Annotated in this window: 50 protein-coding genes (2 of these 50 cut by a window edge); 25 read left to right on the forward strand and 25 right to left on the reverse strand. The window is 63.6% G+C overall.

Annotated features, from left to right (window positions below):
- Positions 1-525, reverse strand: partial view of a TolC family outer membrane protein gene (locus ACFSJC_RS10160; RefSeq protein ID WP_386026288.1) — the beginning only. The gene continues 849 nt to the left of window position 1, outside the view; 525 of the gene's 1374 nt are visible here — the first part of the coding sequence; the start codon lies at positions 523-525; its stop codon lies off the left edge, out of view.
- Positions 526-992: 467 nt separating this feature from the next.
- Here ACFSJC_RS10160 and ACFSJC_RS10165 point away from each other — a divergent pair, with 467 nt between their 5' ends.
- The 8 genes from ACFSJC_RS10165 to ACFSJC_RS10200 all read left to right on the forward strand — a co-directional run bounded on the left by ACFSJC_RS10165 (position 993) and on the right by ACFSJC_RS10200 (position 10046).
- Positions 993-1541, forward strand: a complete 549-nt coding sequence (locus ACFSJC_RS10165) for an NHLP leader peptide family RiPP precursor (RefSeq protein WP_386026290.1) — start codon at positions 993-995, stop codon at positions 1539-1541.
- Positions 1542-1577: 36 nt separating this feature from the next.
- Positions 1578-1964 carry an NHLP leader peptide family RiPP precursor gene (locus tag ACFSJC_RS10170; RefSeq protein ID WP_386026292.1) on the forward strand — a complete coding sequence of 129 codons (387 nt, stop codon included), beginning with the start codon at positions 1578-1580 and terminating at the stop codon, positions 1962-1964.
- A gap of 299 nt (positions 1965-2263) precedes the next feature.
- Positions 2264-3772, forward strand: coding sequence for a radical SAM family RiPP maturation amino acid epimerase (locus ACFSJC_RS10175; RefSeq protein WP_386026294.1), 1509 nt, complete (start codon positions 2264-2266; stop codon positions 3770-3772).
- Positions 3773-3803: 31 nt separating this feature from the next.
- Positions 3804-5819 carry a RiPP maturation radical SAM C-methyltransferase gene (locus ACFSJC_RS10180; protein ID WP_386026296.1) on the forward strand — a complete coding sequence of 672 codons (2016 nt, stop codon included), beginning with the start codon at positions 3804-3806 and terminating at the stop codon, positions 5817-5819.
- Positions 5816-7894 carry a RiPP maturation radical SAM C-methyltransferase gene (locus ACFSJC_RS10185; protein ID WP_386026298.1) on the forward strand — a complete coding sequence of 693 codons (2079 nt, stop codon included), beginning with the start codon at positions 5816-5818 and terminating at the stop codon, positions 7892-7894. The genes ACFSJC_RS10180 and ACFSJC_RS10185 overlap by 4 nt, the downstream gene beginning before the upstream one ends.
- Positions 7895-7944: 50 nt before the next feature.
- Positions 7945-8334, forward strand: coding sequence for a hypothetical protein (locus ACFSJC_RS10190; protein WP_386026300.1), 390 nt, complete (start codon positions 7945-7947; stop codon positions 8332-8334).
- Positions 8331-9401, forward strand: a complete 1071-nt coding sequence (locus ACFSJC_RS10195) for a DUF7059 domain-containing protein (protein WP_386026301.1) — start codon at positions 8331-8333, stop codon at positions 9399-9401. The genes ACFSJC_RS10190 and ACFSJC_RS10195 overlap by 4 nt, the downstream gene beginning before the upstream one ends.
- A complete protein-coding gene (locus ACFSJC_RS10200) occupies positions 9402-10046 on the forward strand; it encodes a chloramphenicol phosphotransferase CPT family protein (RefSeq protein ID WP_386026303.1) in 645 nt (214 codons plus the stop codon).
- Here ACFSJC_RS10200 and ACFSJC_RS10205 read toward each other — a convergent pair.
- Positions 10004-10591, reverse strand: coding sequence for a class I SAM-dependent methyltransferase (locus ACFSJC_RS10205; protein ID WP_386026305.1), 588 nt, complete (start codon positions 10589-10591; stop codon positions 10004-10006). The genes ACFSJC_RS10200 and ACFSJC_RS10205 overlap by 43 nt on opposite strands.
- Before the next feature lie 76 nt (positions 10592-10667).
- Between ACFSJC_RS10205 and ACFSJC_RS10210 the strand changes: the two genes are divergently transcribed.
- The 4 genes from ACFSJC_RS10210 to ACFSJC_RS10225 are packed head-to-tail and all read left to right on the forward strand — an operon-like array spanning position 10668 to position 14837.
- Positions 10668-11921, forward strand: coding sequence for an ABC transporter substrate-binding protein (locus tag ACFSJC_RS10210; RefSeq protein WP_386026307.1), 1254 nt, complete (start codon positions 10668-10670; stop codon positions 11919-11921).
- Positions 11918-12799, forward strand: a complete 882-nt coding sequence (locus tag ACFSJC_RS10215; RefSeq protein WP_386026308.1) for a carbohydrate ABC transporter permease — start codon at positions 11918-11920, stop codon at positions 12797-12799. The genes ACFSJC_RS10210 and ACFSJC_RS10215 overlap by 4 nt, the downstream gene beginning before the upstream one ends.
- Positions 12796-13647, forward strand: a complete 852-nt coding sequence (locus tag ACFSJC_RS10220) for a carbohydrate ABC transporter permease (protein WP_386026310.1) — start codon at positions 12796-12798, stop codon at positions 13645-13647. The genes ACFSJC_RS10215 and ACFSJC_RS10220 overlap by 4 nt, the downstream gene beginning before the upstream one ends.
- A 41-nt stretch (positions 13648-13688) precedes the next feature.
- Complete coding sequence (locus ACFSJC_RS10225) at positions 13689-14837, forward strand: ABC transporter ATP-binding protein (RefSeq protein ID WP_386026312.1); 1149 nt, start codon at positions 13689-13691, stop codon at positions 14835-14837.
- 58 nt (positions 14838-14895) lie between these two features.
- Here the strand turns inward: ACFSJC_RS10225 and ACFSJC_RS10230 are convergent, their stop codons facing one another.
- A complete protein-coding gene (locus ACFSJC_RS10230) occupies positions 14896-16878 on the reverse strand; it encodes a methyl-accepting chemotaxis protein (RefSeq protein WP_386026314.1) in 1983 nt (660 codons plus the stop codon).
- A 354-nt stretch (positions 16879-17232) separates the two neighbouring features.
- Here ACFSJC_RS10230 and ACFSJC_RS10235 point away from each other — a divergent pair, with 354 nt between their 5' ends.
- Both ACFSJC_RS10235 and ACFSJC_RS10240 read left to right on the forward strand, forming a co-directional pair.
- A complete protein-coding gene (locus ACFSJC_RS10235) occupies positions 17233-17640 on the forward strand; it encodes an ATP-binding cassette domain-containing protein (RefSeq protein ID WP_386026316.1) in 408 nt (135 codons plus the stop codon).
- Positions 17641-17780: 140 nt separating this feature from the next.
- On the forward strand, positions 17781-18554 hold the full coding sequence (locus ACFSJC_RS10240; protein WP_386026318.1) for a sulfite exporter TauE/SafE family protein: 774 nt from the start codon (positions 17781-17783) through the stop codon (positions 18552-18554).
- A gap of 146 nt (positions 18555-18700) precedes the next feature.
- On the opposite strand, the gene ACFSJC_RS10245 is transcribed toward ACFSJC_RS10240, so the two are convergent.
- The 3 genes from ACFSJC_RS10245 to ACFSJC_RS10255 are packed head-to-tail and all read right to left on the reverse strand — an operon-like array spanning position 18701 to position 21933.
- Entirely contained in the window at positions 18701-18901 is a 201-nt protein-coding gene (locus tag ACFSJC_RS10245) for a CopZ family metallochaperone (protein ID WP_386026319.1), read from the reverse strand.
- 51 nt (positions 18902-18952) lie between these two features.
- Entirely contained in the window at positions 18953-21526 is a 2574-nt protein-coding gene (locus tag ACFSJC_RS10250) for a heavy metal translocating P-type ATPase (protein ID WP_386026321.1), read from the reverse strand.
- Positions 21523-21933: a heavy metal-responsive transcriptional regulator gene (locus tag ACFSJC_RS10255; protein ID WP_007039766.1), complete on the reverse strand. Its 411-nt coding sequence runs from the start codon at positions 21931-21933 to the stop codon at positions 21523-21525. The genes ACFSJC_RS10250 and ACFSJC_RS10255 overlap by 4 nt, the downstream gene beginning before the upstream one ends.
- Before the next feature lie 270 nt (positions 21934-22203).
- On the opposite strand from ACFSJC_RS10255, the gene ACFSJC_RS10260 reads away from it, so the two are divergent.
- From ACFSJC_RS10260 to ACFSJC_RS10270, 3 genes are all read left to right on the forward strand, one after another.
- Complete coding sequence (locus tag ACFSJC_RS10260; protein ID WP_386026323.1) at positions 22204-24177, forward strand: cation:proton antiporter domain-containing protein; 1974 nt, start codon at positions 22204-22206, stop codon at positions 24175-24177.
- A 190-nt stretch (positions 24178-24367) separates the two neighbouring features.
- The gene (locus tag ACFSJC_RS10265) at positions 24368-26209 is read left to right on the forward strand and encodes a PhoX family protein (protein WP_386026325.1); all 1842 of its coding nucleotides are present in this window, start codon (positions 24368-24370) and stop codon (positions 26207-26209) included.
- Between the two features lie 81 nt (positions 26210-26290).
- Positions 26291-27961: a hypothetical protein gene (locus tag ACFSJC_RS10270; RefSeq protein ID WP_386026326.1), complete on the forward strand. Its 1671-nt coding sequence runs from the start codon at positions 26291-26293 to the stop codon at positions 27959-27961.
- 62 nt (positions 27962-28023) lie between these two features.
- Here the strand turns inward: ACFSJC_RS10270 and ACFSJC_RS10275 are convergent, their stop codons facing one another.
- The 16 genes from ACFSJC_RS10275 to cutA all read right to left on the reverse strand — a co-directional run bounded on the left by ACFSJC_RS10275 (position 28024) and on the right by cutA (position 45585).
- The gene (locus ACFSJC_RS10275; RefSeq protein WP_386026328.1) at positions 28024-28971 is read right to left on the reverse strand and encodes a hypothetical protein; all 948 of its coding nucleotides are present in this window, start codon (positions 28969-28971) and stop codon (positions 28024-28026) included.
- The gene (locus tag ACFSJC_RS10280) at positions 28968-30827 is read right to left on the reverse strand and encodes a VWA domain-containing protein (protein WP_386026330.1); all 1860 of its coding nucleotides are present in this window, start codon (positions 30825-30827) and stop codon (positions 28968-28970) included. The genes ACFSJC_RS10275 and ACFSJC_RS10280 overlap by 4 nt, the downstream gene beginning before the upstream one ends.
- Before the next feature lie 122 nt (positions 30828-30949).
- Positions 30950-31624 carry a sensor histidine kinase gene (locus ACFSJC_RS10285; RefSeq protein WP_386026332.1) on the reverse strand — a complete coding sequence of 225 codons (675 nt, stop codon included), beginning with the start codon at positions 31622-31624 and terminating at the stop codon, positions 30950-30952.
- A gap of 5 nt (positions 31625-31629) precedes the next feature.
- The gene (locus tag ACFSJC_RS10290) at positions 31630-33255 is read right to left on the reverse strand and encodes a response regulator (protein WP_386026334.1); all 1626 of its coding nucleotides are present in this window, start codon (positions 33253-33255) and stop codon (positions 31630-31632) included.
- 135 nt (positions 33256-33390) lie between these two features.
- A complete protein-coding gene (gene purD / locus ACFSJC_RS10295) occupies positions 33391-34674 on the reverse strand; it encodes a phosphoribosylamine--glycine ligase (RefSeq protein ID WP_386026336.1) in 1284 nt (427 codons plus the stop codon).
- Positions 34675-34791: 117 nt separating this feature from the next.
- On the reverse strand, positions 34792-35568 hold the full coding sequence (gene lpxA, locus ACFSJC_RS10300; protein ID WP_386026338.1) for an acyl-ACP--UDP-N-acetylglucosamine O-acyltransferase: 777 nt from the start codon (positions 35566-35568) through the stop codon (positions 34792-34794).
- Between the two features lie 172 nt (positions 35569-35740).
- A complete protein-coding gene (gene purH / locus ACFSJC_RS10305; protein ID WP_386026340.1) occupies positions 35741-37300 on the reverse strand; it encodes a bifunctional phosphoribosylaminoimidazolecarboxamide formyltransferase/IMP cyclohydrolase in 1560 nt (519 codons plus the stop codon).
- A 45-nt stretch (positions 37301-37345) separates the two neighbouring features.
- Complete coding sequence (locus tag ACFSJC_RS10310) at positions 37346-37654, reverse strand: helix-turn-helix domain-containing protein (RefSeq protein ID WP_386026342.1); 309 nt, start codon at positions 37652-37654, stop codon at positions 37346-37348.
- A complete protein-coding gene (dusB, locus tag ACFSJC_RS10315) occupies positions 37651-38706 on the reverse strand; it encodes a tRNA dihydrouridine synthase DusB (RefSeq protein ID WP_386026344.1) in 1056 nt (351 codons plus the stop codon). Before dusB ends, ACFSJC_RS10310 begins: the two co-directional genes overlap by 4 nt.
- 116 nt (positions 38707-38822) lie before the next feature.
- Entirely contained in the window at positions 38823-39707 is an 885-nt protein-coding gene (prmA, locus tag ACFSJC_RS10320; protein WP_386026346.1) for a 50S ribosomal protein L11 methyltransferase, read from the reverse strand.
- A gap of 10 nt (positions 39708-39717) precedes the next feature.
- On the reverse strand, positions 39718-41058 hold the full coding sequence (gene accC, locus ACFSJC_RS10325) for an acetyl-CoA carboxylase biotin carboxylase subunit (RefSeq protein ID WP_386026399.1): 1341 nt from the start codon (positions 41056-41058) through the stop codon (positions 39718-39720).
- Positions 41059-41185: 127 nt separating this feature from the next.
- Entirely contained in the window at positions 41186-41644 is a 459-nt protein-coding gene (accB, locus tag ACFSJC_RS10330; protein ID WP_386026348.1) for an acetyl-CoA carboxylase biotin carboxyl carrier protein, read from the reverse strand.
- Positions 41645-41646: 2 nt separating this feature from the next.
- Complete coding sequence (gene aroQ / locus ACFSJC_RS10335) at positions 41647-42108, reverse strand: type II 3-dehydroquinate dehydratase (protein ID WP_386026349.1); 462 nt, start codon at positions 42106-42108, stop codon at positions 41647-41649.
- 203 nt (positions 42109-42311) lie between these two features.
- The gene (locus tag ACFSJC_RS10340) at positions 42312-42893 is read right to left on the reverse strand and encodes a TlpA family protein disulfide reductase (protein ID WP_386026351.1); all 582 of its coding nucleotides are present in this window, start codon (positions 42891-42893) and stop codon (positions 42312-42314) included.
- Positions 42890-45277 (reverse strand): protein-disulfide reductase DsbD, encoded by a 2388-nt coding sequence (locus ACFSJC_RS10345; RefSeq protein WP_386026353.1) that lies wholly within the window; start codon positions 45275-45277, stop codon positions 42890-42892. Before ACFSJC_RS10345 ends, ACFSJC_RS10340 begins: the two co-directional genes overlap by 4 nt.
- Positions 45262-45585: a divalent-cation tolerance protein CutA gene (cutA, locus tag ACFSJC_RS10350; RefSeq protein WP_386026355.1), complete on the reverse strand. Its 324-nt coding sequence runs from the start codon at positions 45583-45585 to the stop codon at positions 45262-45264. The genes ACFSJC_RS10345 and cutA overlap by 16 nt, the downstream gene beginning before the upstream one ends.
- Before the next feature lie 282 nt (positions 45586-45867).
- Between cutA and ACFSJC_RS10355 the strand changes: the two genes are divergently transcribed.
- The 7 genes from ACFSJC_RS10355 to ACFSJC_RS10385 all read left to right on the forward strand — a co-directional run bounded on the left by ACFSJC_RS10355 (position 45868) and on the right by ACFSJC_RS10385 (position 53932).
- Positions 45868-46293: an FxsA family protein gene (locus ACFSJC_RS10355; RefSeq protein ID WP_386026357.1), complete on the forward strand. Its 426-nt coding sequence runs from the start codon at positions 45868-45870 to the stop codon at positions 46291-46293.
- Positions 46294-46604: 311 nt separating this feature from the next.
- Positions 46605-46895, forward strand: coding sequence for a co-chaperone GroES (gene groES, locus ACFSJC_RS10360; RefSeq protein ID WP_007038794.1), 291 nt, complete (start codon positions 46605-46607; stop codon positions 46893-46895).
- A 65-nt stretch (positions 46896-46960) separates the two neighbouring features.
- The gene (gene groL, locus ACFSJC_RS10365; protein ID WP_386026359.1) at positions 46961-48613 is read left to right on the forward strand and encodes a chaperonin GroEL; all 1653 of its coding nucleotides are present in this window, start codon (positions 46961-46963) and stop codon (positions 48611-48613) included.
- A gap of 212 nt (positions 48614-48825) precedes the next feature.
- On the forward strand, positions 48826-49722 hold the full coding sequence (locus tag ACFSJC_RS10370) for a D-hexose-6-phosphate mutarotase (RefSeq protein WP_386026360.1): 897 nt from the start codon (positions 48826-48828) through the stop codon (positions 49720-49722).
- 2 nt (positions 49723-49724) lie between these two features.
- A complete protein-coding gene (gene glnE, locus ACFSJC_RS10375) occupies positions 49725-52604 on the forward strand; it encodes a bifunctional [glutamate--ammonia ligase]-adenylyl-L-tyrosine phosphorylase/[glutamate--ammonia-ligase] adenylyltransferase (protein ID WP_386026362.1) in 2880 nt (959 codons plus the stop codon).
- A 65-nt stretch (positions 52605-52669) separates the two neighbouring features.
- Entirely contained in the window at positions 52670-53593 is a 924-nt protein-coding gene (locus tag ACFSJC_RS10380) for a branched-chain amino acid transaminase (protein ID WP_386026364.1), read from the forward strand.
- A gap of 141 nt (positions 53594-53734) precedes the next feature.
- Positions 53735-53932, forward strand: a complete 198-nt coding sequence (locus tag ACFSJC_RS10385) for a zinc-finger domain-containing protein (protein WP_386026366.1) — start codon at positions 53735-53737, stop codon at positions 53930-53932.
- Positions 53933-53948: 16 nt separating this feature from the next.
- On the opposite strand, the gene ACFSJC_RS10390 is transcribed toward ACFSJC_RS10385, so the two are convergent.
- Positions 53949-54917, reverse strand: a complete 969-nt coding sequence (locus ACFSJC_RS10390) for an MBL fold metallo-hydrolase (RefSeq protein ID WP_386026368.1) — start codon at positions 54915-54917, stop codon at positions 53949-53951.
- Positions 54918-55212: 295 nt separating this feature from the next.
- Here ACFSJC_RS10390 and ACFSJC_RS10395 point away from each other — a divergent pair, with 295 nt between their 5' ends.
- Positions 55213-56001 carry a DUF2189 domain-containing protein gene (locus ACFSJC_RS10395; RefSeq protein ID WP_386026369.1) on the forward strand — a complete coding sequence of 263 codons (789 nt, stop codon included), beginning with the start codon at positions 55213-55215 and terminating at the stop codon, positions 55999-56001.
- A 111-nt stretch (positions 56002-56112) separates the two neighbouring features.
- Here the strand turns inward: ACFSJC_RS10395 and ACFSJC_RS10400 are convergent, their stop codons facing one another.
- Together ACFSJC_RS10400 and xerC are read right to left on the reverse strand one after the other, a co-directional pair.
- Positions 56113-56775 (reverse strand): sulfotransferase family 2 domain-containing protein, encoded by a 663-nt coding sequence (locus ACFSJC_RS10400; protein WP_386026371.1) that lies wholly within the window; start codon positions 56773-56775, stop codon positions 56113-56115.
- A 15-nt stretch (positions 56776-56790) separates the two neighbouring features.
- Positions 56791-57671, reverse strand: the 3' portion of a protein-coding gene (gene xerC, locus ACFSJC_RS10405; RefSeq protein WP_386026373.1) for a tyrosine recombinase XerC. The gene runs 85 nt beyond the window's last position; the window shows 881 of its 966 coding nt (coding positions 86-966); its start codon lies off the right edge, out of view — the gene reads right to left on this strand; the stop codon is at positions 56791-56793.

Here is a 57671-nt window from a genome sequence, read left to right on the forward strand (position 1 = left end):
TCCGAGTCGTTTCTCGAACAGAGACCGCGATTCCGTCTCCAGTTTACGCAATTGACGTTCGACGTCGTCATTGAGCTCAAGCAGCGCGTTCAGCCGCAGTACATCGGCATAACTGCTGGTGACGGACAGCAGCACTTGGCTGACCGTCGCGTCGAGCGTGGCCAGTGCCGCCGCCACGTTGGCCTCGGCCGAGGCCAAGCCGGCGCGAGTGGCGCCACCCTCGTAAACGTTGAGTGTCAACGCCAGCTCTAGGGATCCATAGGATTGCGTGTAATCTGAATCGCTCTGCCGAGTTCCCGTGGCGGCTTTGGTCCGTGTGGTCTGGCTGCTATTGGTTTGGGTTCCGACGCCCTGGAGCGACAGGTTTGGCAAATAGCCGGAACGCGCCTGCGGCAGCAACTCGGCCGTCGCCTTGACACCGGCTAGCGCCGCCTGGATCGAGGGATTCTGCCGATAGGTGCGCGCCAGCGCGCTGGTGAGCGGTTCTGCGTCTGACGGCGGGGAGACGAAAAAAAGCGCAAGCATGAGACCTAAGGCAATAAGGCTCGAATAGCGGCGACCAGCTCGGGCGACCGCCAATGGCAGGAGCGCCCGGTCTGATGGTTTTTTTCTTCCGAACCTAAAAACGTAGTCCATTGGAAAAATAAGTCCAGCGGTACGAGTGAAATGAATAGGGCTTTCGGGTATTTCACCTTGAGAGATGATGCACGTCAGAAGGCAGGATCATACTACTTAACTGTCCATTGCACATAAAGTCGATTCTAGGCTAAATTTGAGACACCAGGGTGATCGCGCAATCAATGTTCATCGTATTGCGCAACGCATTAAACAATAATCATATAAGCGTTTCTTGATGCAGTTGCCCTGGTGCAAATCCTGATCCAAATGTCAAGCTGTTGATGGTTGCCCCGGCGCTGGATGATTGGTCTCGTGCGTTAAGTATTCTCGATCTTTCATGCTTATATAGCGATCCATGGTGCCGATTCATGTCGATGATGCATTCATTCGATACGGCTCCAGCGGTGAATTTGGGGTTTGTTAAAAAGACTCGTTTTCGACGTCGCCGTATCGGAGGCTCGGCGCGTTACGCCTTGATCCAATTTCAGCCAACGACGGATTCACTCGCCCTCATTTTAGGGATCCTCAATATGAGTTACTCAAAAAAGAATCGTGCCGTTGCCGCAGAGTTGATCGCAAAAGCGACCCAGGACCTACAATTTCGCAAGGGGTTCATCGATAATCCAAAGACATTGTTGATGAATGCCGGAGCCGAATTCGACGATGATGTCGAGATTCGAGTCGTCGAGAATACCGACAAGATTCGCTACATTCTGTTGCCTGCGCTGCCTTCTAGCGTCGGTGACCTCACCGATGAGCAACTGGCCCTGGTTGCCGGCGGTGGTTCGACTGCCGCCAACGCGAATGTGGTGGGCAATGTCGAGGCGGTCGCCAATGCCGTTGGCGCAACTGAAGGTGCCGCAGTCAACGATGCTGGCGTTGCGACCGTTGTCGTTGCGGCTGGCGCTATCGTTGCCACTTGATAAACGAACGATCTTTGACTAACCAGGAGCGAGCAAATGGGCTATTCGAAAAAAAACCGTGCCGTTGCAGCGGAACTGATCGCGAAAGCGACCCAGGATCTGCAATTCCGCAAGGCATTCATCGATAATCCGAAGACGTTATTGGTCAATGCCGGGGCTGAATTCGACGACGATGTCGAGATTCGGGTCGTTGAAAATACTGACAAGATTCGCTATGTCTTGCTGCCGGCCTTGCCATCCAGTGTTGGGGATTTGAGCGATGAGCAACTGGCTCTGGTCGCCGGTGGTGGTTCGACCGCCGCCAACCAGAATGTGGTCGGCAATACCGAGGCGGTGGCCAATGTCGTCGGTGCGACCGAGGGCGCGGCCGTCAACGATGGCGCGGTCGCGACGATTGCAGTCGGTGTGGTCGTCGCGACTTGAAACATGCACAAATGCGACTGGATGCGGTTTGATCCGCATTCATGTCGTACCGAGACGGGATGCATGATGCGAGTCATGGCTCGTAGCGGATTTTCACGGCCAGCAACGATCATTGGGAACCCGAACATGGGATACAAGCCCCCCGAGGGATGACGCCCTCTCGATTCAGTCCATGCATTGTCACGTCGCGTCGGCTTCAGTGCTTCCCGATGGATGATGACCTGACCGATCGGTCGGAACCGCGCATCGCCTCATGGGCGCGACCTCATCATTGCTTCCATTGATTCAGGGTTTTTTCGATGCTGCAGAAGACCTATCTCCCCGACATGCGGCAACAGTTCGATGCCCTGCTTGAGAAGACCGCCGGCACCTGCCAGTCCATCCTCGATACTCGACATCCCTCCAACGACCAGGACTATCTGTCCGAGGTCGCGCACGTCAAACGTTTTCTGGAGATCTGGGACGCCGATTATGAGTTTCGCCAGGCGATCGAGACCGACCCGGATCAGGCCGCAGCGGGGCGCGGTCTGCGCATGGACCCCGGGCATCTGCGCTATCTGTGGGATCACGACTATATCCTGAAGGCGCGAGAGGCTCAGGAGGTCCCCAATCGCACGGTGATCCGCTATCGCGCCTTCATTGCCGAAAAACTGCTCTATCGCGACGCCCTGCGAGAGGAGCACTGCGTTCCTCGACTTCATCGGCACCGCGTCTGGCGCGAACGCCAGATCAACCGCTGTTTTTCCGAGCTGGGCGAGACCACCGCGCGCGCCATCGTTCACGCACCCTTTGCGATCGAGTTGAGCAAGGGGTGTTCCGTGGGCTGCTGGTTCTGCGGGCTAGAGGCACCGCGCAAGGAGGCCGATTTTCTCTACACGTCGGCCAACGCGAAGCTCTGGCGCGAGGTACTGAACGCCCTGCATTTCATCATCGGTCCGAACGCCTGGTCGGGCTTTCTCTATTGGGCGAGCGATCCGCTCGACAATCCCGACTATGAAAAGCTCATCTTCGATTATGCCGATATTCTCGGCAAATGCCCGCAAACTACGACCGCGCAGGCGCAGAAGCATATCGAACGGCTGAAACCCTTTCTGCGAGAGTCCTTTGCGCGGGGCTGCGAGGTCAATCGCTTCTCGGTGCTCTCGCTGGGAATGCTCAAAAAACTCCACCAGGCATTTACTGCCGAGGAGTTGCTCCATACCGAATTGATTCCGCAGAATCCGGAGTCCCGTTCCATGCTCGGCAAGACAGGGCGGGCGAAGAACTCCAAGCACCTGCAACGCAAGGCGGACTTCCTCGGATTCGATCTCGACCAGGTGATGCAGGGCACCATCTCATGCGTCAGTGGTTTCCTGCTCAACATGGTCGAGCGGACGGTCAAGCTGGTCTCGCCCTGTAATTCCAGCGAGCGCTGGCCGCACGGACACTGGACCTACGAAGAGGCGGTCTTCACCGACGGCGAAGACCTTGCGGGAATCCTGCAGGGCATGATCGACCGGCATATGCAGGATTCGCTGACGCACCGCGATCCACTCGCCTTTCGCGAGGATCTGCGCTTCGCCATCGAGGGTGACAGCTTCACCCTGACCAATGCCATGGTCAAACACACCATGAATCCTCATCCGGGCATTCAGGCCATTGGCGAGGCCATCGCGGCGGGCGTCTCGACGGCTGGCGAGATCGCCTTTGCGCTGGAAGCCGAGCAAGGTATGGAATTGGACGAGACTTTCATCATCCTGAACCGGATCTACCAAGCCGGTCTGCTGAACGAGGATCCCGATTTCTTCGCCCACAAGAGGTCGCTGTGATCGCCGCCGGGCAGGGCAGGGGTTCGACCCGATGAGCGGACTACAGCCACTGGGCAGCGTCGATATCTGCTTGGTCACCATGCCTTTCGTCGATCTCTGCCGACCCTCGATCGCTCTCGGTCTTCTGAAATCGGCCTTGAAGTCATCGCCCTATCGGGTGTCCGTGAGTTACGGCAACCTGTTGTTCGCCGAGAAGGTCGGCGTCGAGCGCTATGGGTTGCAGAAGTTCGGTCGCCAGACACGGTTGGCCGGCGACTGGGTGTTCGCACAGGCCGCCTTCCCCGAGCATGTCACCGACACCAGCGATTTCGCGCAGCAGATCGCCCAGGACATCCGCCGGCTCGCCGGACTCGACAGAGATCCCGAGACCCTGAACCGGCTCGCCGAATTGGTCCTCGATTTGCGCGACCAGGCGACCGCCTTCGTCGATGAGATGGTCGAGTCGGTCTTGGCTCAGACGCCGCGAATCGTCGCCTGCACCTCTGTTTTCCAGCAACATACGGCGTCGCTCGCGCTCCTGCGCAAGCTCAAGGAACGCGACCCGGAACTCATCACCATCATCGGCGGGGCCAACTGCACCGGCGTCATGGGCGTGGCCAACATCGAGTCGTTCCCCTGGATCGATGTCATCTTCTCGGGCGAGGCCGACGATCAGTTCGCGCCCTTGATCGATCATCTCATGCGCTCGGGGCTCGCCGGACTGGATGCGGCCTGCCTGGAGGGTGTCATCACCAAGACCTCGGCGATTCAATTGCGCGATGTCTCGGGCAAGGATCTGCCGTGCGCCTTCGTCAGCGATCTCGTCACGTCGCCGCAACCCGACTACGAGGATTATTTCACCACCCTGCGACAGGTCTCCTACCGCGATCAGATCGTTCCAGGCATCCCGCTGGAATCGTCGCGCGGCTGCTGGTGGGGGCACAAATGCGGCTGCACCTTCTGTGGGCTCAACGGCCATAACATGCGTTACCGCGCCAAGCGGGCGGATCAGGTGCTGAACGAGATCCGCTCGCTACGCCAGACGTATGGCATCGAGCGCATCGAGTTCGTCGACAATATCCTCGACATGGGGTTCTTCGACGACCTGCTGCCGCGTCTGGCCAACGAACCCAGGAAGTTCAACATCTTCTTCGAGACCAAGGCCAACCTGACCAGGACGCAGGTCGGGCGGCTCAAGGCGGCGGGGGTCGGCTGGATCCAGCCCGGCATCGAGGCGCTGCACGACCAGATGCTGAAGCTGATGAACAAGGGCACTACCAACGCGATCAATCTGCAATTGCTGAAATATGCCTGCGAATTCGGATTGCGCGTGATCTGGCATGTGCTCTATCGCCTCCCGGGAGAGGAGGACGCCTGGCACGGCGAAAGCGCCAAGCTCGTCCCGCTGCTGCATCATCTGATGCCGCCGACGAATTTCGTCCCCGTGACCGTGCAGCGGTTCAGCGCCTACCACGACGATCCGGAGAAATACGGCCTCAAGCTTCAGGTCGCGCCCGGTTACCTCGACATCTATCCGCTCGACGTGGAGCGGATCGGGCAACTTGCCTATTTCTTCGATAGCAATCTCGACTATCCCTCCGCGCACGACCGGCACGATGGCTTTCTCGCATTGAACAAGGCCATTCGTGATTGGAAGCGTGCCTTCGCCAATGAGGATGCGCCGCCGATCCTCGGCATGCGCGACGAGGGAGAGTCCATCTTCATCCTGGACACGCGTGCGTGCGCCACCGAACGGCGTTTCCGCCTGGAAGGCATCCAGGCCGATGTGCTGCGCTGCTGCGATCCCGCGCTTCGCTCCGAGCGGCTGGCCCCGGTACTGGCCGAACATCATGGCCGGCGCTACACCGAGTCGGCCATCGCCCAGGCGGTCGAGGCGTTGCGCGAACGGCGTCTGCTGGTCGAGGTGAGCGGCAAACTGCTCCAGCTCGCCGTTCCTGGCGAGATCCCGGATCTGCCGGCACGCTCGACCTTTCCGGGCGGCATCGATGCGCCGCCCAATCTCGCCGCCTTGATCGGGGCCAGCGCGAAGACAGCGGTCGCGGCATGATCGAGCGAGTGCTCGACGAACTGCTGGCCAAGGCCATGCCGCGCGAGGAGACGGATGTCTTCCTGGTTCGCATGCCCTTCCCGTCGCTGGAATATCCCTCCATGGCGCTCGGCCTGCTCAAGGCCGCGATCGCCGACCGGCCGCTCGACTGCCAGGTGGTCTATGCCGATCTGTTCTTCGCCGAACTGATCGGGTTACCCGCCTATCGCATGCTCAATATCGGCGACCGTTACGACATGCTCGGCGAGTGGGTCTTCGCCGGCGCCGCCTTCCCGGGTTTCGAGCCGGACAACAGCCGGCACGTCGAGCATTTCGCGACGGCCTTCTGCCGCAAGTTCACGGCCGACCCGGCGGCCGATCTCATCGCCGAGATCGTCGACGAACTCCACCTGCTGCGTCAGGCGGCGACCGGCTTTGTCCAGGCGCTGGCCCGCTTCATTGTCGCCAAGCGGCCGCGTTTGGTTGGATGCAGCTCCACCTTCGAGCAGCAGGTGGCCTCGATCGCATTGCTGCGGGCCATCCGCGCGCGTGACCCGAGCATCGTCACGCTGCTCGGCGGGGCCAATTGCGAGGCCGAGATGGGGCTGGCCACAGTGCGCACCTTTCCCTGGATCGACTATGTCTTCTCGGGCGAGGCCGATCTGGCGTTTCCGCACTTCTGCGATCTGCTCGTGGCGGAAGGGGCCGCCATCCCCACCGAGTCACTGCCGTTTGGCATGCTGAATCGCGAACTGGCCGAGCGGATCGCCGCGCAACAGGAGGGGGGCGAACAGGTTCCGGTTCCACGCGCCATCCTGCGGGAGATGGACCGCTCGCCGGTCCCGGACTACGCGGACTATTTCGAGCAGATGGCGGCGATGTCCTACCACGACCGGATCACGACCGGGATGCTGCTCGAGACCTCGCGCGGCTGCTGGTGGGGCGAGAAGAAGCCCTGCACCTTCTGCGGACTGGCCGGTTGCGGCATGACCTATCGCTCCAAGTCCCCGGCGCGCGCCTTGTCGGACTTCGACCGCGTGACCTCCAGTTACCGCAAACGTCGCTTCGCCCTGACCGACTCGGTGCTGGACATGGGTTACTTCCATACCGTACTGCCCGAACTGGAGTCGCGCGGCGCGCCCTACAGCATCTTCTGCGAGGTCAAGGCCAACCTGTCCCGCGCGCGGATGCGTCAGCTGCATGCCGCCGGCATCCGCTGGTGCCAGCCGGGCATCGAGGGTCTGCACGATGCCATGCTTCGGCTGATGAACAAGGGGACGGGGACGCTGATAAATGTCCAGTTCCTCAAATATGCCTGCGAGTTCGGCATCTACCCGATCTGGCACCTGCTGGTCTGTTTCCCCGGCGAGGACGATGCCTGGCATCTGGAGACTGCGGCCTGGCTGCCATTGATCTTCCATCTCCAGCCGGTCCAGGGGATCAAGCCGATCCGCTATGACCGCTTCAGCGCCTATCAGCGCCATCCCGAGCGTTATGGCATCGATATCGTCCCCTTCGATTGCTATCGAAGCATCTATCCCGAGGACGACGAGACCATCGGCCAATTGGCCTATTATTTCCAGGATGCCGATCCGACCCGCCAATTCCAGTTCGGTGAGATCGACCGCCCGGGCGTGCAGGCATTGCTGCAACGCGAGCGTGAATGGGGTGCGGCGCACCTGATCGGCGATCTGAAACCCATCCTGGCGATGACCGATCGTGGCGATGAGATCGCGATCCTCGACACTCGGCCTTGCGCCCCGCAGCGACGTTGCACCCTGACCGGTGCGCAGGCCCGGGTCTATCGTCTGTGCGAACCGGCGATCAGGATGGAACGTCTGATCGAGCGACTCGGCGAGGGCGACGGGCCGGTGCTCGGCGAGACCGAGGTCCGGTCCATCGTCGCCGATCTCGTCGAGCGCAAACTGTTGCTCATGATCGCCGACGAGATGCTGGCCCTGGCCGTCGAGGGTCCGCTGCCCGACACGGAGCATCGCCGCCAGTTTCCTTCCGGGGACGCGCCATTGCCGACGCTGGTCGGGCTGCGCGCCGAGCGTCGACGCCGATCATGGGGTGTCATCCAGCGTCTCGATTGATCGACGTCGTTCCGAGGGGCTTTCCAGTCAACAAACGAGGGAGTCGATTCATGTCCGCGAAACTCAGCATTACCGGCGAGACGCTCTGTGTCGAGATGATCGGCTGGCACAAAATCTGGTCCTTCAAGGGCCAGATCAGCGTGCCGATCGGTCATGTCGAGTCGATCCGGATGGGTGGCGAGGAGGCGCGCGACTGGCTCTCCGGCATCAAGCTGATCGGCGCACGGGTACCAAAACTGATCAAGGCCGGAACCTTCCGCACCCATGGCGAACAGGTGTTCTGGGATGTGCGCGACCCCGACAAGGCGGTCATGATCGACTTGCATGATGAGAAATTCGCCAAATTGATCATCGAGGTCGCGGACCCACAGGCCGCGATCGCCGAGGTCGAACAGGCGATCGCCCAGTCGGGTAAGAGCGGCACCGAGGGCGGGCAGTGAGTTGGAGCGGCTTCAGGACGCTCTTGATCGACAGCGGCTATCTGGCCTTCTATCTGGCCTGGGGAGAGGGCAACCGGCGGCGCGACGCCTGGCGCGAGCGCCATGCCGCGCTCGAATCGCCATTGCGTTCACTGGTGGGGCTGTTCCTGTGCGGCGAGCCGGTTCCGAGCGAGGAGGTTGCCGCGCTGCTCGACCCGGATGTCAGTGAGCGCCTGCACGCGGCAGGGATCATCCGCACCCGCGATGGCCAGACAGAGAGCAACGGTTTCACGCTCGTCGTCGTGCGCTCGCTGCTGATCTTCTGTCAGGGCGGCATGAATCCGGCGGTCTATTTCGGCCGCGACAGTCTCGCCCTCGCTCTGTTTCAGGGCAGGCGCGACGGTGGCCGAACGCTCGATCTCTGCGCCGGGGGCGGCATCCAGGCCATGCTGGCGGCGCAGTTCGCGCGCGAATCGCATGCCGTCGAGGCCAATGCGACTGCCATCGCGCTGGCCCGGCTCCATCTGGAGCTGAACGGCCTGGCGGGACGTGTGATCCTGCACCAGGCACGGGTCGAGACGTTCGCGCCCGAATCGCTCGGCCCCTTCGACCTCATCACCTTCAATCCGCCCCTGATCCCGCTACCGTCGGCGTTGCCGTTGGCCGTCGTCAGCGACGGCGGTCCCGATGGTCTGGACGTGACTCGCGCCATCCTGCGCCGCTACGCCGCGTCCCTGGCGTCGGGCGGTGCCTTCGAGTTCATCGGTCTGGGCCTGGGGCGGGATGGCGTGCCCACCTTCGTCGAGCAGTTCTCCCAGGACGTTCTCGGCTATGCGGTCGAGGGCTTCGTCACCCTGTACGGACGCGAACCGCTCACCCTCGACGCCCCCCTGTACCGCAAGCTGCTGGTACAGCTTGCGCTCTATCACCGCCTGCCGGCAGAGATCTGTCACGCCATCTGCGACTATCACTGGGAACAGCTCGCGGCCAACGAATGGTGCCTGTTCTTCGCCCATCTGCGCCCCGGACCGACGCAGCGGCTGCAGGTCCATGATATCGCCCAAGACCGCTGCAACTGGTTTCGCTGAATGGACGCGTCGCGGCCCAGGGTCATCCTATTGAATGGCGTGAGCAGCGCCGGCAAGAGCAGCATTGCCCGGGCATTGCAGGAGACGCTGGACGGGCTCTATTTCTTCGTCGAATTCGACGGCTTTCTCGGCATGGCCCCAGCGCGTTACAAGAGCGACGCCGTGCTCTGGTCCGCGCATCAGGCGCGGATCATGACGGCCTATGGCACCGCTTTGCTCGCCTATCTGGACTGCGGACTGAACCTGATCCTCGACAATGTCCTGCCTTGCGGAAGCCACCTCTTGAGTCGACTGACCTGCATCCTGTCGCCCTACGAGGTCTATTTCGTCGCCGTACACTGCCCGCTCGTCGAATTGGAGTCGCGCGAACTGCGCCGTGGCGATCGTCCGGTCGGTCAGGCGCGCCTGCAGTTCATGAGCTATGGCGTTCACGAGCATGGCCACTACGATCTGCAACTGGATACCTCACGGTTCGGTCCGGTCGAGGCCGCCGCCCATATCAAGCAACGCGTCGAATCCGGACCCGCCCCCGAGGCGTTTGCCGCCTTGCGCGCCGAGGATGCGTGGATCGAAGGGCGGCGGATGGCGGCCGATGGAGACGATCAGCGCGACAGTCGCATCAGCGGTCGGTCGATGCGCGCCTGATCCGTCGACCGCCCCATCATGCGAAAGGTCGTGAAATCGGTATTCCATTCCATCAGGTTGAAATACCAAGCGAACTCCTGGCCATTGTGACCCTCGATATAGAGCACGTCGCAGCGTTGCGCGATCTCTGAGAGGAGCTTGTTCCGGTCTCGGAACGGGCTGGTATAGAGCACGGCCAACAGCAGGATGGTGTCGTAGCGCTCGTCGAGCACATCGGTCGCAAAAATGTCCTCGATATCGGCGCAGATGAAGCGAATGCCAGCGCGATGGCGGTCGTTGAGCGCCTCGGCCCGCTCGATCAGCGCCGGCTCGAACTCGACCCCCGTCAACCGGGTCGCCCCCAGACGCCCGGCCTCGAACAGCATACCGCCCAGATTGCAACCGAGATCGAGTACCGATTTGCCAGCGAAATCCACGGGGTCGAACATGCGTATCCGTTGCGCGCAGTCACGCGCACCGCTGATCTGGCCCAATTCCGGAAAAGACTGGTAGGTCTGTTCGCTGTTGCCGACAAAGTCGAAGAGCTTCTTCTTATTCGCAGACATGATCGAATCCTGTGGTTTCGGCTGTTGCAAAAATCAGGTGGTATGAACATTGACAGAAATCGCCTAAGGTCAAGCGATGCCAGTCAAATTCGCCCGAGTGCCCTTTGCCATCATTCTTCTTGCTCTGTCTCTGCCGGGCTGCGAGCGCGCGCCCGAGGGCGATGGGCCGCCGATCCTCGGCTGGTACGTCTTCAAGGAACAGTCCGGCGCCTTCGAGCAGGCGGCCGAGCGCTGCTCCAATCGATCCCAGGGACGCTACCGCCTGACACTGGAATACCTGCCCACCGACGCCGATCTGCAGCGCGAGCTGCTGGTGCGGCGTCTCGCGGCGGGCGACCGGGATATCGATCTCATCGGCATGGACGTCATCTGGACCGCCGAATTCGCCGAGGCGGGCTGGATCCTGCCATGGCCCGGCGACCGGGCGGATCGGGTGCGAGAGGGGCGCATCGCCGGTCCGCTCGCCAGCGGTTCCTACCAGGGGCGTCTCTGGGCCGCACCCTTCACCACCAACACCCAGCTGCTCTGGTACCGCACCGACCGGGTGTCGGCACCGCCGCCGACCTGGGACGCCATGATCGACGCGGCCGAGTCGATCGGCCGAGGCGGTCTGATCCAGGCCCAGGGCGAGCGCTACGAGGGACTGACGGTCTTCTTCGTCTCGCTCCTCGCCTCGGCCGGCGGCTCGGTGCTGGACGAGAGCGGTCGCCGGGTCTCGCTGGAGACGTGGCCGACGCGCCGGGCGCTGGAGGTGATGCGGCGTCTGGCCCGTTCGTCCGCCTCGGATCCCTCCCTGGCGAGCCGCCGCGAGGACCAGTGCCGTTTGGCTTTCGAGAGCGGCGACTCGGCCTTCATGCTCAACTACACCTATGTCTGGCCGAGCGCCCGGGCCAATGCGCCCGAGGTCGCCGAGCACATGGGCTGGGTGCGCTGGCCCGCCGTGGATCCGAGCCGCGCGAGCCGGGTGACCGTCGGTGGAATCAACATCGGTGTCGGCGCCCACGGACGGAATCCGGACCTGGCCTTCGAGGCCGCCGAGTGTCTGGTCTCGGAGGCGAACCAGCGCCTGGCCGCCCGGCTGGGCGGTCTGCCGCCGACCCTGTCCAAGCTCTACGACGATCCCGAGATCCGGGAGGTCTTCCCCTTCGCCGAGGTGCTGCGCGCGACGCTGGCGGACGCGGTCCAGCGGCCGCGCACCCCGCTCTACAGCGACATCTCCATCGCCATCTCCCGCACCCTGCATCCCCTGAACGAGATCGATCCCGAGCGCGACGTCGAGCGGCTGCGCCAGGCGGTGCGGCGCGCGCTCAACTCGGAGGGGCTGCTGTGAGCCGATCCGATCGGGACGAACGCCGGCTCGGCTGGCTGCTGTGCGCACCGGCGGTGCTGGCGATGCTGCTGGTGACGGCCTATCCCATCGGCTATGCGGTCTGGCTGTCGCTGCATCGCTACGATCTGCGCTTTCCCGACCGCCAGTCATTCGTCGGGCTGGCCAACTATGCGAGCGTCCTGACCTCGGAGGTCTGGTGGCGCGCGGTCTTCAACACACTCTTGGTTACGGTCGGCTCAGTCGCCGTCGAGCTGCTGCTCGGCTTCGCCCTGGCCCTGGTGATGCATCGGGCACTGGTCGGGCGCATCGCGGTGCGGACCGCCTCCCTGGTGCCCTATGCCATCATCACGGTCGTGGCGGCACTAGGCTGGCGCTTCGCCTTCGATCCCACCACCGGGTTCGTCAATGCCCTGCTGGGGATCGACCAGGCCTGGCTCTCCGAGCGCTGGTCGGCCTTCTTCGTCATCATCGCCACCGAGATCTGGAAGACGACCCCGTTCGTCGCCCTGCTGCTCCTGGTCGGGCTGACCCTGGTGCCGCCGGATCTCATCCGCGCCGCCCGCGTCGACGGGGCGACGGCCTGGCAGCGGCTCCGCTACATCACCTTGCCGCTGGTGAAGCCGGCCATCCTGGTCGCCCTGCTGTTCCGCACCCTGGACGCCTTCCGCATCTTCGACACCATCTATGTCCAGACGCGCGGCGCCCAGGACACGGAATCGGTGTCCATCCTGGCCTATCAGGCGCTGATCGCGCGGCTCAACCTGGGGCTGGGCTCGGCGGTCTCGGTGCTCATCTTCATCGGGACACTCCTGATCGCGCTCTTCTACGTGCGTCTGTTCGGCTCCGGCGTGCTCGGACGGGCAGGGGGGAGGCGATGAGCGGGACGCCCGTCGAGCCCCAGGGTTCGCTGTCCGAGCGTCTCTTCTGGCGCTTCACCGTGCTGGTGCTCGTTCTCTATGCCCTGCTGCCGGTCGCCTGGCTGACCTCGCTCTCGCTCAAGCCCTCCGGCGACCTGACCGACCGCCGCTTCTTTCCGCGCTCGATCAGTCTGGAGCACTATGCCGCCGTGCTCAGGGATCCACAGTTTCCGGCCGCACTGGGCAACTCGCTGGGGATCGGGCTCATCGCCACCGGGATCTCGGTGGCGCTCGCCACCCTGGCGGCCTATGCCATCGTCCGGCTGCGCTTTCCCGGACGCCAGGCGGTGCTGGTCGGGGCGCTGGCGGTCGCCATGTTTCCGCCCATCGCCGTCATCGGTCCGCTGTTCGATCTCTGGCGTCTGCTCGGGCTCTTCGACACCTGGATCGGGCTCGTTCTGCCCTACATCAGCCTGACCCTGCCACTCGCCATCTGGACCATCGCCGCCTTCTTCCGCGAGATCCCCTGGGAGCTGGAGCAGGCCGCGCGCGTCGACGGCGCGACCCGGATGCAGGCCTTCCGGCTCGTCATTCTGCCCCTGGTCGCACCCGGCGTCTTCGCCTCCGCCATCCTGGTCTTCATCTTCGCCTGGAACGACTTTCTCTTCGCCGCAGCCCTGACCTCGACTACCGACTCGCGTACCGTCCCGGTCGCCATCGCCTTCTTCACCGGCAGCTCGCGCTTCGACCAGCCGACCGGCTCCATCGCCGCCGCCTCGGTGCTGGTGACCATTCCGGTGGTGGCGCTCGTCCTGGCATTCCAGCGCCGCATCGTCGCCGGACTGACGGCGGGGGCGGTCAAGGGGTAGTCGAGTTCGGGGCACAGACACCTGTCCGAAACGGAGACATCATGGCCGAGATCATCCTCGAAGGCGTCACCAAGCGGTTCGCCGACGGCACCGTCGCCGTGCGGGACGCGTCCTTCAGCATTCATGACGGTGAACTCTTCATCCTGGTCGGACCCTCGGGGTGCGGCAAGTCGACCCTGCTCAACATGATCGTGGGTCTGGAGGAGATGAGCGGCGGCGATCTGCGCGTCGACGGTCGCTCCATGCGTGGCGTGGACCCCAAGGACCGCGACATGGCGATGGTCTTCCAGAGCTATGCCATCTATCCGCACATGAGCGTGGGGGAGAACATCGCCTTTCCGCTCAAGCTGGCGAAGGTGTCGGCCGAGGAGACCGCGTCGCGGGTGAGCCAGGTCGCCGAGATGCTGGGACTCTCCGAACTCCTGGACCGCAAGCCGGAGACGCTCTCCGGCGGACAGCGCCAGCGTGTCGCCATGGGACGGGCCATGGTGCGGCGTCCCAAGGTCTTCCTGCTCGACGAGCCCCTCTCCAACCTGGACGCCCAGTTCCGCGGCCAGATGCGCGCCGAGCTGGCGCGGCTCCAGCGCCGGCTCGGCGTGACCACGGTCTACGTGACCCACGATCAGACCGAGGCCATGACCCTCGGCGACCGCGTGGCCATCCTGCGCGCCGGCGAGGTCCAACAGGTCGCGACGCCGCGCGCGCTCTATTCGGCTCCGGCCAACCTCTTCGTCGCCGGTTTCATCGGCACGCCGCCGATGAATCTGCTGCCGGCGAGGATCGGGGACGATCGACTGTTTGTGGCTACGGCCGAAATATCGCTGACGCTCGACGAGCGGGCCGCGATCGATCTGCCGAATGGTCCACTGATCGTGGGGATTCGTCCCGAGTCCCTGGTGCCGGTGGATGACGCGGAAGCGGCGTCCTCGTTGCGCGGTACGGTCGATCTGGTGGAGTGGCTGGGCTCGGAGCTTTTCGTCCACCTGGAGCTGGGAATGGCTGGGCTCGAGTCGCCAGCAGCCCTGGTTGCTGCCGGCGTGACTTCCTCGGCGGGTGTGCAACGATTGATCGTGCGCCTGGATCCAGATGCCTCGTTCGAGAGAGGCCAGGCTCTTAGGCTAGGCGTTCCTCTATTCAGTCTGCATCTCTTCCACCCCGAGACAGGTGACCAGGTACGCGCGACGGTCTGATCGATCGCGCTCGATACCCGGATAGACTCCTTGTGAGCGTCTTCTCCGAGTCGTCCGATCAGTGTCCGAATCGGCTCACCATGCCAGACATGGACGCGTGGGAGGATTCGAGTTCGCGGATCAGCGAACCTAGATCGACCATGGCGCCGGCGATCTCGGTCGATTCCTTCTTCACCTCATGGATGTCCTCGGAGATCGTCATGGAGGTTGCGTTCTGTTGCTCCGCCGAGCTCGATATCAGCGCCATCTGGCTGCGGATCGCCTGGATCTGCTCGTAGAGGCTCTCGATATTGCGTAGCGATCGCTCGCTGTTCGACGAGGTTTGCTGGCCCGTCTCCCGGATGCTTTCCATGACCCCTTGTAGCTGCTCCGCCTCGCTCTTGATGCCGGCGAGAACCTGTCCGATCTCTCCTGTCGCCTCTTTGCTGCGGATCGCCAGCTGTCTGACTTCGTCGGCCACGACCGCGAATCCGCGTCCACTCTCCCCGGCGCGGGCGGCCTCGATCGCGGCATTGAGCGCGAGCAGGTTCGTTTGCTCCGAGATGGCGTTGACGCTGTCCAGGATCTGAACGATGGATTGTGTCTTGACGTTGAGGCTTTCGGTCGTGGCGAAGGCGCGGTCGTTGATACTCACCAGATCATCGATCGATTGCTGGGCTCCCTGGTTCATTGCGCGCGCCTGCCCCGAAAGTTCTGTGAATTCCTGTGCGCTTTCAAGGGATTCGTTCGCGGCCTGACGGATCTGCTGCGCCTTGTCGGTCAGGTCTTGAATGGCTTCGGCGATCTCCTGCAGTGCGCTGTCGGACTGCTTGACCACCTCACCGACTTGATTGGAGACCTTTTCGAGCCGAAGGATACCGCCGCTCATGAACTGGACGCCCTGTACCAGCTGCTCGACGACGGATGCGAGATTCGAGGCCATGCGGTCGATCGCGCGCGAGATGGAACCCAGCTCGTCTCTCGATGTGTCGTCGATACTGACCGTGAAATCGCGGGTTTCGGTGATGCGGTCCAGGGTGGATTTGATGCGCTCGATCTTGCGCGTGAGCTTGAGCGTGACGGCCACTGAGATCCCGACGATGAGGGCCAGCAGGATCACGGCGACCAGGCCGGTCGTGATCACCGCCAGCTTCGCCCCGGAGCGGTGCTGTTCCATTTCGGCGACGATGATCGTCTTGACCTCGTCCATGATCGATTTGACCTTTCCGATCTGGCCGGTTGCGGTCTTGAACCAATCGGCCGGGGTTGGGTAGTCGGAGGGATTCAGGCGGCCGTTTTCATCGAGCAGACGTTTCAGCACCTGCTTCATCCTGGTCCCCGTATCCGATTCCAGGATGGTAGCGAAGGGCTCTGCGAATTCGGGCGTCGCCACCGTTTCGAACAGGCTCTCGGCGCGGTGCAGGTCGGAGACATAGATCCGTAACGCCTGCTTGGCGGCCGGGTCGATCTCCTGAGCCGCCAGGATTCCGTTCACCTTGCCGCGGATCTGCCCCAGCTTCTCCTTGACCTCGGACATGTGCAGCGACATCAGCAGTTGTCGACGCTCCAGCGGGTTGTCGACGTTGACAATGAAGCGCACGAAGAGATCGGCGGCATGGGCGTTGACGTCGGAATAATATTGGAAGGCACCTTTGCCATCGCGTGCATCGACCTGGGTGCGAACGGTTTCCCGCTCATCGACCAGAGCGAGGAACTGGTCCACTCCCTTGGCTAGATCCGGGTAGGGTAGCCGTTGATCGTCGATCAGAGCGCGGAGGCGATCGATGGCCGCATTCGCCTTCTGTCTCTGTGTGAGGATCCGTTGGTGCAGTGTCGTGGATCCCGATCCGATGTAGCCTGCCGAGAGACCCCGCTCGACCGCGAGATGATGCGCGATGTCATCGATCCCATAGGCGTAATCGACGAGTCGCTCATTGATTCCGGCCTTCGCATAGCGGTCGAACTCTTGACTGATCAGGGTTCCCGAAAGCGCCATCAGCGAAACGAAAGCGATCGAGAGGATGGTGATCAGCGTGGCCTTCAGGCTCAGATGATTGAACATGGACATCTCGAATTCCCGGGTCTGCTTCGTGGTCGAAATCAGGGCGGCGTATGCGTTTTGTCGAATGCCTCGGGCCGGACGATACGCGCGGAACCCGATGTCTCCAGTTGCCTGTCGGACCTGGTCGTGGATCCTTTATGGGGAGAAAAACGGATATTTATCTTATAGATCGTTGAAGAGAATTGTTTTTGCTTGGGCGCTACGAGGCTCGAGTTGCCACGGATCGGATCGGCCGGCGAGTTCCGCTCGCTCGATTCATGGGTCGGTGATGTGATTTATTGTGGTCTTTTTGTGTTCATTCAATGACCCGGGCGCACTCGCCGTGTCTGGTGGTCCGCCGACGGCATCACAGCCGTGCGGGACGCGACCTTTGCCGTTCGCGACGGCGAGCTTTTTATCCTGGTCGGGCCCTCGGTGTGCGGCAAATCGACCTTGGTCAACATGATCGTGGGGCTGGAGAAGATGAGCGGTGGCGATCTGCGGGTCGATGGCTGGCCCATGCGCGGCGTGGATCCCAGGGACCGCGACATGGCGATGGTTTTCCAGAGCTATGCCATCTACCCGCACATGAGCGTGCGTGAGAATATCGACTTTCCGCTCAAGCTGGCGAAGGTGCCGGCCGAGGAGACCGAGTCGCGCGTGAGTCAGGTCGCCGAGATGCTGAGACTCTCCGTACTCCTGGACCTGGGAGCGGTTCGGATCGAGTTGCCACCCGCTCTCGTCACGGCCGGGCTGAACGCCTCGGCGGGTGCCCCCGGCTGATCCTGCGCCTGGATCCGAATGACCCGATTCAGACAGGCCAATCTCTGGGGTTGGGTGTCGATCTATCCGGCCTGCATCTCTTCCGCGCCGAGACCGGCGTCAATCAGCGCACGGCCTGATCGAGTGAACTACGGAGCTCCATGTCTTTCGATGTCTTTTTCCTACTCGGCGCCGGCTTCCTCGGTGGTGTCCTCAACTCGGTCGCGGGCGGAGGAAGCTTCATCACCTTTCCCGCGCTCCTCTGGGCCGGCGTACCGCCCATCAGCGCCAATGCCACCAATACCTTCGCAGCCTGTGCCGGTTACCTGAGCGGTACGCTCGCCTTCCGCGAGGATCTCCGAACGGAAAAGGCGGCGCTCGCGGGGCTGCTGGTCATGAGCCTCGCCGGAGGAATCCTCGGCGCCTGGCTACTGATGCAGACGCCGGAAGCACGCTTCCGCGAGGCGATCCCCTGGCTCATGCTCATCGCAACCTTACTGTTCGCCTTCGGCGGCAGGCTCAACGGCGTCCTCAAGGCGGTCGCCGCTCGCTACCGCCATGCCTCAAGCCTTGGGCGTATCCTTCAGCAGCTCATGCTGCTCGCGGTCTGCATCTACGGCGGATTCTTCAACGCCGGCCTGGGCATCGTCATCCTCAGCTACCTTGTCCTGGTCGGACACACCAACATCAACGTCATGAACGGCCTCAAGCTCTTAGCCTCGTCCGCCGTCTCAATCATCGCCATCGCGCTTTTCATCTGGGAAGGCGCGATCGCGTGGCGGGAAGGGGGCCTTGTTTTGCTCGGCACGCTCGCGGGTGGCTACGCCGCAGCCCATCTATCGCGCACACTCCCGCAGGCACAGGTGAGGACCTTCGTCCTCGTGGCGAGCGTGGCGATCACCGGCTATTTCTTCCTCGAGACGTATGGAGCTTGATGCGACCTGCGCGCGCTTGCGGTCTCGCCGACGGTGACGACGACAGCGAGCGGCAGATCGACATCCCTGGCCATGGGGTCGGCAGGGCTGACCTCGGTCGGACGCTGTGCGCCCGACATGTCAGTTCGGGAATGAGAGGGGCGGCGTTAGATCACTTCCGCTGCGAAGCCCTCCTCCTTGATGGCGGCGATCAGCGCCTCGGGATCGGCGCTGCCGGTGACGACGGCCTGCTTGTCCTCGAGGCTGACCTCGGCCTGGTCCACGCCGGGCACCTGCTGAAGCGCCTTGGTCACGGCGCCGACGCAGTGCATGCAGCTCATTCCAGTAACTTGGAGCTTCGTTTTCATGGCATATCTCTCTATGGTTCGTGTGGAATATCAGATCCTTCACGCCGCCGGTCACGAGGCGGCCGGGGTCATCGGGTCTGCGGGCGTCTCGTCTGGCCCCGACTCGGCCTGCTCCGCCAGTGCGACCGGCTTCAACCGACGCAACCGCAAGCTGTTGGAGACGACGAAGAGGCTGGAGAACCCCATCGCCACCCCGGCGATCATGGGGTGGAGATGCAGCCCGAACGCCGGGTAGAAGACGCCGGCGGCGAGCGGGATGAGCAGGATGTTGTAGAAGAAAGCCCAGAAGAGGTTGCCGCGAATGGTGCGCAGCGTGCGGCGCGCCACGTCGAGCGCGGTGACCACGCCGCCGAGGTCGTTGCGGGTCAGGGTGACGTCCGCCGCCTCGATCGCGATATCGGTGCCGCTGCCGACGGCGATGCCGACCTCGGCTTGGGCGAGCGCGGGCGCATCGTTGATGCCGTCGCCGACGAAGGCCACGCGCCGCCCGGCGCGTTGCAGCTCCTGTACGGCCGCCGCCTTGCCGTCCGGCAGCACTTGGGCCTTGACCTCCTCGATGCCCGCCTGGCGCGCGATCGCCTCGGCCGTGCGCTGCGCGTCGCCGGTGATCATCGCCACCCGCAGGCCGCGCTTGCGCAGCGCCTGGATCAGGGCTGGCGCCTGCGGTTTCAGCGGGTCGGCGACGGCGAGCAGCGCCCGTGCCTCGCCGTCGACGGCGAGATAGATCGGGGTGCGCCCGGCGGCGGCCAGGCGCTCGGCCTGTCGCTCCAGCGCCTGGGTGGAGATCTGCTCGCGCCGCAGCAGACGCTCGGCGCCGAGCTGAACGTTCCGGCCATTCACGCGGCCCTGCACGCCGTAGCCGGGCAGGGCCTGGAAGTCCTCGACGTCCGCCAGATCCAGTCCCTGCTCCTTCGCGGCCGCGACGATGGCGGCGCCGAGCGGATGCTCGCTGTGCGTCTCCAGCGCGGCGGCGAGCGCCAGGGCGGAGGCGGTGTCGCCGTCGACGGCCACGAGGTCGGTCAGGCGCGGGCGGCCCTCGGTCAGGGTGCCGGTCTTGTCGAAGACGACCGTATCCACATGGGAGAGCGTCTCCAGTGCCTCGCCCTTGCGGTAGAGCACGCCCAGCTCGGCGGCGCGACCGGAGCCGACCATGATGGCGGCCGGCGTGGCGAGGCCCATGGCGCAGGGGCAGGCGACCACCAGCACGGAGACCGCGCTGACCAGCGCCAGCGTGACCGCCGGGGGCGGGCCGAGGGCCATCCAGGCGACGAAGGTGATCGTCGCGATCAGCAGGACCAGGGGCGTGAACACACGGATGACGCGGTCCGCCAGGCCCTGGATCGGCAGCTTGGAGCCCTGGGCGCGCTCGACCAGCCGGACGATCTGGGACAGCACGGTGTCGCGCCCGACCTGGGTCGCCCTGATGCGCAGTACCCCGTGCTGGTTGATGGTGGCGCCGACGACGCGGTCTCCGACCCCTTTGGAAACGGGCGCCGGTTCCCCGGTCAGCATGGATTCGTCGACGTAGCTGCTGCCCTCGTCGACCTCGCCGTCGACCGGGATGCGCTCGCCGGGGCGCACGACCAGTCGCTCGCCGGCATGCACCTGGTCGACCGGCGCCTCGGTCTCGGCGCCGTCGCGCAGCACGCGCGCGGTCTTGGCCTGCAGCCCGATGAGCTTCTTGATTGCGCTCGATGTGCGGCCCTTCGCCAGTTCCTCGAGGTATTTGCCGAAGAGGATGACCGTGATGATGACGGCCGCCGAGTCGAAATAGACATTGCGCGCCTCGGGCGGGAAGAGGGACGGCGCGAGCACCACGGCGAGGCTGTAGGCCCAGGCGGCGCTGGTGCCGGTCATCACCAGGCTGTTCATGTCCGGCGATAGGTGCCGGAAGGCGATCAGACCGGGGCGGAAGAAACGGCGGCCGGGGCCGAGCAGCACGGCCGTGGTGAGTAGCGCCTGCACCCCATTCCAGACCGTCATTGGAGCGATCGCGCCCAGTCGTTGGGCGAGGCTCGGGATCATGTCCGCACCCATCGAGAGCACCAGGACCGGCAGGGTCAGACCGACGGCCAGCCAGAGGTCGCGGCGCATCGCGCGGCGCTGGTCCTGATGGGCGTCCTCGGCTTCCGCGCCAACGCCTTCATCGTTCAGCGGACGGGGCTCGTAACCGGCCTCGGCGATCGTCTGCGCGATCCCGGCCGGGCTCAGCATCTCCGGCAGATAGCGCACCGTGGCGCGCTCGGTCGCGAGATTGACGCTGGCTTGCACGACGCCCGGCAGTTTCCCCAAGGCGCGCTCGACCCGCGCGGAGCATGCCGCGCAGGTCATGCCGCCGACGCCGATCTCGTGTTCCTCGATGATCGGCGTGTAGCCGGCCTCGGTGATGGTCTGGACGATAGTTTCGGGCTGGAGCGCGGCCGGATCGAAACGCAGACTCGCCCGTTCGGTCGCCAGATTGACGCTCGCCTCGGAGACCCCGGGCAGCTTACCCAGGGCGCGCTCGACACGCGACGAGCAGGACGCGCAGGTCATCCCCTGAACGCCGAGTTCGAGCTGCTTCAGCTGGGCCTGTTTGAAGGTCTCGGTGCCGGCTGCGGCCGGCGGGGCAGTATCGGTGGTCATTGATCCTCTCCGTTCAGGGCGCCGAGAATCGGGCAGTCGACCGTCGTCGCACGGTGGCCGGGGCAGTGCTCGGCGAGCCCGGCCAGGGCCTCGCGCATGCGCTCGAGGTCGCGGATGCGCTGCTCGATATCGGCGATCTTGGCCTGCGTCAGCGCCTTGACCTCGCCGGCGCTCGCGGCCGGATCGCCGCTGAGCGCCAACAGCTCCGCGATCTCGCCGAGCGAGAAGCCGAGCGCCTGGGCGCGGCGGATGAAGCGCAGCCGCCGCACGATGCCCGGCTCGTAGAGCCGATAGCCGGCCTCGCTGCGCTGCTGGGGCGCGATGAGTCCAAGCCGCTCGTAGTAGCGCAGCGTCTCCACGCTCAGGTCGGCCTGCTTGGCGAGCTTGCCGATGGTCAGTGGATGCATCGTCGATACCTCGTGATTGCGCCGGCTTCGCGCGGAGGGCCATGGGTGTGTCGCGAAAAGTCTAGACCCTGTAGTCGACTACAGGGTCAAGTGGTTCCTCGATACGGGTGTCAGGTTTGGTGAGCTGAAGAATGCCCCGATTCGGACAGGTCAGCCCCTTGGACTGGGTGTCGATCTATCCGGCGTGCATCTCTTTCAACCCGAGACCGGCGTCAATCTGCGGTGCTCTCGGGGGACGCTGTGAATGCTTTGGTCAGTCTGGCATAGCCAGTGGAAAAGCGGCTGAACCCGAATATTCATGCCGGCAACCAAGCATCACGGCTGGTCGCATCCGTCCCGTTAGGATCCGTTGCGCGTCCAACGGCACTGCACTACTCTGCGCGTTCTCAAATCAGGGCACCTCTGCCGAATCAGACTGTCCCTGTACTTCCTGTCTGGCAAGTGCGCTTCGCCACCGATGCCGCCTGTGCCGAGGAGACCGCCTGCAGATCCGCATCAGCAGGCATTCGCTGTTCCCACGGGATCACCATGGACATCTCGGCAATACTCTTAGGCATCGTCGTCATCCTTGCGGCGACGGCGGTCTGCGTCATCCTGTTCGAGCGCCTTGGCTTCGGGGCGATTCTGGGCTTTATCGTCGCCGGCATCCTCATCGGTCCCTATACGCCGGGTCCGGTGCCCTTTCGCGCGGTCGATGAGCTGCAGAGCATCGCCGAGCTCGGCGTGGTCCTGTTCATGTTCAGTGTCGGTCTGGAAATGCGGCCCGGGAAGGTCTGGCAGATGCGCCGCCTGATCTTTGGCCTAGGCTCCGCGCAGATGCTGCTGACGGCGGCCGTTCTTGCCGCCTACCTGATCTTCGTTCTGCATGCGCCTTGGGAAGCCGCCACCATCGTCGGCCTCGCGTTCGGCATGTCGTCTACTGCCATCGTGATGGGGACGCTGGGGGAGCGCGGCGAACTCGCGACTGAGCACGGAAGAGCCACCTTCGCGGTTCTGATGGCGCAGGACATATGGATCGTACCCGTGATGGCCTTGGTCCCGATTCTGGCCCACACGAAACACCACGACGCCCCGATTCCTCTTTGGCAAACGATCCTGCTGGTGATCGGCGCGATCGCAGGTATCTTCGTGATCGGGCGCTGGCTGTTGCCGGCCGTGCTCGGCTATTGCGCACGCCGACGTCAGATGGATGCCTTCGGTCTGTTTCTGTTTCTCGCCGTGATCCTGGCCGCCTGGTCCATGGATCAGGTGGGTATATCCATGACCTTGGGTACGTTCCTCCTCGGGATGCTGCTCTCGGCATCGGACCTTCGTTATCAGATCGAAGCGACCGTCGCGCCGTTCAAGCAGACCCTGATGGGACTGTTCTTCATTGCGGTGGGGATGTCCATCGATGTCGGGGCGCTGCTGCGGGACTGGCAACTGCTGCTCGTCCACGTCCCGATCGTGCTGGTGATCAAGGGGGGGCTGCTCAGCGGACTCGCCCTCGCGTTCGGCGTCGGCCGCTCGGCAGCCATTCGCACCGGGTTCTATCTGTCTCAGGTCGGCGAATTTGCCTTCGTCCTTTTGGGGGTGGCGGCCGTTGCCGGACTGTTGAGCAGCGACAGGCACACCCTGGCCATGCTGGTGGTGGCGATCAGCATGATCGCGACACCGCTGATGGTCAAAGCGGGCGCCCTGGTGGCCGATCTGCTCGGGACAGCCCCCGCGCGCACGGACCCGGAATTGTCCGCCGATCTGAGCCGGCATGTCGTCATCGTCGGCTACGACGAGGTGGGACAGCTCATGGACCTGATGCTGGAGCGGGCGAATCTACCCCACGTTGCCGTCGAGCGGGACATCGTTGTCGTACAGCGTGCCCTGCGTGCCGGGCGCAGGGTCTTTTTCGGCGACCTCTACAGCCGCTCGACCCAAGAGGCCGCCGGACTCGGCAAGGCCGCTGCGGTGTTCGTGACCTCGCGCGACTCGGAGTCCGCCATGGCGCTGGCTCTGACGCTGCATCATTTCTATCAGCATCTGAACGTTTATGTGCGCGTACGCACACTCGCCGAACAGGAAGCGCTGGTTGCCAAGGGCATCAAGCATGCGGGCACGGGCTACATCGAGAGCACCTTGGCCCGAGGCGGCATGTTGCTGAAGGATCTCGGGGTCTCGGACGACGCCGTCAGCGAGTTGGCAAGTGTGCTACGCCACGACGATTACGCCCTTATCCGCGCGGTCTATGCCAAAGTCGAGAGGGGGTAGGAGGCGACCTGAGGGGCTGAGGCGCGTTGCTGGCTTTTTATACACCTATCGTCATCGCACTTTCATCCAACCTTCATGTCTCCCTGATCCGGAGGGCATGGTTTTTCCTTAATCTCAGCGCTTCTTTGTCGACGTCTTGTTCATCCGGGCGTTCGCATGACGAGCCCGCGCGATTTTGGAGCCTGATTCCATGACACATGCCCTCAGTAAAGCCATGTGCAGTCTGCCGGTGATGATGCTGGCGCTTGGCTGTAGTCAATCGAACGCCGATTTCGGGACGCTCGAATTCTCCGAGGTTTCGGTTCCGGTCACGCAGGACGAGAAGCGAGCGATTCGTGCATCGGACAGCGTGACCATCGACGGCACGACCTATCCCATTGGCTATCACGATCTGGTGCGCACCAACCAGACCCTGAGCAAACTCGATGGTCGCGGCAGCGAGACCGCCGTCTTCGGGCTGCTCAAGGACAAGGACGGCCAGCCGATGCTTCAGGAGGACGCGAGCCCCTGGGTCTGTACCAATGGCTCGGGGCCGGATCACACCTCGCTCCTGCGCTACGGAACCAGTCTGTTCGCGGTGACCCAGCTCGAATGCAGTGTCGGCGGCGCCTATGTCACCAAGCTGGACCAGGATGCCGAGGGCAATCTCACGGCGCTCTCCACCCGCTCGGTGGATTTCTCCGATGTCTTCGGGACCTACGTCAACTGTGCCGGCGTGACCACCCCCTGGAACAGCCATTTGGGCTCGGAGGAATACGAGCCGCCGATGGCCATCTTCAATGCCGAGGCCGAGAACCAAGCCTGGTTCGACGATCCGACCTGGCACGATGCCCACATGCAGGCCATCGCCGACTACAACAAGATCGAGAATACCGCCGAGAACGCCGCCTATTTCGGCTACATGTTCGGCTGGATTCCCGAGATCAAGGTCACCTCGGCGGATGGTCGGAACCGGGTCGCCAAGCATTTCGCCATGGGTCGTTTCGCCCATGAACTGGCCTACGTGATGCCCGACGAGCGCACCGTCTATCTCTCCGACGACGGCACCAACGTGGGGCTCTTCCTCTTCGTCGCCGATCGCGCCAAGGTGCTGAGTTCCGGAACCCTCTATGCGGCGCACTGGGTTCAGACCTCGGGCGAGGGTTCCGGTCGTGCCGATATCGAATGGATCAACTTGGGGCATGCCACCAACGACGAGATCCGTGCCGCGATCGAGGCCAAGACCACCTTCGCCGACATGTTCGACCGAGTCGAGCCGCTCGACGCGGAGGCCGGTACCTGTCCCGACGGCTATACCAGCACCAACACCTATGACGAGGGCCTGCTCTGCACCCGCCTCAAATCCGGCATGGACAAGATCGCCTCGCGTCTCGAGACCCGTCTCTATGCCGCCCATCAGGGTGCGACGACCGAGTTCCGCAAGGAAGAGGGTCTTACCTATAACCCCGACGACAAGGTGCTCTACGTCGCTATGAGCGAGGTCGCCAAGGGTATGGAGGACAGGGCCTCTCAGGACGTGGGCGGTCCGAACCACATTCGTCTGACCAAGAACAAGTGCGGTGCGGTGTACGGCATGAACCTCAAGGGCGAGGTCTCGGATACCGAGGGGAATGCGATCGACAGCGACTATGTCGCCCACAACATGTGGGGCCTGATCGCCGGTCAGTCGAAGGACTACAGCGGCACCGAGCTGTCCGATAACAGCTGTGACGTCGATGGCATCGCCTCGCCCGATAACCTGACCTATCTGCCTAAGTATCGGACCCTGGTCATCGGCGAGGACACCAGCGCCCACCAGAACGATTATGTCTGGAGCTACAACATCGATGCCAAGACGCTGACTCGCATCGCCACCACGCCTTACGGTGCGGAGACGACCTCGCCCTTCTGGGATGCCAACATCCATGGTCACGGCTACCTGACCCTGGTCACCCAGCATCCCTATGGCGAGTCCGACGAGGATAAGGCCTTGAGCCCGGACGACAAGGAATCCCACGTCGGCTATATCGGTCCCTTCCCGCCGCTGGACTGATCGGCGGTCTCGGACTCGAAGGGGGCGCATCCAGAACGGGTGCGTCCCTGTGCGTTCGTGCGCTTGATGGAGCGATTCGCGATGAAGCATGTGATCTATGCCAGCGGTTTCTGCGGCCTGGTGTTGACCGGTGCCGTTCTGGCGGCCGACGATGGGGCGACCAGCGAGACGGTCGTCGACCTGAGCGACGACCGTCTTGGCAACCTGACCGCCTATATCAGCCCCCAGTGCTATACCAAGACCGAGGATGCCGCAGGGCAGGTCTTCAATCCCTGTTTCGTCTGTCATACGCGCGGTCGCATCCCGACCTATCTCGATGACAGCGATCTACAGCTTTCTTACAGCCTGCCGGGCGACGCGCTGGAGAATCCCTGGAGCAATCTGCGCGTCGACCGCAGTGCCCAGGTGGCGGCGATCAGCGACGCAGCGATACTCGACTATGTCCGCACCGACAACTATCGCGGCGACTCGGATCGTCCGACCCTGGCCGAGACCCTGACCCAGCGTCTCCCTGAGACTTGGGATCTCGATCAGAACGGACGCTGGGACGGCTATGTGCCGGACGCCTATTTCGCGTTCGACGATCGGGGTTTCGATCGTACTCCGGAGCAGGGATACAGCGGCTGGCGGGCGTTCGGCTATGCGCCCTTTCCCGGAACCTTCTGGCCCACCAACGGTTCGACGGACGATGTCCTCATCCGTTTGGCGGATTCCTTCCGGCAGGATGCCGAGGGGCGCTTCGATCTGAGCGTCTACGCGATCAATCTGGCGGTGGTCGAGTCGCTGGTCCGGCGTCGGGATGTGCCAATCGATCCGGTCGACGAAATCGGCCTCGGGGTGGATTTGGACAAGGACGGACATCTGGGCACGGCGAGCAGGATCGTCTTCGACTGGGCGCCGCTCGAAGGCCGCACCATGTCCTATGTCGGACGTGCGGGCGCGCTGCAAGCACGGGGCGAGGTCCATCTGGCGGCCGGTCTCTTTCCGGAGGGCACCGAGTTCCTGCATAGCGTCCGCTATATCGATCTGGATGAGGAGGGCGCGCCGCGTCTGGCCGCGCGGATGAAGGAGCTCAGATACGCACGCAAGAACGTCTGGTACAGTTATGCCGAGCTCAAGGGCATCAACGACCGCGAGGGCGCCGAGCGGGCGCTGGATCCCGATATCCTCAAGTCCGTGCCAGGCGACTTCGAGCGTGGAATGTTCACCCAGGGCTGGGTCTATCAGGGATTCATCGAGGACCGCGTCGGTCGCCTACGTCCGCAGTCTCAGGAGGAGACGCTGTTCTGCATGGGCTGTCACGGTGGGATCGGTGCCACCACGGACACCATCTTCTCCTTCCCGCGCCGTCTCGGGTACGAAACCGATCAGGGCGGCTGGTTCCATTGGAGCCAACGCGGGCTGGCCGGTCTCCCCGAGCCGCGTCTGGAGGACGGTGGCTATGAGTACAGTCGCTATCTGGAGATCAACGGCGCCGGTGACGAGTTCCGCGCCAATACCGAGGTGATGGCGCGCTTCTTCGACGACGAGGGGAAATTGCGTCCCGAGTCCATCGCTGAGTTGCACGAGGATATGGGAGCGCTGATCCTGCCGTCCGCCGAGCGCGCACTGATGCTGGACAAGGCCTATCGGGTCATCGTCCAGGAACAGTCGTTTCGGCAGGGGCGGGATGCGACGGTCAGTCCGCCGCAGAATGTGCATGAACTTCTGATCCAGAACCAGCCGACCGGGGTCGCCGAGCCGACACTCTGAGTCTACCGAGGCCGGGTCTCACGGGGTTTTTCCCAGTGAGATCGGCCTCGGTTTTGGCGTCTTCATGTCTTGTCGGAAGGTGTGCCGAAGAGGTCGGCCAGACCTTCCAGCTCTTCTCGCGCCTGCGCATCATCGAGGTCGGCATCGGTTGGCGGCTTATCGGCCTGTTCGTCGTCATCCGCCGGTTGTTCCTCGGGTTGTTCCTCGGCTGGTGCGCTCGGGAGCCCGAATATATCCTCTTCCTCCTCCTCGATCGCCGGCGCGTCCTGATCGGGAGGCGTCGTCTGCTTGTCGGTCGCCGGGGAATCGGGCTCGATTCCGAGCGCGCTCAATGCGACGTCGTCCAAATCCTCCACCTCTTCGAGCGCGTCCGGCTGTGGCTCGTCCTCCGCTTCCTTCTTGGGTGGCGCCTGCGTCTCGGGTTCCTCGGGGATATCTTCGAATGTCTCCTCGAATACCTCTTCCTCTTCTTCCGGCTCGGGGTCCGGTGCCTTTCCGTCGGGCGCTTCGTTCTTGTCGAAGGCGGCCATGTATTCGTCCATGAGGCGTTCGAGCGTCTGCTTGGTGTTGTCCAGCTCCAGTGCCAGTGCGGCTTTCTCCTCCACGAGACTTCCGACTTTGCCGGCATCCACCATGCCGCTCGGCGTGATGTGCGCCCAGGGGGTCAGAACCTTGGTCAGCTCGGCCGGAATATCCCTTAGCTTGGCACCGTCGCGTTCCAGGTAGAGGCTCAGCATGGCGCTGTAGAAGGCCTTTTCGCGCTCGACATATTCGTCGACCTTCGAGTTCAGTTCGCTTCCTTCCAGTTTGTAGGTGTTCGCGAACAGGTCCGACAAGGCGTCGCGGCGGTCGACCTCCTGCTCTTGCAGCTCTTCCAGGACCGCGCTGGCATGGTCATGATCGGTGTTTCTCTGGTCGCGATTGCGCCGCAGAAGCAGGAACAGGGTTCCCCAGGCGATGAACCCGAACTCCACCGCGAGGATGAGGCTGCCGAGCTCGATGGCCGTCATTGCTTCTTACCTTTGGTCTTGGCTGTCTTCTTCGATGTCTTCTTGGGTTGTTTCAGGAACCAGAGCGTCGGCCCGATGAAGAGCGCCAGGATGACATTGCCGCCGGCCAGCACGAGGGAAAGGTCCAGCCAGGAGAAATCCGAAGGCTCTGTCTTCTCGGCAGTGGGCGGCGCCTCGAATTCGAAATCGAAGTGCCCCGTGTCCGGTTTGAAAACGATCGGTTCGCCGCTCGGGGTGCGGGCGAAGACCTTCCCCGATAGTTCGTAACTTCCTGGCTGCAGTGCCGGGAAACGGAAACCGATGGGGAGTTTCTGGGTGCCCTTGAGTTCGAGCACCGACGTTGTGTCCTTAGGGTCCTTCAGCAGGAGATAGCCGCCGAGGCTTTTGGGGTCGACCAGATCCGCTTCGGCGCTGAGCGTGACCTCAATGTTGTGGGCGGGGAATTCCTCCGACGGCGGACGTTGCTTGTATTCGACCGCGATCGGCGGTCCGCTGACCTTGAAGTGCCGCACCGCCTGGCGTTTGAAGGTCCCGCCGTCGATGACGCATTCGAGCTGATAGTCGCCGGGCGCGAGGTTGCTGGTGCCCAGTGCGGCTTGGAAGCGACCCGTTTTCGAGTCCAGCGCCATCTCCACCTCATTCGACGGAGGTGGCGTCGCCTCTTCCAGCGTCTTGGGATCGTCCTCAACCTCGGGTGTCTCTACGGCCTCTTTGTTGGCGATCGTCTGAGCGGGGGCGGCATTCTCCTGAGCGCCGGTCGCGGTGCGCGTCACGGTGGCCGAGAGCAGCTTGAGCAGGTCCGGTCGGGTGACGGGCTGGCGGTGGTCGGTCAGCCAGGTCTCGACCCTGAGGGCCGTTCCGGCGCTCACCCGATTCGCGAGTTCGCCGACCTCGATTCCGAGATCCGTGATGACGACCACGCGGTTATCCGGGTCCGAGACGCCTTGAAGGTGCCACTCGCCAGGCTTCGGGCTGGCGATGGTGATGAGGTCGTATCCGGACTCGGCTCGCCAGACGACGCCTGGCGCCATCTGGCGAGCCGAGATCTTGGTCCCGTCGGGATCGATCAGGGTGGTGCCAGTTTGGCCATCGTGGAAGGCGAGTAGGGTGAACTCGGAGACCCCGTCGTCGATCCCGAACTTGTTGCCCTGAATCGGCACCGTCGTCGGCGCTGCGGTCTGCTCCAGCATGTGCAGGAAGACCCGTTGCAGGCTATCTGCGTCCTTGGCGGTTTCCTGCCAGCCGTCGGTCTGTTCGGCGAGTGTTTTCAGCAGATCCTTGTCGACATTGTCCGAGAGGGCGATGGTGTCGACCCGGATCCGTGCATTCTGTAGCTTGATGAGCTGATTCGAAATGATGCGTTCGCGCGAGGCCGCGCTTTTTTCCTGCTGCTTGGAGACGTCCACCAATCCGTCCGTCAGCAGCACCAGATGACGGTCGTAGGCGTCGTCGGGCGCCTCCCAGCCGAGGGTCGCTGTCGCGATCGCGCGCTCGATGTCGGTGAATAGACCGCGCGAATGGATGCGGTCCAGTCGCGAGCGGGTCCGTGATTTCCATGTGTCGTCGACGTTTCCGGGATCTGCCAGGACCTCGGTCTTTTCGGCGAACAGCCAGACGCCTGCCTTAGCGCCCGCTGGCAGCAGCTCGTTGACCAGTTGAAGCGCAGGGATCCGCAGGTTCTTGGGGTCGGTTTGGCGCATGCTCCCGGAGACGTCGATCAGGATACGGATATCCGGGGTTTTCGCCTCGGCCGCCGCGAACCAGGCCAGCAGGATCAGGATGAGCGCACGCTGCCCGGTGACCTGTCGCAGGCTGGATGCGATGAACCCATGAACCAGACGGAGGGAAGGTGCCAAGTTGAACGGATGCGACATACTGAGTGTCTCGGACCGAGGTCCCTTGTCTTGAGCGCTTTCGCTCGGCCGGGAGCTGCCGGGCGACTCGATGTGCAGGGTCGCGGGGATTTCTCCCGACGTCGTTAGGGAAGCCAGAGTTCGAGGCAGCCGCCCGGAAGTTCGTGTCCGTTTTTGAGCTGGATGTATCCCTGCCGGTCGGATGTCTTGTGCAGGCTGGCGATCTGTGCCGAGAAATAATGCCCCAACTTGGTTCGGTTGACGCCCTCGTATTCCTGTTTCAGTGGATGCGTTGGGTCCAATTGACCGATGAGCCGTGCCGGGAAGCCCGCTCCGTCGTCTTCGACGCGAATCACCAGTCCGTCGTTCTCGTGATCGGCGCTCAGCAGAATACGGCTCTTGGTGTAACGTCGGGCATTGCCGATCGCGTTGTCGAGCACGCTCCTGACGAGCTCGGAGTCGAAATAGCCGGTCAGGTCCGGGGCGCAAGATTGCTCGATCTGGATGTCGAGCGCGTTGCAGACCGCCTGGTTGTCGGCGATCATCTCGTCGAGGAAATCCTCGAGGTTGTACTCGGCGACGCGCACGACCAGTTCGGCGTGGCCCAGTTTGTAGAGGGTGAGAAGTTGGATCAGGTTGCTGTTGACGCGTCGCGCCTCATCTTGCAGCAATCGGGCCTGACGCGGATCCTTGATGTGGTTTTCCGGGTCGGCGATCAGGTCGTCGAGGTTGTTTAGGATCATCCCCAGCGAGTTTTTGATGTCATGAATGGATGAGGCGAGGATGTCGGAAAAATCCATCGTGTCTATTCTCCGCTAGCCCTGGGGGCGAGCTGTCTAAGGCGCAGGAGGATGTCCGCCAGACGCCAATCTCCGGGCGAAAGCCCTTGGACGCGCTCCACGTACTGGCGCACGGCCAGGATGTCCTCGCCGGTGGCACCTTCCTGCTCCATCTTCATGATGATCGCCTTGGCCACATTGAGGTTGATGGTCTTGTTGGCCGGCATCTCTTCGGCCGCTTCGCGTAGCAGTCTGATGGCGGCCTCGAAGTCGCCCTGCTTGATCAGTCGAACGCCCGCGTTGTTGGTCTTGACGACATGCTGCCGAATTTCGCGGATGGCCTTTTCGGCATCGTATTCTATGCCGGCTTTGCTACAGATCTGAACGATTTGCGTCAGGCGCTCGTTCTCGTCGTGATTGTTGGCGATGGTTTGATGAAGCAGGGCTGCAGCCTTGTCCTTTTCGTCCAGTTCGGAGTAGGTCGTAGCCATTTCGAGGGCGAATTCATGATCCTGGGCACGTGTCCCGAGCTCCTTCATGGCCGTCTCGGCGGCCTGCATGGCCTCCTGTGCTCCTTCGGTATCCCCCTGTGAGTGTTTCACCACCGCCGTCGTGCTGGCGACATAGAAGGTTGCCTCATCGCTGCCTTGGAACTTCTTGCCGATGTCGGCGATGACCTTGAGCGCCTCCGCGTGCTTGTTGTTCGCGGATTTGGATTTCGCCAGTCCGGCGAACAGTGCAGGGTGATTCAAGACCGAATTCTTGGCCAGCGCCACGGCGTGTTCATAGGCGATCTCGGCCTGCTCGCTGTTGCCGTTTCCAAGCGCCAGATCGCCGAGAAGCTGCTGGCGCTTGAGACCGCGCGGCGATAGCTTCACGGCGGTCTGAAGCGTCTTCTCCGCTACCGTGAACTCCTTCAGCGCAGATTGGGTCTTTGCCAGCCAGTCGTAGGCGAGGATGAGGTTCGGGTCCTGGGCGATCAGTTGCTCGAAGGTTTGCTGGGCCTGAAGGTAGTCGGTCTTGTAGAACTGGACCTTACCCAGACCCAGTCGCGCCCAGGGGATCTCGCGAGCGCCGAGGACCTGTTCGTAGATCTCCTTGGCGTCATCATATCGGCTGGTCGTGATACAGGTCTCGGCCTTGAGCTTCAGGAGTTCGGAGAGGTTCTTGGGGTTGGTGGAGATGAGGCGGTCGAGTTCGAGGATTGCGGCGTTATAGTTTTTGGCCACCAGGGCTTTGTTGACCGTTTGTAGATCGGCCTTGCGCGCGTAGAGATTCTCCAGCCGTTTCTGCAGCAACTCCTTGGTGAAGGGTTTGGATAGATAGCTGTCGGGAATGTGCTCCACAGCCCCCATCACCATATCGCGCGTATTTTCGGCCGTGATCATGACGAAGATGGTATCGACGCCGATCAGCTGGCGATAACGCGCCTCTTCGAGGACCTGCTGCCCGTCCTTGCCCGGGCCGAGGTTGTAATCGCAGAGGATGATGTCGTAGCGGTGTTTCTGCATCAGGTCGATGGCTTCCTTGCCGTCGCGAGCCTGGTCGACCTGAGTTGCGCCGATTGAGCGAAGAATGCTTCGGATCGCCGCGCGCATATCCGGAAAATCGTCGATGACGAGATAGCTCTTGGATAAAAGTCCTGCTGGCATGCTGTTGTTCTCCACGCCCTGAGAATGATCGAAGCCGCGCGCTCCTCGCGGAACATGGAGTCGACTCGGTGAACCGGCCGCACGGCGTGACCGGTTCCACGTGTCCAGCATGACACGTCGCTGGGGATAGGATTCTCAGCCTTCCCGTGCGATCGCTCGATACCCAATGTCCCGGCGACAGAAGCAGCCGTCCCAGCGAATCCGATCGACGGCTCTATAGGCTAGCTTATGCGCCTCGTAAACGCCTTGTCCAAGTGCTGTCACGCAAAGTACGCGTCCGCCGTTGGTGACGCACTCATCCTCGTCCAGCTTGGTGCCGGCGTGAAAGACCTTGGCCTCATCCGCTGGAACTTCGTCGAGCCCGGAGATCCTGTCGCCCGTCGCATAGTCTTCAGGATAGCCGCCAGCCGCCATCACGACGCCGAGCGCGGCGCGCGAATCCCAGTCGGCGGTCGCGGTGTCGAGCCGGCCCTCGACTGCAGCGAGGCAGAGCTCGACCAGATCCGATTTGAGCCGCATCAGAAGCGGTTGGGTCTCGGGGTCGCCCATTCTGCAATTGAATTCCAGTACCTTTGGGGTGCCATTGCTGTCAATCATGATGCCGGCGTACAGAAAACCCAAATAACGGATGCCTTCGCTGGCGAGTCCGGCAATGGTCGGCTCCATGACCTCGCGCATGATGCGTGCGTGGATCTCGGGCGTGACGATGGGGGCGGGCGAATAGGCCCCCATGCCGCCGGTATTGGGTCCCTGGTCTCCGTCATCGCGTGCCTTGTGGTCCTGAGAGGAGGCCAGCGGCAGGATGTTGCCGCCGTCGACCATGGCAATGAAGCTCGCCTCCTCGCCGGTGAGGAATTCCTCGATCACCACTCGGGCGCCGGCCGTGCCGAAACGGCCTGCATCCAGCATGTCGCGCACTGCGGCCTCGGCGGTCTCCAGGTCGTCGGCCAGGATGACGCCCTTGCCGGCGGCCAGGCCATCGGCCTTGACCACGACGGGTGCGCCGATCACTCGCAGGTAGTCGAGCGCGGGCTCGATCTCGGTGAAGACGCCGTAGCTTGCGGTCGGAATGCCGTGACGGGTGAGGAAATCCTTGGCGAATGCCTTCGAGCCTTCGAGCTGTGCGGCGCTTTGCGTGGGACCGAAGCAGGGCAGGCCGGCCGCCTCGAAGGCATCGACCAGGCCGGCGACCAGCGGGGCCTCGGGGCCGACGATGGTCAGTCCGATGGACTCCTCGCGGGCGAAGCGGAGGAGCGCCTGGATGTCCGTCGCCGAAATCGGCAGATTCTGGACCCCGGGCTCGCATGCCGTGCCGCCATTGCCCGGGGCGACGAAGATCTGCTCCGCCAGCGGGGACTGAGCGGCCTTCCAAGCAAGTGCGTGCTCGCGCCCACCGCTGCCAATGATCAAAATCTTCATCGAACGTCTCCAGATTGAATCTTCATGTACTTGAAAGAGGGTCGGCATTGCCGATGCCGAATATCGGGAGCCGGCCGCGTCTGGCGGCCAGCAAGGGTCGGTTGCGACACGGTGCTCCTAGTCGAAGGAGACGAGTCCTCGTCGGCTCGATCGGATGAAATTCAGGATGTGGTCGGTTTCGGGACCGGGATAATCCTGCTCGGCGCGGGCCAACGCCTCGGCCTGTTTCAGGCCCGAGCGCAGCAGCAGGCGGTAGACCGCCTTGATGCGGCTGCGCTGCTCTTGTGTGAAGCCGTTGCGTCTCAGTCCAACGACATTCAGGCCGAGCATGCGCGCGCGGTGTCCGTCCACCAACGCATAGGGCGGCACGTCCTGGGCGACGCCGGTGACCCCGGCCACCATGGCCAGTGAGCCGATGCGGCAGAACTGATGCACCGCGACCTGCCCCGAGATGAAGGTGCGGTCCTCGACTTCGACATGACCGGCTAGGGTGGCCGTGTTGGCGAAGATGTTGTGATCGCCGACGACACAGTCGTGACCCGCGTGCGAAAAGGCCATCCAGAAGTTGTCGCTGCCGATTCGAGTGCCTTCCTCGGACTTGACGCCGCAGCTGATATTCACCCCTTCCTTGAAGTGATTGCGGTCGCCGATGGTCAGCGGGCGCGCCTTCTCGGGCGTGAAGGTCAGATCCTGGGGCTCGGAGCCGAGCGTGACCCCGTGACAGACCCGGTTGTCGCGGCCCATGCGGGTGTTGGCGAAGATGCGCACGCAGCTCTCGATGCGGCAGCCCGGGCCGATGACGGCGCCGGACTCGATGATGGAGTAGGGGCCGATAGCGACGCTAGGGTCGATCTCGGCCCCGTCCTCGACGATGGCGGTGGGATGGATGGACATGGCTCGAATCCGCTGCTCTCAGGTATTTGGAACCGCAAAGGCGCAAAGAGCGCAAAGGATTCAAGCTTGGGTTCGGATTTTGCTTCTGGCCACCAGGCACTTGGAGCAATGCCCAAAATCCTCTTTGCGTCCTTCGCGCCTTTGCGGTTCAAATTGGCGTGATGTGCCGCTCTCAGTGCCGGAAGTGACGCATGCCGGTGAAGACCATGGCCATGCCGTGCTCGTTGGCGGCGGCGATGACCTCTTCGTCGCGCATGGATCCGCCGGGCTGGATGACCGCCGTGATGCCGGCCTCGGCGGCCTGGTCGATGCCGTCGCGGAAGGGGAAGAAGGCGTCGGAGGCCATCACCGAGCCGGCCACGACCAGGCCCGCTTGCTCGGCCTTGATGCGGGCGATGCGCGCCGAGTTGACCCGGCTCATCTGCCCCGCGCCGACCCCGACGGTCATGCGTTCGCGACCGTAGACGATGGCGTTGGACTTGACGAACTTGGCCACGCGCCAGGTGAAGAGCAGGTCGTCCATCTGCTCGGGGGTCGGCGCGCGCTCGGTCACGACCCGCACGTCCCCGGTGAGACGCAGGTCGGCGTCCTGGACCAGGAGACCGCCGTTGACCCGCTTGAAGTCGAAGCGATGGATGGACTCGCTGGCCCAGTCGCCGCAGGCGAGCAGACGCACGTTCTTCTTGGCCGCCACCACCTCGCGGGCCGCGTCCGAGATGCTGGGCGCGATGATCACCTCGACGAACTGGCGCTCGACGATGGCGCTCGCGGTCTTGCCATCGAGTTCGCGGTTGAAGGCGATGATGCCGCCGAAGGCCGACTCCGGATCCGTCGAGTAGGCGCGCTCGTAGGCCTCCAGCAGATCGGCGCCGAAGGCGACGCCGCAGGGATTGGCGTGCTTGACGATGACGCAGGCCGGGGCCTCGTCGAACTGCTTGACGCATTCGAGTGCGGCGTCGGTGTCGGCGATGTTGTTGTAGGAGAGTTCCTTGCCCTGGATCTGCTCGGCGGTCGCGATGCCGGCTTCCTCGATCGCGTGCTCGACGTAGAAGGCGGCGTTCTGGTGCGGATTCTCGCCGTAGCGCATCGACTGGTTGCGCTTGAACTGGAGGCTGAGGACGCGTGGGAAGCCGTTCTCGCTTTCACCCTCGGCGCGCGCGCCCAGATAGTTGGCGATGGCGCCGTCGTAGCGGGCGGTGTGCTCGAAGACCTTGGCCGCGAGATCGAAGCGGGTCGCGTCGCTCACGCCGCCGGTCTCGGCCATCTCGGCGAGCACGCGCGGATAGTCGGTCGCGTCCACCACCACGGTGACGCTGGCGTGGTTCTTGGCGGCTGCGCGCAGCAGGGTGGGGCCGCCGATGTCGATGTTCTCGATCGCGGTCGGCAGATCGCAGTCCGGGTTGGCGACCGTCTGCTCGAAGGGGTAGAGGTTGACCACCACCAGGTCGATCGGCTGGATCTGGTTGTCGGCCATCACCTGATCGTCGAGGCCGCGGCGCCCGAGGATGCCACCGTGGATGCGCGGATGCAGCGTCTTGACGCGTCCGTCCATCAGTTCCGGGAAGCCGGTGAAGTCTGAGACCTCGATCACTGGGATGCCCTGCTCGGCGAGCAGCCGGGCGGTTCCTCCGGTGGAGAGGATCTCGACGCCACGGGCGGTGAGGTCCTTGGCGAAGTCGATCAGGCCGGTCTTGTCGGAAACGCTGATCAGGGCGCGTTGAATGGCTTGCATCTATATGGTCCGGGTTCTGTGTGCTTGAGGGGTGGCGCGCTTGGCTCAGAGATCGCGCTCGATCCCGTAGTCGTTGAGTCGTTTGCGCAGGGTGCTGCGCGTCATGCCGAGCATCCGCGAGGCATGGCTCAAATTGCCGTTGGTGTGATTGAGGACGGTCTCGAAGAGAGGCCGCTCGACCTCCTCCATGACCAGACTGTAGAGCCCGGTCGCTTCGTGGTCCGCCATGTTTTCGAGATAGAATTTGAGTGCGTTGCGCACGCAGACCCCAAGCGGATCGGCGCGGTTCGCCTCCAGGAGTTGGAGCCCCGTTGATTCGTGTGCCGATGCGTCTTTCGCAGCCGCTGTCTTCATGCTGCTTTCGTCTCCGTGTCGGGGCATTGGTCGAGGAACGCGAGAACCCGAGACAGTTGCTCGGAAGGGGTCTCCGTTCGGTTGATGTCGTCTCTAAATTTCGCCGCACCAGGCAGGTGACGGCAGTACCAGGCGATGTGTTTGCGCGCGATGCGCACGCCGCCATGGTGGCCGTAGAACAGATAGAGCGCCTCTAGGTGCTCCCTCAGAACGTCTCTGATCCAGCTCGCGGGCGGAATCCGATCCGGGCGGTGGATTCCACGACCCGTCGTCCCCGGAGCGGGGTCGTCGGGGGCCAGTTCGGCGGCGATATCGCGGAAGATCCAGGGGCGTCCCTGGGCCGCGCGTCCGATCATGATAGCATCGGCGCCCGTGTAGTCTAGGACGTGTCGTGCCTGTTCGGGGCTCGCGATGTCGCCGTTGGCGATCAGCGGGATCGAGACCTGTTCGCGGATGGCTCTGATACTGTCGTATTCGGCCGCGATCCCATAGGAGCAGGCGCGGGTGCGCCCGTGTACCGTGAGCGCGGCGATGCCGCAGTCGCGCGCGATCTCGGCGATGCGCACCCCGTTGCGGCTCTCCGGCGACCAGCCGGTGCGGATCTTGAGGGTTACGGGCGCCGACACGGCGCTGACGATGGCCTCCAGGATCCGGCCGACCAACAGCTCGTCGCGCAGCAGCGCCGAGCCCGCCGCCACTTTGCAGACCTTCTTCGCCGGGCAGCCCATGTTGATGTCGATGATGTCGGCACCGAGGTCGAGGTTGATGCGCGCCGCCTCGGCCATCTCGGCAGGATCCGAGCCGACGATCTGGGCCGAGATCGGTCCTTCCTCTCCAGTGTAATCGAGCCGTTTGAGCGATTTGCGGCTGCCCCAGAGCGTGGTGTTGGCCGAGACCATCTCGGCGACCGCGAGCCCGGCGCCCATGCGCCGACAGAGCGAGCGGTAGGGGCGGTCGGTGATGCCGGCCATGGGGGCCAGGATCAGATTGTTCGCGAGCCGGTAGGGCCCGATGCTGAACGGACGGAGCAGGGGAGTTTGGGTTTCGAGCACGGGCAAACGACGGGCGGCTGGAATGTGTCTCTATGATGACGAATCGGTCGGTCGCGGTCGAGCCGACCGCGACCGATGGCGAGGGTGCGATGACCGGTGTCGTGCCTTGGTGCGGATCAGGTGTGGGGGCGTCGTCCGCAGACCAGCGCCCAATCCTCGCGCAGACGCGGGGATTCGAGCTGTATCCGCTCGGCATAGGCGGCGCTGACGGTCTCGACCTGATCGGCCAGGATGCCCGAGAGGACCAGGTCTCCGCCTGCGCTCAGGCGTGCGATCAGGATCGGCGCCAGGCTGACCAGCGGTCCGGCGAGGATGTTCGCCAGCACGCAGTCGACCGTCTGCTCGGGGGCCTGTTCCGGGAGATAGACCTCAAGGCGCTCTGAGACGCCGTTGGCGGCCGCGTTGTCGCGGGTGGCGTCCAGTGCCTGCTGGTCGTGGTCGACCGCGATGGCGCGCGCTGCGCCCAGCTTGAGCGCGGCGATGGCCAGGATGCCCGAGCCGCAGCCGAAATCGAGGACGGTCTTGCCTGCGAGATCGGCGCCGTCGAGCCATTCCAGACAGAGCGCCGTGGTGGCGTGGTGTCCGGTGCCGAAGGCCAGTCCGGGATCCAGGTTGACCACGACCGCGTCGTCGGCCTCCGGGGGCTGACCGTGCGGACAGATCCAAAGACGCCGGCCGAAGCGTGCCGGTTTGAAGGTGTCGAGCCAGACGCGCTCCCACACCTGATCCTCGATCCGCTCGATCCGCGGCAGCGCCGAAAGCTGTTCGGTAAGGTTGGCCGCCAGACGCTCGACCAGTGCCTGACTCTCCGGATCGCTCTCGAACAGGGCCGTGAGCGTCACCTGAGACCAGAGCGGTGTCTCGCCCGGACCGGGCTCCAGTTGGGGCTCGTCGCCTGCGTCCCCGAGCGTGACCGAGAGCGCGCCGGCCATCTCCAGATTCAGCGAATAGGTCTCCGCCTCGGCGCGCGGGATATCGAATGCAAGTTGTAACCAGGGCATCGGATCGCCGTTACATCCCGAGTTTCTTTTCGAGATAGTGGATGTTGGCTCCACCGGCCAGGAAGGCTCCGTCGCGCAGGATGGAGCGCTGGAGCTTGATGTTGGTATTGATGCCGTCGATCACGGTTTCGCGCAGCGCGTTGCACATGCGCGCGATGGCCGCCTCGCGATCCTCTCCGTGGGTGATCAGCTTGCCGATCATGGAGTCGTAGTGGCAGGGCACCGTGTAGCCCGAGTAGATGTGGGTTTCGACCCGAACGCCCGGTCCGCCCGGGGCATGGAAGTCGGTGATCTTGCCTGGGCTCGGCATGAAGGTCTCGGAGTCCTCGGCGTTGACGCGGCACTCGATGGCGTGACCGCGCAGCTGGATGTCCTGCTGCGTGTAGCGCAACGGCTCGCCGGCCGCGATCAGGATCTGCTCCTTCACGATGTCGACGCCCGTGACCATCTCGGTCACCGGATGCTCGACCTGGACGCGGGTGTTCATCTCGATGAAATAGAAGTGCCCGTTCTCGTAGAGGAACTCGAAGGTGCCTGCGCCGCGATAGCCGATGGCACGGCAGGCCGCCGCGCAGCGTTCGCCGATCTCGTTGCGCTGCGCTTCGGTGATGCCGGGCGCGGGGGCCTCTTCCAGTACCTTCTGGTGGCGCCGCTGCATGGAGCAGTCGCGCTCGCCGAGATGGATGGCGTTGCCCATTTGGTCGGCGAGGATCTGGAACTCGATGTGACGCGGGTTCTCCAGATACTTCTCCATGTAGACCATATCGTTGTTGAAGGCCGCAGCGGCCTCCGCCTTGGTCAGGGAGATGGCGTTGAGCAGGGTCGCCTCGGAGTGCACCACGCGCATGCCGCGACCACCGCCGCCGCCGGACGCCTTGATCATGATCGGATAGCCGATCTCGCGCGCCAGCTCCAGGGTGCGCTTCTTGTTGTCGTCGATCGGTCCGTCCGAGCCGGGGACGCAGGGCACGCCGGCCGCCTTCATGGCGGCGATGGCCGAGACCTTGTCGCCCATCATCCGAATGGTGTCGGGCTTGGGGCCGATGAAGATGAACCCGGAGCGCTCGACGCGTTCGGCGAAGTCGGCGTTCTCGGACAGGAAGCCGTAGCCGGGGTGGATGGCGACCGTATCCGTGACCTCGGCCGCGCTGATGATGGCCGGGACGTTCAGGTAACTCTGAAGGGCGGCCGCCGGTCCGATGCAGACGGATTCGTCCGCCAGCAGCACGTGTTTCAGGTCGCGGTCGGCTTCGGAGTGGACGGCGACGGTCTTGATCCCGAGTTCGCGGCAGGCGCGCAGGATACGCAACGCGATCTCGCCCCGATTGGCGATCAGAACCTTCTCGATCATTGCAGCCATGATGGGAATGTCTTCTGTTGGGAACGGCGGATTCGACCGCAGCCGTGCCAGGTGCGGCGCGGTTGCGGTCGGGCGCGGTAACGCGGATTCCGATCCGAATGGAATCGGAATCCGGTGGTCATTCGATGACGAACAGCGGCTGGTTGTATTCGACCGGCTGACCGTTATCGACCAGGATGCGTTTGACCGTGCCCGAGTGATCGCACTCGATCTGGTTGAGGATCTTCATGGCCTCGATGATACAGAGCGTATCGCCGGCCTTGACCGAGTGCCCTTCCTCGACGAACGGCTTGGAGCCGGGCGCCGGTGCGCGATAGAAGGTGCCGACCATGGGCGAGCGCACGATCTCGCCGCTGAGTTCTTCATCTTCTTCGTCGGCGGTAACGGCGGCCACCGCAGACGTCGGCGCAACGGGGGCTGCGGCCCCTGCCGCCATGGGCTGAGGCATGTAGACGGGCATGGAGGCGCTGCCGTGGCGGCTGATGCGCACGGACTCTTCGCCTTCGTGGATCTCGATCTCGGCGACGTCGGATTGCTCCAACAGCTCGATCAACTTCTTAACCTTGCGGATATCCATTGTCAGTTGTTCTCGTTCTTAGTGCCTTGCGCCAGTCGGCTGAGCGCGGCGCGCAACGCCAGTGCGTATCCCTCGGCCCCGAGTCCGCAGATCACGCCCACGGCGATATCGGAAAAATAGGAGTGGGCGCGAAATGGCTCGCGAGCGTGCACGTTCGACAGGTGCACCTCGATGAAGGGGATCGCCACGGCAAGCAGAGCGTCGCGCAAGGCGACGCTGGTGTGGGTGAAGGCCGCCGGATTGATGATGATGAAATCTACTCCGCGCTGCGGGGCGCGATGGACCGCCTCGATCAGGATGTGCTCGGCGTTGCTCTGTATGAATTCGAGTTCATGGCCCTCGGTCTGCGCGGTCGACTCCAGGAGATGCTGGATGTCCGCCAAGGTCGCGCGACCGTAGTGTCCCGGTTCCCGGGTGCCGAGCAGATTGAGGTTGGGTCCGTTGAGGACCAGGATCGAGGCCATGGCGCCAATTGCCTTCCAGACGATGTCGATTTCGGGGCTTGCCGGTCCGGTCGGAATCGGCGGCAAATCGCGTCGAATTGTGCTGATTTCCCCAGAAATTGTCCAGTCGTAGAGTGAGGGGCGATTCGGCGCCGATTGACTGGCTCAAGAGACCGGTCGACAGGGGCCGTTGATGCGTGAGCGCTGTCTACCCTGAACGTGCCTCAGTCGGCGCTGGCCGAGCGGCGGGCGGACGGGGCGACGAGGGTCGCGAGCTGTGTCTGCAGCTCGCTTTCGGTCATGGGACCGAGTTGGCTGAAGACCTTTCGGCCATGGCGGTCGAAGATGGCCGTGAAGGGTAGCCCTTCGAGCCGGTTGCCGAGCTTCTTGGAGAGTTCCACGGCCTGGAGGTCGGCGATGAGCACGGGGTAGTCGAGCGGATGTTCGGCGATGAATGCCCGGACGTCTTCGGCTCGGTCGACGGCGATGCCGACGAACTGAACCCCGGAGTCCTTGAGCGCCTTCTGGGCGCTGACAAAGAGCGGCAACTCTTCCAGGCAGGACGGGCACCAGGTGGCCCAGTAGTTCAGGACGATCACCTTTCCGGCCCAGGCATTGCTCGCGACCTCGCGCCCGTCGAGGTCGGTCAGACGAAAGTCCGGCAATGTATGGAGACGGCTCTGGGTGCGGTCCGAGAGCCCTTCGACCAGCGGGGTTTCACCCAGCCATTTCTGCCCGAAGATGGCGGTACCGATGCTGATGCTGCCGGCGAGAACGGTCACGAGAACGACCTTGAGCGGCTTCATGGCTGGATGCTCTTGAGATGCTTGGCGAAATCCTCGGCAGGCTTGAAGCCCACCACTCTCATCCCGGTTTGCTCGGCCCCGTTGGGATCGAAGAAGAGGATGGCCGGTGGTCCCGGGATGCCGAATCGTTCCTGTATCAATGCGCGATCGGCTGCGTCGTTGGCGGTGACGTCGGCCTGAAGCAGGTTGAAGCGGGACATCTCGGCCATCACGGCCGGATCGCTGAAGGTGTAGCGCTCCATTTCTTTGCAGGAGACGCACCAGTCGGCATAGAAATCCAGCATGGTCGGGCGGTCCGCTGCCCGTGCCTCGGCCAGCGCGCGCTCCAGGTCGTCCGTGGTCTTGATGCGCTGGAAGGCGGTGTGCTCGGCGATCTGTGCCGGTATCCCCGTCATGAGTCCGCGCAGCGGCTGCACGGTGTCCTTGCCCCCGGCGGCGGCCCCCACCAGCATGAGCACGCCATAGACGAGCAGGGCGACGCCGAACCCCTTCCAGAGTTTGCTCCAGCCGCTGCTGTCGTGCGGCAGTTGGCTGAGCGCGCCGAGATAGACTGCCGAGCAGATGGCCAACAGCCCCCAGAGCAGCATGGCGACGGCGGGCGGCAGGATGCGTTCGAGCAGCAGGATGGCGACGCCGAGCAGGGCGACGCCGAAGACGGCCTTGACCGCGTCCATCCAGACCCCGGCGCGCGGCAGCAGCTTGCCGGCCGAGGTGCCGATGACGATGAGTGGTGCGCCCATCCCTAAGCTGAGCGCGAACAAGGCGAGCCCGCCGAGCAGCGCGTCGCCTGTTTGGCTGATGTAGATGAGTGCGCCGAACAGCGGCGGCGCCACGCAGGGGCCGACGATGAGGGCCGAGAGCAGGCCCATGATGGCGACGCCGATGAGGGTGCCGCCCTGCTGGCGGTTGCTGAGCGTGGCCAGCCGGGTCTGTAGGCTCGACGGCAACTGCAGATCGTAGAAGCCGAACATGGAGAGTGCGAGCAGCACGAACACCAGCGCGAAGGCGGAGAGGATCCAGGGGTTCTGGAACAGCACCTGGAGGTTGGCGCCGAACAGTCCGGCCAGGACGCCCGCGAGCGTATAGGTCAAGGCCATTGCCAGGACATAGACCAGCGACAGGATGAAGGCCTTGCGGGTGGTGATGCGCGCCCCCTGGCCGGCGATGATGCCCGAGAGGATGGGGATCATGGGAAAGATGCAAGGCGTGAAGGCGAGCAGCAGCCCGAAGCCGAAGAAGGCGGCGATGATGACCCAGAGACTGCCTCCGGCGAGGACGGCGGCGATCCGGTCCTGTTCGGCGACCGGGAGGCTGTCGCTCGGCTCGGGCGCGCTGGGTGCGGCTGTGCGAGTGGTGGCGGTTGGCGCCGATGCCGTCGTGCTGGCCGCTGGCAGGTCGAGGCGGACCTGCTGGGTTTGGGGCGGATAGCAGACGCCGAGTTCGGCGCAGCCTTGATACTTGACGACCAGTGTGATCTCGGTTGGCTCGAGCGTGTCGCGCAACAGAGGCAGCGTCAGGTCGATACGGTCGTGATAGACCTGGATGTCGCCCAGGCTTCCGTCCGGAAGCACGGCGTCGCGTTTGGTCTCGCCCTGCGGCAGCTCGAAGCTCCCGAGCCGGACGCCGTCTTCGTCCTCCAGGGCGACCTGGACCAGATGTCGATAGAGATAGGTCTCGGGGGCGATGTCCCAGGTCAGTTGCAGCCGGTCGGGCGCGGCGACCTCGGCCTGGAAGCGGAAGGCCTCCTCGACGGTCGGCAGCGCGCCTTCGCGCGCGACGCCGAAGGCGTCGTTCAGCCCAAGCGTGCTGGCGGCCGAGGGCTTGCTCGTTTGAGTGGGGGGCGGCGTCGCGGTTTGCGTCGCGGCCATGGGCGGCATCTCGACCGAGAGCGTCTGGCGGTGCGGCGGATAGCAGAGTCCCGCCTCCGCGCAGCCCTGAGAGGTCAGCTTTAGGTCGAGCCGATTGCCTGCGCCCGGATCGCGTGTGACCGGGACTCGGGCGCTGATCGTTTCGTGGTAGATAGGGACGGCGCCGAAGAACTCGTCCTGCTTGATCTCGGCCTCCGGGAGCTGCGGTTGGCCCAGCGCGATGCCGACGGTGTCGGTGTCGACGCGGAATTTGCTCTGGTAGAGGTAATAGCCCTCGGCGATGTCCCAGCGGATCCGGACGGCATTAGGTCCGTCCGCCCGGGCCGAGACCTTGAACGCCTGGTCGGGCTGAAGGAACTCCGGGTCGGCGAGTGCGGTTCGCCCCAGCATCAATGCCATCAGCGCCACAGCCAGCAGCAGGAGCGGAATCCGGTTCCATATGAGTGCAGGGGCGGGCAGGGAAGGGGCTGCGTGAGCGTCGGAATGTCTGCGGCGTGCGTTCAGGATGTTGTGCATGAATCTACCCAGCTCAGATAGTCGGAGAGTCCTTCCGTGATCGGGACGGCGATGATCTCGGGTACCTCGTAGGGATGCAACTCGCGCAGCCGTGCGGTCAGCTCCTCGATCCGTCCGCAGGAGGTCTTGATGAGCATCTGCGTTTCGGTGTCCTGCTGAATCGCATCCTCCCAGCGGTAGACGGAGGTGGCGCCGGGAAGCAGGCTGACGCAGGCGGCGAGCCGTTCCTCGACCAGTCGCTCGGCCAGTGTCCGCGCCGTTTCCGGGTCGGGACAGGTGCAGAGCATCAGGCGATGTCGTGAGTGCATGGGCCGGGAGCCTCCTTCGGGTCGCTGTCGGTGGGCGCTGGACTGCCGCCTGTTCGGATGAGTCGAGAATCGACCTGGGCTTTGATGGCGATCACCGCGCGAGGTTTCGTTGCGAGACGACGGCCCTTGGACTTTATCAGGCCGGATGGGTATGGTTCGGCCTAAATCCTGTGTCGGGTCGACCCCGATCTCCGTCGCCGAGGGTTGGGAACGGTTTCGGACGGATCGACTCTGAAGGGACGGCGGCCTCCACGGCCGAATCCATCGTTTAGAGAGACATTCATGCCGCTCATCATCCTAGCCTTGTTCATCGGTTTGCCGCTGATCGAGCTCTACTTTCTGATTCAGGTCGGCGGCGAGATCGGGGCGCTGCCCACGATCGCGCTGTCCATTCTGACCGCCATCATCGGTACCTGGCTGGTACGTCTCCAGGGCTTCGGTCTGTTGCTTCGCGTGCGCGAAATGATGGACCGGGGCGAGGTGCCGGCGCTCGAGGTCATGGACGGCGCACTCATTCTGGCCGCTGGTCTCTTCCTCTTGCTGCCGGGCTTTATGACCGACGCCCTCGGTTTCCTTCTGCTCGTGCCGCCCTTGCGTCGCTGGGTGATCGCCCGTTTCGTTCGGGTAGCTCCAGCCCCCCGCTACCCAGGACCGGGCCCCGATCGGGGGCCGCGCGTCATCGAGGGCGATTATCGCCGCGAGGACTGATGCTTCGCGTCTGATGCCTGTTGAGCCGCCGAGTGCGGGCGGCTCCCTCGTCTTGGATTCACGGCGGTTTTCCGTCGACGTCGATGTCGGTGGGTCGTTTCTTGGTGCGTGCCGTGCCGTTGCTCCTTTCCGATTTTCCATGCCGGTTTCTGCAAGTCCCTCGACCTGCCTGTCGACTCAAGCCTTGACACCTGAAGATTTCGCTCTACCATTAGCACTCGTTTCAGGTGAGTGCTAACAAGGTCGGGCCACGAAGTCTTAATCCTGGGCACCCATACCAACCACTTCTCAACGCTACGAGGAGATCCAACATGAATATCCGTCCTTTGCATGATCGCGTCGTCGTCCGTCGCATGGAAGAGGAGCGCACGACCGCTGCTGGCATCGTGATCCCCGATTCGGCAACCGAGAAGCCGATTCAGGGCGAGATCATCGCCGTCGGCAAGGGCAAGATCCTTGAGAGCGGCGAGGCCCGTCCCCTCGACGTCAAGGTCGGCGATCGTGTCCTCTTCGGAAAATATTCCGGCACCGAGGTCAAGCTCGACGGCCAGGAATTCCTGGTCATGCGTGAAGAAGACATCATGGGCGTCGTCGAGGGCTGAAGCCCTCCGCCCGGTCTGACATTCACCGACCCACTAATAACGAATCCAATCGAGGAATTTAGAGAATGAGCGCAAAAGACGTGAAGTTCGGCGGCGATGCCCGTGCCCGTATGATGGAAGGCGTCAACGTCCTCGCCAACGCCGTCAAGGTCACCCTGGGTCCCAAGGGTCGCAACGTGGTGCTGGAGAAGTCCTTCGGCGCGCCGACCGTCACCAAGGACGGCGTTTCCGTCGCGAAGGAAATCGAACTCAAGGACAAGTTCGAGAACATGGGCGCCCAGATGGTCAAGGAAGTCGCCTCCAAGACCTCCGACATCGCCGGTGACGGTACCACCACCGCGACCGTGCTGGCCCAGGCCATGGTGCGCGAGGGTCTGAAGGCGGTCGCTGCCGGCATGAACCCGATGGATCTCAAGCGCGGCATGGACAAGGCCGTCGAGGCCGCCACCGCCGAGCTGCGCAAGCTCTCCAAGCCCTGCACCGAGAGCAAGGCGATCGCCCAGGTCGGTACCATCTCCGCCAACTCGGACGACTCGATCGGCAACATCATCGCCGAGGCGATGGAGAAGGTCGGCAAGGAAGGCGTCATCACCGTCGAGGACGGCACCTCTCTGCAGAACGAGCTGGACGTCGTCGAAGGCATGCAGTTCGATCGCGGCTACCTCTCGCCCTACTTCATCAACAACCAGCAGAGTCAGAGCGCCGAGCTCGAGGCCCCGTACATCCTGCTGCACGACAAAAAGATCTCGAACATCCGTGATCTGCTCCCCGTGCTCGAGGCCGTCGCCAAGGCCGGCAAGCCGCTGCTGATCATCGCCGAGGACGTCGAGGGCGAGGCCCTGGCGACCCTGGTCGTCAACACCATCCGCGGCATCGTCAAGGTTTGTGCCGTCAAGGCTCCTGGCTTCGGCGACCGTCGCAAGGCCATGCTGCAGGACATCGCCATCCTGACCGGCGCCACCGTCATCTCCGAGGAAGTCGGTCTGTCGCTGGAGAAGGCCACCCTCAACGATCTGGGTACCGCCAAGAAGGTTCAGGTCGGCAAGGACGAGACCACCATCATCGATGGTGCCGGCTCCGAGCAGGACATCCAGGCCCGTTGCGAGCAGATCCGTGCTCAGGTCGAGGAGACCAGCTCCGATTACGATCGTGAGAAGCTGCAAGAGCGTCTGGCCAAGCTGGCCGGCGGTGTGGCCGTGATCAAGGTCGGCGCCGCGACCGAGATCGAGATGAAGGAGAAGAAGGCACGCGTCGAAGACGCACTGCACGCGACCCGCGCCGCAGTCGAGGAAGGCATCGTCCCCGGTGGTGGTGTTGCCCTGGTGCGCGCCATCGCGGCCGTCAAGGACCTCAAGGGTGCCAACCACGATCAGGACGTCGGCATCGCGATCGCTCGTCGCGCGATGGAAGAGCCGCTGCGTCAGATCGTCTCCAACGCCGGTGAAGAGCCGTCCGTCATCATGCACAAGGTGTCCTCCGAGGGTACCGGCAACTACGGCTACAATGCCGCCAACGGCGAGTATGGCGACATGGTCGAGATGGGTATCCTGGATCCGACCAAGGTCACCCGCTCCGCGCTGCAGAACGCCGCTTCGGTCGCTGGTCTCATGATCACCACCGAGGCCATGATTGCCGATGAGCCCAAGGACGACGCCCCGGCAATGCCGGGCGGCGATATGGGCGGCATGGGCGGTATGGGCGGCATGGGCATGATGTAAGCCCAGGTCTCTCGGCCTGAAGTCGAAAAGCCCCGCCTCGGCGGGGCTTTTTTCGTTTGAATGTTGGCGGCGATCGAGCGCTCTGAGTCACTTTACCGAGACCTCTGCGGCTCGGGCGCTTTGTTCGAACCCTATAATGGCTCGATCGCGTTTCCTGGTTCGATATCCGCCGCGCAGTCGTGCCGCGAGGAGGTGTCTTGGATTGCTCTGCCTTGAATGCCGCGTTCGGCATCCCCGGTACGCTACGCTTCGCCGAGGGGCGGGGCGGTTTGACGATGATCGAGATCGCCAATCCGCTGGCGACGGCGACGCTCACGACCCAGGGCGGACAGCTGCTGGCCTACCGTCCGAGGACGGCGAGGGACGATCTGCTGTTCGTCGGCGAGCGCGCCCATCGCTCTCCAGGGCTGGAGATCAAGGGCGGCGTGCCCATCTGCTGGCCCTGGTTCGGTCGCGATCCGGCGGATCCCGGACGGGTCATCCATGGGTTCGCCCGTCTGTTCGAGTGGTCGCCGACGCTCTGCGAGACGTGCGCGGATGGATCGACCCGAGTCCGGATGCAGCTCGTCTCGGACGAGCGCACGCGCTCGGCTTGGCCGCATGAGGTCGCGTTGGAGGTGGAGATCCGGGTCGGGACGACGCTCTCGGTCGCTCTGACCACGCGCAATCTCGACGCCTCGGTGCTGCACATCACCCAGGGGCTGCATGCCTATTTCAGGATTGGCGATCTGGCGCGGCTGCGGGTCGAGGGTCTGGACGGCTGTTCCTATCTGGACTATGCGGCCGATGCGCGGGAGCGGGTTGTCGTCCAAGTCGGCGACCTGGGTGTGGCTGGCGAGGTCAATCGCATCTATGAGTCCGTGCCATCGCGTCTGAGTATCCTGGATCCTGGGCTCGGGCGGCGTATCTGGATCCAGGGGTACAACAGCCGTACCTGCGTGGTTTGGAATCCCTGGATCGAATCGGCGCGCGCCATGGAGGATCTGGACGATGACGACTACAGGCGTTTCATCTGTGTCGAGACGGTCAATGCCGCGTCCGAGGTGATCGAGATTCCACCCGGGGGCGAGTTCACACTGGCCGCCGACTACCGCATCGAGGAGCTCTGAAGATGTCCAGCAACGAGACCAATCCAGTCGATCCGGCAATGGAGTCCCATTGGCGCGATTGGCTGGCCTGGGCCGATGAAAATGGCGTCATGGTGCCCGCAGACGCCGACTTCGTTCGGATCCGTGCGCGGGTGTGGGATGCGAGCGAGTACGTTGCCGTCTCGGTGCTACGTCATCCCGAGGAATTCGCCGAACTGATCGCGAGCGGTGATCTGGCGCGTCCCTACGAGGCGGGCGATCTGGATGCGCGTCTGGCGGCGGCCCTGGTCGAAGTCGAGACTGAGCCGGCCCTGCACAAGGCGCTGCGGCTGTTCCGGCGTCGCGAGATGGTTCGTATCATCTGGCGCGACATCGGCCGGCTGGCGCCCCTCGCGGAGACGCTGGAGGACCTGTCCGAACTGGCCGATGTCTGCATCCGTCGCACACTGGATCTGCTCCACGACTGGACCTGCGCGGAGCTCGGGACTCCGCGCGATCCAGAGGGGCGGGCGCTGCGGATGGTCGTGCTGGGCATGGGCAAATTGGGCGCGCGCGAGCTCAATCTCAGCTCGGACATCGATCTCATCTTCGCCTTTGCCCACGGTGGCGAGGTCGAGGGCGGTCCGCGTGTCTTGAGCAACGAGCAGTTCTTCGTGCGATTGGGTCAGCGTCTGGTCCAGGCGCTGGCGACCAAGACCATCGACGGCTTCGTCTTCCGTGTCGATACGCGTCTGCGCCCGTTCGGAGAGGTCGGCCCGCTGGCCATGAGCTTCCAGGCGATGGAGGATTACTACCAGTCCCAGGCGCGCGAGTGGGAACGCTATGCCATGATCAAGGCGCGTGCGGTGGCGGGCGACCCGGACGATGTGGACGCTCTCATGGGGATGCTGCGGCCCTTCGTCTATCGGCGCTATCTGGATTTCGGGGCCTTCGAGTCCTTGCGCGATCTCAAGCAGATGATCGTCAAGGAACTCCATCGGCGTGGCATGGAGGGCAACATCAAGCTCGGGCCGGGCGGTATCCGCGAGATCGAATTCATCGGTCAGGCGTTCCAGCTGGTGCGCGGCGGTCGCGACGCGGATCTCCAGGTGCGACCTATTCTCCAGGTGCTCGCCCTGCTGGCCGAGCGTGAGCTGATGCCGACCGAGGCGGTCGCCCAGCTCGACGCGGCCTATGGTTTTCTGCGTCTGGTCGAGAACCGCCTCCAGGCCCATCGCGACAAGCAGACCCATACGCTGCCGGAGGACGATCTGGGTCAGGCGCGTCTTGCCCGCTCCATGGGCTTCTCCGACTGGGCCGCGTTCGCGGCGGTTCTGGAGGAGCACCGCCGTTTGGTGCAGGGGCATTTCGATCATGTCTTCGCCGCGCCCGTGAAGGAGCCGGACAGAGGCGGTTCCGCCTGGGTGGCGCTCTGGAACGGCGATCAGGACGAGACGCGGGAGCTGTCGATTCTGGAGGACGCCGGATTCGTCGATCCGGCGGCGGCGCGCACTCGGATCGAGCACTTTCGCGACGGCACGGCACGCAAGGGGTTGAGCAGTCGCGGCCGCGATCGTCTCGCCCAGCTGATGCCGCAGGTGCTGCGGATCGTCGCCGGATGCGATCAGCCCGATGCCGCGCTGGGTCGCGTGCTGCTGGTGCTGGAGGCGGTGGCGCGCCGGACCGCCTATCTGGCGATGATGATCGAGCATCCCAGCATCCTCTCGCAGCTTGCGCGTCTCGCCAGCATGAGCCCCTGGTTCACCGACAAGATTCAGCATCATCCGTTGCTGCTCGACGAACTGATCGACCCGCGCCGTCTCTACGCGCCGCTGCGCCGCGATGAGCTGGAATCCGAACTCGACGCCTTGCTCGCCCATGTCGACGCGGAGGACCTGGAACAGCAGATGGAACGTCTGCATCAGTTCGCCCAGGGCAACATGCTGCGTGTGGCGGCGGCCGATCTGACCGAGGTCATTCCGCTGATGGTGGTGAGCGACTATCTCACCGAAATTGCGGAGGTGGCGGTCGGGCGCGTGCTGGAGCAGGCCTATACGCATCTGAGCGCTCGCCATGGCCATCCGACGTCCATTCTCGGCGAGACGACGGGGTTCCTGGTTCTGGGTTACGGCAAGCTCGGCGGGATCGAGCTCGGGTATGGGTCCGATCTGGATCTGGTGTTTCTGCATGGCACCGAGTCGATCAACGCCATGACCGACGGGCCAAAAGAGATCAGCAACGAGCAGTTCTATGCCCGGCTCGGTCAGCGCATGATTCACATGATGACCACCCAAACGGCCTCAGGGGCTCTCTACGAGGTCGACATGCGTCTGCGTCCCGACGGCGCCAAGGGCATGCTGGTGCGCTCGATCGGATCATTCGCCGCCTATCAGGCGTCGGAGGCCTGGACCTGGGAGCATCAGGCGCTGATCCGAGCGCGTCCGGTGGCGGGCGATCCGGCGCTGATGCTGCGCTTCGCCGAGGTGCGTCGCGCGATCCTCTGTCGCGAGCGCGACCCGGAGCGGCTGCGCATCGAGGTGCGCGACATGCGCGCCAAGATGCGTACCACTCTCGACAAGACCCGCGACGGCCGGTTCGATCTCAAACAGGGCGCTGGCGGTATTGCGGACATCGAGTTTATGGTTCAATACGCTGTCCTGCGTTGGGCGGCGGCGTACCCAGCGCTTGTGGACTGGACCGACAATATCCGTTTGTTGGAAACCCTGGCGCGGCTCGATCTGTTGCCGGGGCAGGCCGCCGAAGATCTCGCCGAGGCTTACAAGGCACTGCGCGCGACCTATCATCGGGGCGCGCTGCAGGAGCAGCCCAAGACCATCCCCGTCGACCAACTGCTGGCCGAACGCGAGCGGGTCCGAACCCTATGGCATGATCTGATGGAAGACGGATCGGTACTGGACGCGTGACTGCGCCGCAGAACCTCTCGAAATTATCGAGCCCGAGAGTGACTCGGGCAAAGTGGAGTTGAACAATGGCGACGATGGCTGACCGTGACGGCCTCATCTGGCTGGACGGCGAAATGGTGCCCTGGCGTGAAGCCAAGACCCACGTACTCACCCACACCTTGCACTATGGCATGGGCGTCTTCGAGGGAGTCCGGGCGTACCAGACGCCGAAGGGCGCGGCCATCTTCCGTTTGCAGGAGCACACCGACCGTCTCTTCAATTCGGCGCACATTCTGGGCATGCCCATGCCCTGGGACCGCGAGACCCTGAACCAGGCCCAGCGCGACGTGGTGCGCGAGAACGGTCTCGAGTCTGCCTACATTCGTCCCATGTGCTTCTACGGTGCCGAGGGCATGGGGCTGCGCGCGGACAACCTGAACGTCCACTGCATGGTGGCGGCCTGGTCCTGGGGCTCCTACCTGGGCGAGGACAACATGCGCAACGGTATCCGCATCAAGGTGTCCTCCTTCACCCGCCATCACGTGAACATCACCATGTGTCGGGCCAAGGCCAACGGCAATTACATGAACTCCATGCTGGCGCTCCAGGAGGCGCAGCGTGACGGGTATGACGAGGCGCTGTTGCTCGACGCCTCCGGATATGTGATGGAAGGCAGTGGCGAGAACGTCTTCATCGTGCGCGACGGCGTGCTCTACACACCGGATCTGACCTCGGCGCTGGACGGCATTACCCGTCGAACCGTGATGACGCTGTGCGAGGAGTTGGGTCTGAAGGTGGTCGAACGGCGTATCACGCGCGACGAGGTCTATATTGCGGACGAGGCCTTCTTTACCGGAACGGCCGCCGAGGTGACGCCGATCCGAGAGATCGACGGTCGGGCGATCGGTGCTGGTACCCGTGGTCCCATCACCGAGCGTTTGCAGACCCTCTATTTCGATCAGGTCCACGGTCGGCGCGATCAGCATCCGGAGTGGCTGGCGCTGGTCTGACGCCATGCCGGGTCGTGGGACGTACCCCGTTCCGCGACTGATTCATCCATCATGCCGAATCGACGCCGTTCGCCGCATGCGGCCGGCGTCGATTCCGCTCGGGGGTTCGGCCATCAGCACATACGAGGGAGATCCAAGATCATGACCAATCCAGCCATTGCCACGCAGTCCGAGCAGTCGCCGATCCAGGTCGTCCGCGAGGATCTGCCGTTGTCCTGTCCACGGCCCGAGGCGCCCGTGTGGAACATGCATCCACGCGTCTATCTGCCGATCGAGGACGAGGCCGACCGGACCTGCATGTGCCCCTATTGCGGGGCACGGTATCAGCTGGTCGACTGAGTCTTCGTCATTCGGCTCAGGCTGCGGCGCGTTTCTCGCGCCGTTTCAGCCAGACCTCCAATCCCTGTGAATTGAGCTCGGTGTCGAGCGTCAAGAGTTCGCGAATCCGTGCGTTCTCGTAGTCGACGCCGTGCGCGCGTGCGCCCTCGATCAGATACTGGGTGATCGCTGTCTTGAGCCGCTCTCTGCGCTCGGGGTCGTCCCGACCCTCCTCGACGAGCGCCAGGCTCGCCAGATCGCGGATGCTCTGACGCAGATCGTCCACCAGGGCGGCCGGGTTCTCGACCGGACCGTAGTGGGTCAGGTACATCGCCTGGGGCTCGAAGGCCATCAGCTTGTCGAGGCTCGCCATCCAGGCGTCTGGGTCGAAGGCGACTGGCGTCGCCGGTGCGAACATCCAGGGTCCTTTGCCGGTCTCGAACTCGCGATAGGCGATGCCGAAGGTGTCTCCGGTGAAGAAGCCCTGCGTGACCGAATCCAAGATGCAGCCGTGATGATTGGCGTGTCCCGGGGTGTCGACGAAGGTCAGGGTGCGGCTTCCGAGCGCGAAGGTCTGGCCGTCCTCGGCGGCGATCACCCGTTCTTCGGGCACCGGTATCAGCGTTCCATAGTCCTTTTCGAACCCTTCCTCGCCATAGACCGCAGTGGCTCCGGCGATCAGTTTGCTGGGATCCACCATGTGCCGTACCCCGTTGGGGTGCACCACCAAGCGGGCGTTCGGGCAGGCCGCCATCAGGCGTCCCGAGCCTCCGGCGTGATCCAGATGCACATGGGTTGGGATCACGTAGTCGACATGCTCGGGTGTCAGCCCGATCGCGGCGATGACGCCCAATAGGCCTGGGGCCGTGTGGTCCGTGCCGGTGTCGACGAAGGCCAGTCGATCCTCCGAACATATGAGATAGCAGGCCGCGAGACCGTGCCGGTAGAGACCGGTCTCGATGCAATAGATGCCGTCGGCGATCTGCTCGAAAGGTGCGTGCTGCATGACGATGGCTCCAAGGCGTGTGGGCGATGCGATGCGATCGCCCTGAGGTCATCCGAAATGGCCGGTCAGTCTAAACGAAAGAATGGGGGCGGCGGCATTTTCTGGCGGCGTTTGAGAGTTGGCTTCCGCCTGAAAGGTTCCTTGGTTGCGCAAACCCGACGTTTTCGTTTTGCTATTTTTTGGATTGCTTCTAGGCTTCTATCTTGAGGATTGAGAATGCGACCTAGATCGTTGCGCTCGCTCCCATCCCGCCGCAGTTCCAACAATAAGCAGATACGATTAGGAGGAAACCATCATGAGCAGCCTCGGGCTCGTCTATCGCCCCGTTTTTTCTGGTGTTTCGAGATCCGCTCGTATCGGTCTGGATCATCCCTGGCAATGGCTCGCCAAGGGATGGCGCGATCTCCAGGCCGCCCCCGTCTACAGCCTGACCTATGGGGCAGGGATCGTGCTGCTCAGCATCGCGCTGACCTCGGTCATGATCCTGGGGCATCTGACCTTTCTGGTGCCGTTCCTGGCCGCTGGCTTCTTCCTGGTCGCCCCGCTGCTGGCGATCGGTCTCTATCGTATGAGCGCGAACCTGGAGCGCGGGCAACCGCTGACGCGTTGTCAGGCGCTGGATGCCTTCAGGCGCAATCAGGGGCAGTTGGGGATGCTGATGGGGATCCAGTTCCTGATTCTTCAAACCTGGATGCTGGTGTCGGTCGTACTGGTGCTCATGCTCTATGACGACACCTTCCCGACCCTGGACGATCTTTTTCCCGCGCTCTTTCTGTCGGGTGAGCACACCCTTATCCTGTTGGCGGTGACCCTGCTCGGAGCCCTGTTCGCGGCGGGCGTCTTTTGCATCAGCGCCATCACCGTTCCCATGCTGATCGACCGTCGAGTCGATGTGCTGACCGCGATGCGCAAGAGCGTCGAGGTCGTGCGCGAGAACTGGGCGGCGATGCTGCTGTGGTCGAGCCTGATCGTGCTGATCGTCGGTGCCGGGCTCGTCACCTTCTATCTGGGTCTATTCGTCGCCGTCCCACTGGTCGGGCACGCGACCTGGCACGCCTATCGCGATCTGGTCCCGAGCGACTGATCGGGAGGAATTCGAACCGCAAAGGCGCGAAGGACGCAAAGGGAGTCATTGAGATTCTTCGCGTTCTTTGCGCCTTCGCGGTTCGAATGTTCTGCATTGTCGGATCCGGCATCAGTTCGGGTCGAAGCGGTAGCCGAGCAATTCGATGTCGCGGGCGAAGTGCTGGGCGACCAGCTCGGCGGTCGCGTCATTGTAATAGCCGCGATAGTCCTGTTTGCGGTCCTTGGCCTGACGCGCGTGGGGTAGGGCGATCGGCTGGATGCCGATGCGTGCGCAGGCGATCTCGAAATCCTGATGCAGACTCTCGTAGCGGCCGATGAAATCGACCAGGATGCGTCCGCGCAGATCGACCAGGTAGTCGGTCTGTAGGGTGATGGAGGTGTCGATGTGGTACTGGTAGGGACGTTTGGGATCCAGCTTCCAGCGCAGGAAATCCTCGAAGGTCTCTCGTCCGCCGAGATAGTGCGGTCGCTCGCGTCGGATATGGTGGAAGGAGCTGACCTGCAGGTCCCAGGGATTGCGCACGAAGGCGAACTTGAAGAGTCCGTCGAAGTATTCCTTGGGCAGCAGTTCCTGGGCGGCGATCACCTTGGCGTGACGCGGTAGCTTGCTTCCGATGCGATGCCCGCTCAGATGGCTGAACCGGCTGCAGAGAAACATGGGGTAGTACCAAGGGTCGCGCCAACGCATCCCTTCGAGCGCCTTGCGGACGCTGGTACCGCCGGTCTTGGCGATGTGGACGAACAGAAATCGGTATTTGGGTGACAGCAGCATGCGAGTGGGTTTCGTTCAGGTCTTTTTCTTGGCGCGCGGATGGGCCTGGTCATAGACCTGCGCCAGGTGTTGGAAATCCAGGTGGGTATAGATCTGGGTCGTACCGATGTCGGCATGGCCGAGCAGTTCCTGCACCGCGCGCAGATCCCCCGATGATTCGAGCAGATGGGTGGCGAAGCTATGTCGGAGCAGATGCGGGTGCAGATGGCGGGTCGCGTCTCGTTCCTGCGCCCACCGATCCAGGCGTTTCTGAACGGTGCGAGGGTTGATTCGTGTCCCTCGACTGCTGACGAAGAGCGCCGGTTCGTCCTGATTCGCGAGGTTGGCCCGCACGCGTAGCCAGGATTGGATCGCCTCGCGCGCCTTGGCACCGACCGGAAGGCGTCGTGTCTTGCTGCCTTTGCCGAGGACCGAGAGTTCGCCCTCGTTCATGTCGATCTCGCCGAGATTCACTGCGACCAGCTCGCCCAGGCGCAGTCCGGAGGAATAGAAGAGTTCGATCATGGCGGTATCGCGGATCGCCAGCAGTTCGTCCTCGGGACGATTCAGCAGGGCGCATAGCTGGTCCGCGTCGAGCGTGGCGGGCAGCTTGCGCGGCGTCTTGGGTGCGCGCACGCCAATCGCCGGGTTGATCTTGGCGAGCCCCTCGCGTAGCAGCCAGCGGTAGAGGCTGCGGAGGCTGGAGAGCTCGCGCTGCAGCGTCTTGCCCGAGGCTCCGTTGCGGTGACGCCAGGCGACGTACTGGCGCACGTCAGGTTCTTGAAGGTAGTCGATCGCTCGATCGAGATGGGTGGCGGACCAGCCCGCGATCTGCTCCAGGTCGCGTCGGTAGTTGGTCAGCGTATGGGGCGAGAGTCGGCGCTCGCTGCCGAGATGGCCGATGAAGGCGTCAATAT

The sequence above is a fragment of the Thiorhodococcus fuscus genome (assembly GCF_042682685.1).
GTDB classification, from domain to species: Bacteria; Pseudomonadota; Gammaproteobacteria; order Chromatiales; family Chromatiaceae; genus Imhoffiella; species Imhoffiella fuscus.

Bases quoted from the DNA above. Each gene is read 5' to 3' on its own strand.
- ACFSJC_RS10245 (WP_386026319.1), bottom strand. From the start codon at position 18,901: ATGAAAACGAAGCTCCAAGTTACTGGAATGAGCTGCATGCACTGCGTC.
- ACFSJC_RS10355 (WP_386026357.1), top strand. From the start codon at position 45,868: ATGCCGCTCATCATCCTAGCCTTGTTCATCGGTTTGCCGCTGATCGAG.
- groL (WP_386026359.1), top strand. From the start codon at position 46,961: ATGAGCGCAAAAGACGTGAAGTTCGGCGGCGATGCCCGTGCCCGTATG.
- ACFSJC_RS10205 (WP_386026305.1), bottom strand. From the start codon at position 10,591: ATGTCTGCGAATAAGAAGAAGCTCTTCGACTTTGTCGGCAACAGCGAA.
- ACFSJC_RS10255 (WP_007039766.1), bottom strand. From the start codon at position 21,933: ATGCATCCACTGACCATCGGCAAGCTCGCCAAGCAGGCCGACCTGAGC.
- ACFSJC_RS10290 (WP_386026334.1), bottom strand. From the start codon at position 33,255: ATGCCAGCAGGACTTTTATCCAAGAGCTATCTCGTCATCGACGATTTT.
- ACFSJC_RS10250 (WP_386026321.1), bottom strand. From the start codon at position 21,526: ATGACCACCGATACTGCCCCGCCGGCCGCAGCCGGCACCGAGACCTTC.
- purD (WP_386026336.1), bottom strand. From the start codon at position 34,674: ATGAAGATTTTGATCATTGGCAGCGGTGGGCGCGAGCACGCACTTGCT.
- groES (WP_007038794.1), top strand. From the start codon at position 46,605: ATGAATATCCGTCCTTTGCATGATCGCGTCGTCGTCCGTCGCATGGAA.
- ACFSJC_RS10310 (WP_386026342.1), bottom strand. From the start codon at position 37,654: ATGAAGACAGCGGCTGCGAAAGACGCATCGGCACACGAATCAACGGGG.
- ACFSJC_RS10385 (WP_386026366.1), top strand. From the start codon at position 53,735: ATGACCAATCCAGCCATTGCCACGCAGTCCGAGCAGTCGCCGATCCAG.
- ACFSJC_RS10265 (WP_386026325.1), top strand. From the start codon at position 24,368: ATGACACATGCCCTCAGTAAAGCCATGTGCAGTCTGCCGGTGATGATG.
- ACFSJC_RS10190 (WP_386026300.1), top strand. From the start codon at position 7,945: ATGTCCGCGAAACTCAGCATTACCGGCGAGACGCTCTGTGTCGAGATG.
- purH (WP_386026340.1), bottom strand. From the start codon at position 37,300: ATGCAAGCCATTCAACGCGCCCTGATCAGCGTTTCCGACAAGACCGGC.
- ACFSJC_RS10200 (WP_386026303.1), top strand. From the start codon at position 9,402: ATGGACGCGTCGCGGCCCAGGGTCATCCTATTGAATGGCGTGAGCAGC.
- ACFSJC_RS10240 (WP_386026318.1), top strand. From the start codon at position 17,781: ATGTCTTTCGATGTCTTTTTCCTACTCGGCGCCGGCTTCCTCGGTGGT.
- aroQ (WP_386026349.1), bottom strand. From the start codon at position 42,108: ATGGCCTCGATCCTGGTCCTCAACGGACCCAACCTCAATCTGCTCGGC.
- ACFSJC_RS10395 (WP_386026369.1), top strand. From the start codon at position 55,213: ATGAGCAGCCTCGGGCTCGTCTATCGCCCCGTTTTTTCTGGTGTTTCG.
- accC (WP_386026399.1), bottom strand. From the start codon at position 41,058: ATGATCGAGAAGGTTCTGATCGCCAATCGGGGCGAGATCGCGTTGCGT.
- ACFSJC_RS10185 (WP_386026298.1), top strand. From the start codon at position 5,816: ATGATCGAGCGAGTGCTCGACGAACTGCTGGCCAAGGCCATGCCGCGC.
- cutA (WP_386026355.1), bottom strand. From the start codon at position 45,585: ATGCACTCACGACATCGCCTGATGCTCTGCACCTGTCCCGACCCGGAA.
- prmA (WP_386026346.1), bottom strand. From the start codon at position 39,707: ATGCCCTGGTTACAACTTGCATTCGATATCCCGCGCGCCGAGGCGGAG.
- ACFSJC_RS10230 (WP_386026314.1), bottom strand. From the start codon at position 16,878: ATGTTCAATCATCTGAGCCTGAAGGCCACGCTGATCACCATCCTCTCG.
- ACFSJC_RS10165 (WP_386026290.1), top strand. From the start codon at position 993: ATGATGCATTCATTCGATACGGCTCCAGCGGTGAATTTGGGGTTTGTT.
- ACFSJC_RS10270 (WP_386026326.1), top strand. From the start codon at position 26,291: ATGAAGCATGTGATCTATGCCAGCGGTTTCTGCGGCCTGGTGTTGACC.
- ACFSJC_RS10380 (WP_386026364.1), top strand. From the start codon at position 52,670: ATGGCGACGATGGCTGACCGTGACGGCCTCATCTGGCTGGACGGCGAA.
- glnE (WP_386026362.1), top strand. From the start codon at position 49,725: ATGTCCAGCAACGAGACCAATCCAGTCGATCCGGCAATGGAGTCCCAT.
- ACFSJC_RS10175 (WP_386026294.1), top strand. From the start codon at position 2,264: ATGCTGCAGAAGACCTATCTCCCCGACATGCGGCAACAGTTCGATGCC.
- ACFSJC_RS10285 (WP_386026332.1), bottom strand. From the start codon at position 31,624: ATGGATTTTTCCGACATCCTCGCCTCATCCATTCATGACATCAAAAAC.
- ACFSJC_RS10170 (WP_386026292.1), top strand. From the start codon at position 1,578: ATGGGCTATTCGAAAAAAAACCGTGCCGTTGCAGCGGAACTGATCGCG.
- ACFSJC_RS10275 (WP_386026328.1), bottom strand. From the start codon at position 28,971: ATGACGGCCATCGAGCTCGGCAGCCTCATCCTCGCGGTGGAGTTCGGG.
- ACFSJC_RS10220 (WP_386026310.1), top strand. From the start codon at position 12,796: ATGAGCGGGACGCCCGTCGAGCCCCAGGGTTCGCTGTCCGAGCGTCTC.
- ACFSJC_RS10210 (WP_386026307.1), top strand. From the start codon at position 10,668: ATGCCAGTCAAATTCGCCCGAGTGCCCTTTGCCATCATTCTTCTTGCT.
- ACFSJC_RS10225 (WP_386026312.1), top strand. From the start codon at position 13,689: ATGGCCGAGATCATCCTCGAAGGCGTCACCAAGCGGTTCGCCGACGGC.
- lpxA (WP_386026338.1), bottom strand. From the start codon at position 35,568: ATGTCCATCCATCCCACCGCCATCGTCGAGGACGGGGCCGAGATCGAC.
- ACFSJC_RS10345 (WP_386026353.1), bottom strand. From the start codon at position 45,277: ATGCACAACATCCTGAACGCACGCCGCAGACATTCCGACGCTCACGCA.
- ACFSJC_RS10340 (WP_386026351.1), bottom strand. From the start codon at position 42,893: ATGAAGCCGCTCAAGGTCGTTCTCGTGACCGTTCTCGCCGGCAGCATC.
- ACFSJC_RS10180 (WP_386026296.1), top strand. From the start codon at position 3,804: ATGAGCGGACTACAGCCACTGGGCAGCGTCGATATCTGCTTGGTCACC.
- accB (WP_386026348.1), bottom strand. From the start codon at position 41,644: ATGGATATCCGCAAGGTTAAGAAGTTGATCGAGCTGTTGGAGCAATCC.
- ACFSJC_RS10400 (WP_386026371.1), bottom strand. From the start codon at position 56,775: ATGCTGCTGTCACCCAAATACCGATTTCTGTTCGTCCACATCGCCAAG.
- ACFSJC_RS10390 (WP_386026368.1), bottom strand. From the start codon at position 54,917: ATGCAGCACGCACCTTTCGAGCAGATCGCCGACGGCATCTATTGCATC.